The following is a 55556-nucleotide window of genomic DNA, read 5'->3' on the forward strand; positions in this document are numbered from 1 at the left end:
GTGTTGCGCTTTAAAGTCCTCGCGGGGGGGGCGGCCGCCGCCCCCCCCCACGGCAAGGGGGTGCTCGATATCTGCCGCGGCATCGAAGTGGGCCACGTGTTCATGCTCGGGACGCGGTACTCGGAGTCGATGGGCGCCACGTACCTGGACCAGAACGGCAAGACCCAGCCGATGCAGATGGGCTGCTACGGCATTGGCGTGACGCGGATTCTCGGCGCGGCGATCGAGCAGAACTTCGACGAGCGCGGCATTATCTGGCCCGCCGCGATCGCACCGTTCGCCGTGGTGATCTGCCCGCTCGGTTACGACCGCTCGGAAGGCGTGAAGGCGGAAGCCGATCGCATCCACGCGGAACTGCTCGCTGCCGGCGTCGACGTGATCATCGACGATCGCGGCGAGCGTCCGGGCGTGATGTTTGCCGACTGGGAACTGATCGGCGTGCCGCATCGCGTGGTGGTCGGGGACCGTGGCCTCAAGGAAGGCAAGGTCGAGTACCAGGGCCGCCGCGATACCGAGGCGACGCAGGTCGCCGTGGCCGACATCGTCGCGCACGTGCGCGGCAAGCTCGCGAACTGAGCACCATGCGCGCCCGCCCGCTTCGTTCCGCCTTGCTCCGCCTCTCGCACCTCCCGCGCGTCCGACTGCATCGGTGGATGCTCGCGGGCGGGCTGGTGCTGACCGCGATGGCGGGCCCGGCGCAGGCCGGCGCGCAGAAGGAAGAGGCGCTGGCCGACTCCGTGCGCGGCGCGCTGGCCGCGGCCATCGCCGACAACCGGCCCGTGCGGCCGGCGTTCGCCAGCGGCACGGAGCGGCTTGGCTATCTGAAGTGGCTGGGCGAGATGTCGCGCCGGCTCGAAGGCAAGATTCCCGAGCCGCAGGTGCGCGTGGAGCTGATCGAAACCGTCTACTACGAGGCCAAGCGCGCGGGGCTCGAACCCGCGCTCGTGCTCGGTCTCGTACAAGTCGAAAGCGGATTCCGCAAATACGCGATCAGCTCGGCCGATGCGCGTGGGCTGATGCAGGTCATGCCGTTCTGGGTGCGCGCGATCGGCGACGGCGACACGCGCAAGCTGTTCCACCTGCAGAGCAACCTGCGCTACGGCTGCACGATCCTCCGCCATTACCTCGACCGCGAGAGCGGCGACCTGTTCCTGGCGCTCGGCCGTTACAACGGCAGCCGTGGCCGCCCCGAATATCCGAACGCGGTGCTGGCGGCGTGGAAGCGCTGGCAGTATTCTGAAGCGTCGGTGACCATGGCCGGCGACCCGGAGCCCGCGGTTCCCGCGCGGCGCGCATTGCCGCCGGAAGCGCCCGCGCGCAATCCCTTCTCGCCGCAACGGATCACCAATCCATCCTGAGCACGCACACAGCACGCAGGCAGGCAACGCAATCATGACCATCGAGACGAAGGGCGGCTATTGCTCCTCCTCGCCCGAGCTGGAGCACTGGCTGGCGCGGCATATCGAACAGGGTTTCGGCGCGGAGGCGCTGGTTCGTTCGATGCTGCGTTCCGGCTATGACGCGACGTTCGCGCGCGATACCGTGGCCACCGCACTGGGACTGCCCATGCCGCCGACGGCCACCGCGCCGATGACGGCCCGCACGCCGGCCGCGACGGGTAGCGCCGCGGCGCCTTTTTCGCAGACACTGCAGGCGCAGACGGGCGGCGAGGCCGCGCAGCAGCCGGGCGGCAATGTGTTCCGGCACCTCGGCCACACGATTCCGATCCTGTTCGCGCTCGAGGCACCGCGGATCCTGCTATTGCAGAACCTGCTGAGCGAGGCCGAGTGCGATGCGCTGATCGCGCTGTCGCGCGGGCGGCTCGAGCGATCGCCCGTGGTCAATCCGGACACCGGCGACGAGAATCTGATCGATGCGCGCACGAGCATGGGCGCGATGTTCCAGGTTGGCGAACACGCGCTGATCGAACGCATCGAGGCGCGTATCGCGGCAGTGACGGGCCTGCCGGTCGAGCACGGCGAAGGCCTGCAGATTCTCAACTACAAGCCCGGCGGCGAGTATCAGCCGCACTTCGACTACTTCAATCCGAACCGGCCGGGCGAGGCACGCCAGCTGCGCGTCGGCGGCCAGCGCGTGGCCACGCTCGTCATCTACCTGAACAGTCCGCCCGCGGGCGGGGCCACGGCCTTCCCGAAGCTCGGGCTCGAGGTCGCACCGGTAAAGGGCAATGCGGTGTTCTTCAGCTATCGGCAGGCCGACGGCGGCCTCGACGATCGCACGCTGCATGCGGGCCTCCCCGTCGAGTCCGGCGAGAAATGGATCGCCACCAAATGGCTGCGCGAGCATCCGTACCGTAGCGCGATCTGACCCGTACCGGTACCTTTTAGATAAAGCGTACCGGTACTGTACAGGCGACGCCGCCTAGACTTGGGCATTCCCTAGTCATCCGCGTCTGGAATTCCCCATGGCTCTCGCCCCCCTCGTTGCCGGCTCCGGCATGTTCGCCGCGTTCTGCGCGTTCGCGCTCGTTTCCTCGATCACTCCCGGGCCCAACAACACGATGGTGCTGGCGTCGGGCGTCAACTTCGGCTTTGCGCGCACGGTGCCGCATCTGCTCGGCATCAGCATCGGCTTTTCGCTGATGGTGGCGCTGGTCGGGCTCGGCCTTGGTTCGGTGTTCACGGCACTGCCGTGGACGTGGCACGTGCTGCGCGCGGTGGCGGCCGTCTATCTGGTGTGGCTCGCGTGGAAACTGGCGACGTCCGGTGGCGTGCAGGATCGCGAGGTCGCGCGGCCGATGACGTTTCTGCGCGCGGCCGCGTTCCAGTGGGTGAATCCGAAGGCGTGGGTGATGGCGGTGGGGGCGTGCAGCACCTATGTGCTGCACGGAAACGTCTGGCTCAACGTGCTGTTGATGGCCGGCGTGTTCGCGGTGATCAACCTGCCGAGCGTGGCGATGTGGGCGGTGTTCGGTTCCGCGCTGCGCCGCTGGCTGGCGTCGCCGCGCGTGCTGCGCGCGTTCAACGTGACGATGGCGCTGTTGCTGCTGGCGTCGCTGTGGCCGATCCTGGCCGGCCACCACGCATAGGACGTAAAAAAGAAACCGCGCGCGTCAGACCAGCGCGCGGATCGTGCCGAGGTTGCGCCAGTAACCCTTGACGTCCATGCCGCAGCCAAACACGTAGCGGTCCGGCACCTTGAAGCCGCAGAAGTCCGGATGCATCGGCTTCGGCTTGTTCAGCGTCTTCTCGCACAGCACGGCCGCGTGGAATTCCTTCGCGCCCATGTCCATGATGCGCTCGCGGATCGCGGCCATCGTCTCGCCTTCGTCGAGGATGTCGTCGAGCACGAGCACGATGCGGTCCTTCACCGATTCCCGCGGCGCCACGCGCCACTGCATCTCGCCACCCACGGTCTTGTTGTTGTAGCGCGAGAGGTGGATGTAGTCGAACTCCAGCGGGAACTGCAGCTTCGGCAGCAGCATGCCCGTGAAGACGACGGCGCCGCCCATGACGGACAGCACGAGCGGGAAGGCGTCACCCATGCTCGCGGTGATCTCGGCCGCCATGCGGTCCAGCGACGCTTCCACTTCCGCGGCGCTGACGATTTCTTCCGAGCTGGACCAGAGTTCGCGAGCCTGTTCTGCGGTCAACATGATCGATATCCTAGTTTGTGGAGGCTCAGCGATTGAACAGGCCCTTCATGCCGCCTTTCATCGCTCCCATCTGGCGCATCATCTTCATCATGCCGCCGCCCTTGAGCTTCTTCATCATGCCCTGCATCTGGTCGAACTGGTTCAGCAACCGGTTGACCTCCTGCACGGGCACGCCGGCACCCGCCGCGATGCGGCGCTTGCGGCTGGCCTTGATCAGTTCGGGCTTGGCGCGTTCCTGCGGCGTCATGCTGTTGATGATGCCTTCCATGCGGCGCACCTGCTTCTCGGCCTGATCCATGTTGGCACCCTGCGCCTGCTGCGCGAACTGCGCGGGCAGCTTGTCCACGAGGCTGCCGATGCCGCCCATCTTCTTCATCTGGCCGATCTGCGCCTTGAAGTCCTCGAGGTCGAAGCCCCCGGTCTTCTTGATCTTCTTGGCGAGCTTCTCGGCGGCGTCCATATCGACACCGCGCTGGGCTTCCTCGACCAGCGCGAGGATGTCGCCCATGCCGAGGATCCGCTGCGCCATGCGGTCCGGATAGAACGGCTCGAGGCCGTCGAGTTTTTCACCGACGCCGACGAACTTGATCGGGCGGCCCGTCACGTGGCGCACCGACAGCGCGGCACCGCCGCGCGCATCGCCGTCGAGCTTGGTCAGCACGACGCCGGTCAGCGGCAGCGTGTCGTTGAACGCCTTGGCCGTGTTGACCGCGTCCTGGCCAAGCATCGCGTCCACGACGAACAGCGTTTCGGCGGGTTTCAGTTCGGCGTGCAGCGCGGCGATTTCCTGCATCATCGCCTCGTCGATACCGAGCCGGCCGGCCGTATCGACGATGAGCACGTCGTGATAGTGCTTGCGCGCCCAGTCCAGCGCCGCGCGGGCGATGTCCACGGGCTTCTGGTCGGGCTGCGACGGGAAGAAGTCCGCGCCGACCTGCTCGGAAACGGTCTTCAACTGGGCGATGGCGGCAGGGCGATACACGTCGCACGACACCGTCAGCACCTTCTTTTTCTTCGTTTCCTTGAGCCACTTGGAGAGCTTGCCGACCGTGGTCGTCTTGCCGGCGCCCTGCAGGCCCGCCATCAGGATGATCGCGGGCGGCTGGACGTTGAGGTTCAGTTCGCCGGACTTGTTGCCGCCCGTGACGGCTTCCTCGCCGCCGATGACCGCGGTCAGCTCGCGCTGGACCACGCCGACCAGCGCCTGGCCCGGCGTCAGGCTCGAGACCACTTCCTCGCCGAGCGCCTTTTCCTTGACGCGGGCGACGAATTCGCGGACGACCGGGAGGGCGACGTCAGCCTCGAGCATGGCAAGGCGCACTTCGCGCAGCATCTCGGCGGTATTGGCCTCGGTCAGTCGGGCCTCGCCGCGCATGGTCTTGACGACCCGCGCCAGGCGTTGAGTGAGGTTGTCCAGCATGGCAGAAAAGGGGGAAGTTCCGGCTAGTGTGATGCGCCTGTGCGACGCTCGTCCACGGCAGTTGCAGGGGCATGCGCCTGCGAGAGCCGCCGACAAGGGCACTAAGGTAAACTGCGCAAATGGTCATTGTACTGTATGCCCTGACGGCACTTCTCTATTGCGGCCTGGCCTTTCACGGCTGGTCGACGCGTCATCCCCGGCTCGCGGCCGCGGGGGGCGTGCCGCTGGGCCAGCCCGGCGCGGCTTCGGCCGCCCTGTCTCCGCCCGGCCCGCTCGGGACGCCGCCTGGCGGCGGCCGCTCCGACAGCCAGCCGGCGTGGTGGCACGCGCTGATGCTGGCGGCGCTGGCCAGCCACGGCCTACTGCTCCACGAGACGATTTTCCCGGCCGACCGCATGGTGTTCGGTTTCGCATTCGCCCTGTCGGCCATGCTCTGGCTCGGCATCGGCATCTACTGGATCGAGAGCTTTTTCTTCTCGCTGGCCGGCCTGGGGCTGATCGTCGTGCCGGTGGCGATGATCGCGAGCCTGATGCCGCTGGCGTTCCCGGGCGCGCAGATCCTCGGCTACGCGGCGCGGCCGCTGTTCAAGCTGCATTTCATCATCGCCAACGTGGCGTACGGGCTGTTCACGCTGGCGGCCTTCCATGCGTTCCTGATGCTGCTGGCCGAGCGCCGGCTCCATGGGTTCCAGCGCTCGCCCTCGCAGGAGCGCGTGCAGCAGGGGCAATGGCTCGGGCGGTGGCTGGACCTGCTGCCGCCGCTGCTGACGCTCGAGAAGCTGCTGTTCCGCCTGATCGGCGCGGGCTTCCTGCTGCTGACGATGACGATCGCGTCGGGCTTCCTGTTCTCCGAAGAGCTGTTCGGTCGGGCGTTCCGCATCGACCACAAGACCGTGTTCGCGATCATCTCGTGGGCGATGTTCGGCGGCATTCTTGTCGGCCGGCACTTCCGCGGCTGGCGCGGGCGCACCGCGCTGCGCTGGGTCATCGCGTCGTTCGGCATCCTGCTGCTCGCGTACGTGGGCAGCCGCTTCGTGCTCGAAGTCATCCTGCATCGCCTTACCTGAGCGCCGCCTCTCATGGCAAGAATCCTGATCCTGCTGGCCATCGTGCTCGGCATCCTGTGGTGGCTGCGCGATCGCGCCGGGACGCGGCGGGCGGGCCCCGAGGCCCCGCCGAAGACAAAGGCCCGGCCCGCGCGCGCGGGCGATGGCGCCAATGACGGTCCCGACGGCGGCATGGAGCCGATGGTCCAGTGCGCGCAATGCGGGGTGCACCTGCCGCGCGGCGAAGCGATCGGCTGGCAGGGGCTCCACTACTGCCGGCGCAGCCATCTGCCCGATCACACCGAACCGGGCGGCCCCCGCTCATGAGCACGCACCCGACGGGCGCACCGCCGCGCGCGGGCAAGACGGCCTCCCGCTCGTCGAAGGGTGCCTCGGGCGCATCGGGTGCATCGGGAGCATCGGGAGCGTCGAAGGGCGGCTACAAGTCCGGGCCGAAGGCGTCTCCCAATCTGCTGGACAAGGGGGCCAAGGGCTCGCGCTTCACGGGCGGCAGCGTGCTCCGGCAGTTGTGGCGGCAGCCCGAACCGCCGGAATTCCACTGGCGCCTGCTGCGCTATTTCTGCTGGACGCGGCTGGCCGTGGCGCTGCTGCTGCTCGGCTACGCGTGGCTGCCGCTCGACCGCAGCGCGCGCGTGCTGGCGGCCAGCGATGGCAATATGCGCGTGGTCCACGCCATGCCGGCGATCGTGCCCTATCTCGCTATCGGCGTTCTGCTGGCCGGCGCGGCATTCTGGCGCCGGCGGTTCCAGCTGCGCGTGCGGGTCGAGGTGCTGCTCGACCTGCTGATGCTGGCCGCGATCTTCCTCGTGCTGACCAAGGGCAGCCACGGCGAAGGCGTCGCGATGATCTTCCTGTTGCCGGCGCTCGAGGCCGGCGCGCTCACGAGCCTGCCGTTCGCGCTGTTCACGGCGGCGATGTCGGCGCTGGTCGTGATGAGCGAGCCGTTCGTGCATACGCTGCTGTCGCGGCAGGCCGATGCGGACCTGCTGGGCTCGGGGCTGTTCAGCCTCGTGTTCATGATCGCCGCGTTTGTCATGCATATGCTGGCCAACCGGCAGATCGCGCAGGAACAGCTGGCGCTCGCGCGCGAGCACGAACTGCGCATGCAGCAGCTCGTCAACCGGCTGCTCGTCAACGACATGCAGGATGGCGTGATGCTGGTGCGCGCCAATGGCGCCGTGGTGGCGGCGAATCCCGCGGCCATCGTGCTGCTGGGCGTGCAGCCGCACGAGCGCATCCGCGAAGGCCAGATCCGCGCGGGCGAGCGCGAGGGCGCGCTGTTCGACCTGCGGCGCATTCCGCGGCTGCAGCCGCTGATGGAGATGCTGCGCGACTGGCTGCGCACGAAGGACGACGTGCCGCGCATCCTGCAGCTGCTGCCGCTGGCGTCGCAGCCGTCGGCGGGCGGGCCCATGCTGCATACGCGTCTGCGCCTGCGCTTCGTGCTGCCGGGCCTGGCGGGCGTGCGTTCGACGCTCTCTCATGCGTACACGGTGCCGACGTCGCTCGATACCGAGGGGTGGAACGACATGTCGCCGGAGACGGCGGCGCGCATGCGGCTGGCGATCGCGCAGAACGAGGCCATGGCGTGGAGCGCCGAGGACGAGGCGCTGCTGCGCAGCGAGATGCGCGACACGCTGCTCGTGCATATCGAAAGCTGGGAGCGGATTGCCGAACAGGTACAGCAGGAGAAGCTCGCCGCGATGGGGCGGCTGGTGGCCAGCGTCGCGCACCAGATTCGCAATCCGCTGGCGGCGATCAGCCAGGCGAACGAACTGCTCGCGGATTCCGTGCGTGCGGACGCGGGGGGTGCGGATATGGGGGGCGGCACGGCGGGCGGCGACGTCGATGCGCGGCTGCTGCGGATCATCAGCGACAACGTGCGGCGGCTCGACCAGGTGGTGTCCGACGTGCTGCAGCTGTCGCGGCGGCCGCGCACCGGGCACAGTTCGGTGAAGCTCGCGCAGGCGCTGCCGGAAATCGTCGATCGCTGGCGGCTCGAGATGCGGTCGCGCTCGGGCACGCGCGCGGACGTCAACGCCAATGCCATCCGCATGACCGTGGATCTGGCGCAGCCGCTGATCTTCGACGCGTCGCAGTTGCAGCAGGTGCTCGGCAACCTGCTCGACAACGCGTGGCGCTACTGCAGCCGGCTGCCCGGCTCCATCCGCCTGCTCGCGCATGCGTTGGATCAGCACCACGCCGAACTGATCGTCTGGAACGACGGGGCCGAGGTATCGCGCGAGCACCAGCGCAGCCTGTTCGAGCCGTTTTTCACCAGCAACGCGCAGGGGACGGGGCTCGGGCTGTTCATGGCGCGCGAACTCTGCGGCGCCAACGATGCGCAGGTGCGCTACGGCACGATCGCCCTCGAAACGTTGCTGGATCGCACAGGGATGCTCGCGCCGGGCGCACGCGATACACTCCCGGCCAAAGCCTTCGTGCTGACGATGCGCATCGACACCCCTGACGCGGTTGCCGGAAACTGACCGACGGCATCGGGTACCGACCGCCGCGTCCGCCGGACCCGACAGAACAACGAGCTCCCTTCTACCATTCATGCCCGTCCGACCTCCCGCCCTCGACCCGATTCTCGTCATCGACGACGAGGCCGACCTGCGCGAGCTGCTCGAGATATCGCTGCGCCGGATGGGGCATGACGTAGTAATGGCTGGCTCTCTCTCGGAGGCGCGCCAGAGGCTGGCCGAGCGCCGCTACAGCCTGGTGCTGACCGATATGCGGCTGGGCGACGGGCTCGGCATCGAGATCGTGCGCCAGCTGTCCGCCTCGCCCGAGCGCGTGCCCGTGGCGGTGATCACGGCCTATGGCAGCGCCGACAATGCGGTGGACGCGCTCAAGGCGGGCGCGTTCGACTACATCGCCAAGCCCGTCTCGCTCGACCAGCTCCGGACGCTGATCCTGAACGCGCTGGGCCGCAAGCAGAGCGACGGCGGCGCGGGCGCATCGTCGGACAGCGCCGAGTCGAACGAACTCGCGGAACGCATGATGGGCCTGTTGCCCGGCCTGTCGCCCGCCATGCAGGAGGTGCGCCGGTCGCTGTCGCGGCTCGCGCGCAGCATGGCGCCCGTGGTCATCAGCGGGGAGTCCGGCAGCGGCAAGGAACGCGCGGCCCGTGCGATCCACGCGGTGAGCGCGCGCGCCGCGCATCCGTTCGTCGCGGTCAACTGCGGCGCGATTCCCGAATCGCTGATGGAGTCGGAATTCTTCGGCTACGTGAAGGGGGCCTTCACGGGCGCGGATGCCGAGCGCGGCGGCTTCTTCCAGACGGCCCACGGCGGCACGCTGCTGCTGGACGAGGTGGCCGACCTGCCGCTGGCGATGCAGGTCAAGCTGCTGCGCGCGCTGCAGGAGCGGCGCGTGCGCAAGATCGGCGCGAACAAGGAGGATGTGGTGGACGTGCGCGTCATGTGCGCGAGCCACAAGGACCTCGCGGCGATGGTCGCCGCGGGTTCGTTCCGGCAGGACTTGTATTACCGGCTGAACGTGCTGGAGCTGCGCATGCCGACGCTGCGCGAGCGCGCCGAGGACGTGCCCGTGCTGGCGCGCGCCATTCTCGAACACCTGGCCGTGCGGTATGGGGACGCGCATCCGCGGCGCCTCTCGCACGCGGCGCTGGCGCGGCTGACCGCGTATCCGTTCCCGGGCAACGTGCGCGAGCTGGAAAACCTGCTCGAGCGCGCCTATGCGTTTGCCGAGGGCGACGAGATCGACGTGGCGGACCTCGGCCCGCTGGAGGCGGGCATGGAGCGCGCGACGATGCTGCAGCCGCCGCCGATGCCGCCCGTGGTCTCGAACACCTACCCCGTGTGGGGCACGATGCCGGGCTGGTCGCCCGCACCCGCGGCGGCGGTATCGTCGGTCATGCCGTCCATGGCGCCGGTGCCCGGTTTCCCCGAGCCCGAGGCCGAGCCGGTGCTGGTCGCCGCGGATCCGCTGGCCCAGGCGCTCGGCGACATCAGTTTCCCGATCGACCTGCCCGCGCGGCTCGAGGCCATCGAGCGCGAGCTGATCCTGCGCGCGCTGCGGCAGACCGGATTCAACCGCACCGCGGCGGCGCCGCTGCTGGGTCTGAACTTCCGCCAGCTGCGCTATCGCATCCAGCAGCTCGAGATCCGCGACGAGCGCGAGGGACGCGACGCCGGCGCCGAGGTGTCGCCGGAGATCCTGCCCGAGGGCGAGGGCAGCGATGGCTGATACCGTGGGCCCGTCGGCCGCCTCCAACGCCTCCAACGCCTCCGGCGCTTCGGATGCCGACTTCCTGCCGAATGCGGACGGATGGGTACCCGCCGCGCGGCACGTGCCTTCGCCGAACTACGACGCGCGGCCGGCGGATGTGCCGACCGACCTCGTGGTGATCCACAATATCAGCCTGCCGCCGGGACAGTTCGGCACCGGCGATATCGAGGCGTTCTTTCAGAACCGTCTCGAGATCGCGCGCGATCCGTTCTATGAACAGATTCGTGACGTTCGCGTGTCGGCACACTTCCTGATCGCGCGCGATGGTGAACTGGTGCAGTTTGTCGCCTGCACGCAACGGGCATGGCATGCGGGGCAGTCGGCATTCTGTGGCCGCCAGCGTTGCAACGATTTCTCCATCGGCATCGAGATCGAAGGCACCGACGACGTGCCGTTCACGGCGGCCCAGTATCGAACGGCCGGGGCGCTCGTGCGGGCGCTGCGGATGGCCTATCCGATCGCAGCGCTGGCCGGGCACAGCGACATCGCCCCAGGCCGCAAGACCGACCCCGGTCCGCACTTCGATTGGGAACGGCTGGCCAAACTGGCGCAACTGCCCGCCGGCGTGCTGCCATATCGTGCATAAGGCGCCTGCGCTAATTCCCCGTTCCGGGTAGGCCTATCGTCGTAGTTTCGCCATAGAAATAAATTTGAAGGTATGTGCGGAAGCCCGCATCCCTTGGCGGATCGGGGCTGGCGGGAATGTGGCGATGCCGCATCCGGGAAACAGAGGCCAATTCACCCGTTGTCAAGACTGTTCATCCGCCAACGATTCACTATACTTAGCCCAGTTTTTCGAGACGACCACAATATCTAGTGGTCCTCTCAAGGGACCGACCCCAATGTGAGGTGTGAGCGCGAGCCGAATGTGCCGCCAGCGCCTCTGCAGCGGACCGGGTCGGGGCAATACCAGAGTCCCTAGCAGAATGATCGCCAGTGCAGTTGGGTTCTCGCCCGGCAAAGCCGGAACCGAGAGTGTCTTCTGAAGCGCATTTTGCTAGGGACTTTGTCACTTCCAAATACAAGGGGAACTACCTCATGCAAACGGCCCAGAACGAACTCGCCACTGGCGTATCGAGCGCTGTCGGTGCAGCCGGCACGTCGCAGTCCACCTCCGCCGCTGCGGGAACGGGTTACCAGGACTACAAGATCATCCGCCGCAATGGCGCCGTCGTGGCGTTCGAGCCGAGCAAGATTTCCGTCGCCGTGACCAAGGCCTTCCTGGCCGTCAACGGCGGTACCGGTGCCGCTTCCGCGCGTGTGCGCGAGCTGGTGGAACAACTGACCGGTTCCGTGGTGCGCGCGCTGCTGCGCAGCCGTCCCAACGGCGGCACGTTCCATATCGAGGACGTGCAGGACCACGTGGAACTGGCGCTGATGCGTTCGGGCGAACATGAGGTGGCCCGTGCGTACGTGCTGTATCGCGAGAAGCGTTCGCAGGAACGTGCGCAAGCCAACGCGCAGGCCGTGGCCCGCGTGCAGGAAGCCGGCGGCGTGGCCGTCAACGTGATGGATGCCGGTGTCGTGCGTCCGCTGGACCTGGTCGCGCTGCACGAACTGATCGACACCGCCTGCAGCGGTCTGGGCGAAGGCGTGAGCGCCGAGCCGATCCTGAAGGAAACGCTCAAGAACCTGTACGACGGCGTGCCGCTGACTCAGGTCTACGACTCGGCCATCCTGGCCGCCCGTACGCTGATCGAGAAGGACCCGGCGTACAGCCAGGTGACCGCCCGCATCCTGCTGCACACGATCCGCAAGGAAATCCTCGGCGCCGAAGTGACGCAGGCCGAAATGGCCGCCCGCTACGTCGAGTACTTCCCGAAGTTCATCGCGCGCGGCATCGAAGCCGAACTGCTCGACGAGAAGCTCGCCACGTACGACCTGGCCCGCCTGGGCGCGGCGCTGGACGCCTCGCGCGACTTCCAGTTCAACTACCTCGGCCTGCAGACGCTGTACGACCGCTACTTCCTGCACGTGGACGAGACGCGCATCGAGATGCCGCAGGCCTTCTTCATGCGCGTGGCCATGGGCCTGGCGCTCGAAGAGAAGGACCGTGAAGCGCGCGCGATCGAGTTCTACCAGCTGCTGTCGTCGTTCGACTTCATGTCGTCCACGCCGACGCTGTTCAACTCGGGCACGCGCCGTTCGCAGCTGTCCTCGTGCTACCTGACCACGGTGTCGGACGACCTCGAGGGCATCTACGAAGCGCTGAAGGAAAATGCGCTGCTGTCGAAGTTCGCCGGCGGTCTGGGCAACGACTGGACCAACGTGCGCGCGCTGGGTTCGCACATCAAGGGCACCAACGGCAAGAGCCAGGGCGTGGTTCCGTTCCTGAAGGTGGTCAACGACACGGCCGTGGCCGTGAACCAGGGCGGCAAGCGCAAGGGCGCGGTGTGCGCGTACCTGGAGACGTGGCACCTGGACATCGAGGAATTCCTCGAGCTGCGCAAGAACACCGGTGACGACCGTCGCCGCACGCACGACATGAACACGGCCAACTGGATTCCGGACCTGTTCATGAAGCGCGTGATGGAGGGCGGCGATTGGACGCTGTTCTCGCCGGCCACCTGCCCGGACCTGCACGACAAGGTGGGCAAGGCCTTCGAGACCGCCTACCTCGGCTACGAAGCCAAGGCTGCCAGCGGCGAGCTCAAGCTGTTCAAGAAGATTCCGGCCGTGCAGCTGTGGCGCAAGATGCTGGGCATGCTGTTCGAGACCGGCCATCCGTGGATCACGTTCAAGGATCCGTGCAACATCCGCAGCCCGCAGCAGCACGTGGGTGTGGTGCATAGCTCGAACCTCTGCACGGAGATCACGCTCAACACGAACGACAGCGAAATCGCCGTCTGCAACCTGGGCTCGGTCAATCTGGTCGCGCACCTGAAGCAGCAGGCCGACGGTTCGTACGTGCTCGATCACGACAAGCTGCAGAAGACCATCCGCACCGCGATGCGCATGCTCGACAACGTGATCGACATCAACTACTACGCCGTGGACAAGGCGCGCAATTCCAACCTGCGCCATCGTCCGGTCGGCATGGGCATCATGGGCTTCCAGGACTGCCTGCACGTGCAGCGCGTGCCGTACGCGAGCGATGCCGCGGTGAAGTTCGCCGACACGTCGATGGAAGCGGTGTGCTACTACGCGTACCAGGCTTCGACCGAACTGGCCGAAGAGCGCGGCCGCTACAGCACGTACACGGGTTCGCTGTGGGATCGCGGCATCCTGCCGCAGGACTCGCTGAAGCTGCTGGCCGAAGAGCGTGGCGGTTACCTCGACGTGGACCTGTCCTCGACGATGGACTGGGATTCGCTGCGCGCCCGCATCAAGCAGCACGGCATGCGTAACTCGAACTGCATCGCGATCGCGCCGACGGCAACGATCTCGAACATCATCGGCGTGTCCGCCTGCATCGAGCCGACGTTCCAGAACCTGTACGTGAAGTCGAACCTGTCGGGCGAGTTCACGGTGGTCAACGATTACCTGGTTCGCGACCTGAAGGCCCGTGGCCTGTGGGACGAGGTGATGGTTGCCGACCTGAAGTACTTCGACGGTTCGCTGGCCCGTATCGACCGCATTCCGCAGGATCTGCGCGACATCTACGCCACCGCGTTCGAAGTGGAACCGACGTGGCTCGTGGAAGCCGCCAGCCGCCGCCAGAAGTGGATCGACCAGGCGCAGTCGCTGAACATTTACATGGCCGGCGCCTCGGGCAAGAAGCTGGACGACACGTACAAGCTCGCATGGGTGCGCGGTCTGAAGACCACGTACTACCTGCGCACCGTGGCCGCGACGCACGTGGAAAAGTCCACCGTGACGCGCGGTTCGCTGAATGCGGTGTCGTCGGGCGCTGACAACGGCGGTGTTTCGGCACTCGACAAGGCAGCGGCCTCGGCGCCGGCGATGCCGGAAGCCGACGGCGCGGTCTGCACGATGCGCCCGGGCGACCCTGGCTTCGACGAGTGCGAGGCCTGCCAGTAAGCATTGCCATGCGGGGCCGGTTTCGCGCCGGCCCCGCGCACCCCTCGGTGCACACATCGATGCACCCATCGATGCACCCTGAGCGCCATACGCGCGCGACGCAAACAATCGGAGAAACACTATGCTGAGCTGGGAAGACGACGCTCAAGCCACGCCTCAGGCCGCACCGCAGCCGGCCCTGCAACCCGCCATCCGCACGGCGGACGAGCAGGGTGTGCTGCCCCCGGCCGCCACGCAGCCGGGCATCCTCGGCGACAACCCGAACGCCGCCGCCGCGCAGAGCTCGCGCCGCGTGAACGCTGCCGACAAGCGCGTGATCAACGGTTCCACCGACGTCAACCAGCTGGTTCCGTTCAAGTACAAGTGGGCGTGGGAGAAGTACCTCGCCGGCTGCGCGAACCACTGGATGCCGCAGGAAATCAACATGTCGCGGGACATCGCGCTGTGGAAGGATCCGAACGGCCTGACCGAGGACGAGCGCCGCATCATCAAGCGCAACTTAGGCTTCTTCGTCACGGCCGACTCGCTGGCCGCCAACAATATCGTGCTGGGCACGTACCGCCAGATCACGGCGCCCGAGTGCCGCCAGTACCTGCTGCGCCAGGCCTTCGAAGAGGCCATCCACACGCACGCCTACCAGTACATCGTGGAGTCGCTCGGCCTCAATGAAGCCGAGATCTTCAACGCGTATCACGAAGTCGCGTCGATCCGCGCGAAGGACGAGTTCCTGATTCCGTTCATCGACACGCTGACCGATCCGTCATTCAAGACCGGCACGCCGGAGAACGACCAGAAGCTGCTGAAGTCGCTGATCGTGTTCGCCTGCATCATGGAAGGCCTGTTCTTCTACGTGGGCTTCACGCAGATCCTGGCCATGGGCCGCCAGAACAAGATGACGGGCGCTGCCGAGCAGTACCAGTACATCCTGCGCGACGAGTCGCTGCATTGCAATTTCGGTATCGACCTGATCAACCAGATCAAGCTCGAGAACCCGCATCTGTGGACCGCCGAGTTCAAGGCCGAGATCACCGAGCTGTTCAAGGAAGCGGTGGACCTCGAGTATCGCTACGCCGAGGACACGATGCCGCGCGGCGTGCTGGGCCTGAACGCACCGATGTTCAAGTCGTACCTGCGGTTCATCTGCAACCGCCGCTGCCAGCAGATCGGCCTCGAACAGCTGTTCCCGAACGAAGAGAACCCGTTCCCGTGGATGAGCGAGATGATCGACCTGAAGAAGGAACGCAACTTCTTCGAAACCCGCGTGATCGAGTATCAGACGGGTGGGGCGCTGTCCTGGGATTGAGTTCAATCCCAGCCAGCCTCGCTGACGAAAACGCCTCCTGCCCGCAGGGGGCGTTTTTGTTTGGGCGCGTCCCGGCGAGTTGAGACGATCGGGCAAATCGTCGAGACGGATCGTCAATGCCGGGGAGCGGGGCGTTCCTAGACTGAAGTCACGCATCGCAATGATCGCGATACCCAGCGACTTCAGGAGCCCATCATGCAACACAACACGTTCAGCACTTCCGCACGGTTGCGTGCCCTTGCCACGGCTGTGGCGTTTGCCGGTGCCGCGGCGGTCTCGTTCTCGGCGCATGCGGCCGATGCCGCAGCCGGGGCCGATCGCGATGCATCGCCGGTGACGCATGCCAGCCTGATGCACGAGCTGCAGGAGCTGCGCGCGGTGGGCTACGACCTGCTCGACGACAATTTCCCGGAGTCGCTGCAGCGCGCGCAGCGCAAGGTCGAGGCGAAGCATCGTGCGGCGGAGCAGGCGAAGGCCGCGCAGCCGGCGTCGGCAGGCTGAGTGGACGGACGTCGTTTTATTTCACCCGGGTGTAATTGACATCCCGTATTTCACCCGGATAAAATCCACGCATCGTTCAATGCGTGGAGGTATCGATGTCATCCCCTCAACAGGCCACGGCCTTTGCCGGCGACCGGCGGCTGGCCAGTGGCACCTATCTGGACGTCGCGCTCGCGATCCGGGACGCCGTGGCGGCCGGGTCCGACGCGACGATGCTGGCCTTCGACGATGTCACCGGCCGGCAGATCGATTTCGATCTGCGCGGCTCGGATGCGGACATCGCCGCGCGACTGGCGGCGCCCGAGCCCACCGGCACGGACAGCGCCCGCAAGCGCGCGGGACGGCCATCCCTTGGCGTCGCGGCGCGCGAGGTCACGCTGTTGCCGCGCCATTGGGAATGGCTCGGCGACCAGCCCGGCGGAGCGTCGGCCGCCTTGCGCCGGCTCGTCGATGCCGCGAGCACCTCGCCCGAAGCCGACCGGCGCCGCGCGCAGCAAACCGCGGACCGCTTCATGTCCGTGATGCTCGGCAACCAGCCCGGCTACGAGGACGCCTCCCGCGCGCTATACGCCGCCGACCGCGAGCGCTTCATGACGCTGAGCCGCCAATGGCCCAAAGACCTGCGCGAGCACGCGCGGAAGCTGGCGGCGGGAGCGTTTGCGCGGTAGATCGGACGAATGGCTATGAGAGGAGTCTGAAAGTCGCAGCGGGTAGCGATAGATCAAGAGATACGTAAATGGGGAGTTGGCGGGGTGATGGAGCGATGGCGACTGTGTTGGAATGGTGACGCTGGATCGAGGGAGAGCGGTAATAGGCCCGCGATGCCTCGGTCAGGCATGGAAGTCGCCCCCGACTGTCTGGAGTCAATCATGGCGCAAACAAACATCGCTGATCCTATTAGCGCAGCAGCCCCAAGCGCAGCAGCCCCAAGCGCAGCAGCTCCAAGCGCAGCAGTCCCTGGCGCAGCAGTCCCCGGAGAAGGGGATTCGACCACGCGCGCTCCCTGCGCGGGCGATACCGCAGACCTGCGTGGCGGGCTGGCATACCTGCTGGATCTCTTCGCCGCCTTCCCTGCAGACTTCATGCAGCATGGCCGGGAACCCCTGCGGCATGAAGAAAGGGAACCGCTCTGATGGCGAAGTACATGCTCGACACGAACATGTGCATCTTCCTCATGAAGAACCACCCAGAGCAGGTGGCACGGCGGCTCGCGCAATGTGGTGAGGGAGACGTCGTGGTTTCGGCAGTCACGCTGGCGGAACTGGAGTACGGGGTCAGCGTGTCGGCGAATCCTATGGCCTCCCGCAAGGCGCTTCGCAGGCTGTTGGACAAACCGCCGGTGCTGTCGTGGAGCGCGTCTGCCGCGAAGGCCTACGCGCCAGTACGGGCCGCGCGACCGAAGGGAAAGGCCGACGCCATGGACAAGCTGATTGCCGCCCATGCAATCGACCGGAAGGTCACGGTGGTGACGAACAACACGAAGGACTTTGCGTACCCTGGTTTAAGCGTCGAAGACTGGACGATCGTTACACGTGGCCATAACGGTGCGGGATAGCGGTGACGATCGTCCTGCGGCTTACGCAAACTTCCCCGTCAGCCCGCCATCGACCACCAGCTCCGTGCCCGTGACGTAGGCGGCGGCATCGGAGGCCAGGAACGCGCACGCGTTGGCCACATCCCATGCGGTGCCCATACGGCCGAGCGGGACCTGTCTGGCGCGGGCGGCGCGCGCCTCGTCGAGGCTGGTTTCGGAGAACATCTTTGCGACCGTGTTGGCAATGCGGGGCGTGTCGATCAGGCCCGGGACCACCGTGTTGGCGCGGATGCCGTTGGCCGCGTATTGCTGGGCCAGCATGCGCGTGAACTGGATCACGGCGGCCTTCGTCACGCAGTACGACAGGTGCGGGTATCCGAGGTAGCGCATGCCCGCGACGGACGAGATCGCGATGATCGCGCCGCGGCCCTGTTCGACCATGTCGGGGAGGACCTGACGCGAGGCCAGCAGCAGGCTGCGCACGTTGACCGATTGCGCGAGGTCGAAGTCCTCGAGCTTCGTGTCGAGCGGGCCGCCGGTCTTGCCGATGCCAACATTGTGGTGAAGCACGTCGATGACGCCGAAGCGCGACTTCGCTTCGGCGAACATACGCACCACGTCGGCCTCGTCGGCAATATCGCCGACGAACGTATCGGACGTGCCGCCCTCGTCGCGAATGATCGCGGCGGTTTCCTCGGCCGACGCGCGATCGCGGTCGGCGACGCAGACGCGGGCGCCCAGGCGCGCGTAGGTGACGCACGCCGCGCGGCCGATGCTCCAGCCGGGGCCGGCCGAACCACCGCCCGCGACGAATACCGTGCGATCGGACAGCCCCAGCCCCACCGGCCATGCAGTGGGCGCCGTCATCCGCCACGCTCCTTTCCAGCCGCGTTGCCGCCCGCTTTGCCACCTTCGCCCACATAGGGAATCGCGTGCTCGACGGTGTCCCAGATAAACCGGCCCGACGGGCTCTGCTGTTCCTCGACGATATGCGCCACGAGTCCCGCCGCGCGCGAGATCACCGCGAAGCCGCGCATCACGGCCGTGGGCACGCCGATTTCGCCGAGCAGCGCGGCCACCGCGCCTGTGGCATTGATCGTGATCGGCCGGCCCGCAACCTCGTCCACCGCCGTGGACAGGCGTTCGAGCGCGCGGATATGCCGGCCATCGAGATCCGGCTCCGCACGCCCGAGTTCGAGCAGCTTGTAGGCGCGCGGATCGACGGGTTTGTGCAGATGGTGACCGAAACCGGGAACCGGGCTCTTCAGGCCCTTGTAGTGACGCGCAATGGTGAGCGCCTCCGCATCGGGATCCTCGGCGGCAAGAATCCGGTCGAGCAGCTGCGAACAGTTCTCCATCGTCCCCACGAACGAACTGCCGACCGCGAGCAGGCCAGCGGACACCGCGCCCTGCAGGTTCTCGGGCGCGCTCATGTAGATCAGCCGCGTGGCGATCGCGCTAGGCGTGAGGCCATGCTCCATCAGCACGATCAGCACGACGTCGGTGATGCGCATATCGACCGAGCGCGGCTCGCGGCCGAGGATCTGCATCAGCATCACTTCGGTGAAGGTCTTCTTGCCCAGCAGGTCCTCGACCAGATCGGCATCGCGGTAATGCAGGCTCGTGAGCGTGTGGGTGCAGAGACGGGTAACGGGGGTATCGTGTTGTGCCATGGATCGGGTCTCCTTCAGGCAGCGTTCCGGGCGAGCGCGAGCTCGCGCACGGAGGTCTTGAGTACCTTGCCGACGGTCGAGCGCGGCAGGCTGGTATGGAAGTGAATGCGCTTGGGCGTTTGCACGGGTCCGAGCCGCGCGCGCACGAACGCGATCAGTTCGTCTTCGGTCGCGGTGCTTCCCTCGCGCAACTGCACGGCGGCCTGAACGGCTTCGCCCCACTTGTCGTCGGGAATGCCGAACACCGCGCTCTCGTGCACGGCCGGGTGCTGGCCCAGCGCGTTCTCCACGTCGATGGGATAGACGTTGAAGCCGCCCGTGATCACCACGTCGCGCAGGCGGTCCTTGAGGTAGAGATACCCGCGTTCGTCGATCAGCCCGCGGTCTCCCGTATGCAGCCAGCCATCGACGATCGTCTTGCCGGTGAGTTCCGGCAGCCGCCAGTAGCCCGTCATGACGAGGTCGCCACGCGCGACGACTTCGCCGACCTCGCCCGTGGGCAGCAGCGCGCCTTCGGGCGACATGATCGCGACATCGCTGAACCACGTGGTGCGGCCCACCGACGCGAGATTGGCGGGATCCTCGAAGTCCTCGGGCCGCATTACCGTGAGCAGCTGCGGTGCCTCGGTCTGGCCATAAGTGGTGGCCATCACGGGGCCGAAGAATTCGCGCGCGACGCGCAGCTTCTCCGCGGGCATCGGCGCGCCACCATAGATCAGCCGCCGCAGCCGCGGATAGTCGCCGCGCGATGCGCCCGGCAATGCCATCAGCATGTAGATCAGCGTCGGCGGCATGAACGCGATGGAGCCGCCACGCTCGCGAAACGCGGTACGGACCGCTTCCGCGCCGCTGCCGTCCATGATCACGTGGCAGCCGCCCTGCGCCAGAATCGGCACGACGTAGGTCGACGTGCCATGCGTGACGGGCGCGGCCACGACGTAGCGATCGTTTTCGTCGAAACCCCACACGTGGATCTGGTTCACGATGTTCGCCACCCACGCACGATACGGCTGCATGACGCCCTTGGGCGCGCCCGTGGTGCCGCCCGTGAACTTGATGGCCTGCGTGGCATCGCGATCGAGCGACAGCAGGGGGCGCGGGGCGCCCGTGTGCGGGAGGATCTCCGCATCGAGCCCGGCGGTCGTCACGCGCTGGCCCGGCGCGCCATCGAGCAGCGCGGCGCAGTCCTCGTCGAACACGAGGATCGACGGCTCGGTCGCATCGACGATGCGGCGCAGTTCGAACTGCGTGCTCTTGGGGTTCAGTGGCACCCAGATCTTGCCGCTCGCGAGCACGGCCAGCAGCGCGGTCAGATGCGCGGTGGAGTTGCCCGCGCAGATGCCGACACGGCTCTGCGGCGCGGGGTCGCGTGCCTGGAACGCCGTGGCCAGCGCGGCGACGCGTCCGGCCAGCACGCGATAGGTCACGGTGCCGTCCGGCGCATCGATGGCGATGTTGTCGGGCCAGCGATCCGCGGCGCGCCAGAAGAAATCGATCGGTAGCATAAATGGTTCCTTAGTTGACGCGCGCGCCCGACTCCTGCACGACATCGTGCCAGCGCTTGATCTCGGAGAGCGCGAACGCGCGGCATTGCTCGGGGGTGCCCGGCTCGGGCGTGGCCACGAGTTCCTGCATGCGCTGCCGCACGTCGGGCGTGGCCAGCGCCTTGTTGAGCGCGGCGTTGATCTTGTCGACGATTGGCCGCGGGGTGCCGGCCGGCGCGGCGATGGCGAACCACGACTGGACATCGAAGCCCGGAAAACCGGACTCGGCGACCGTCGGCACGTCGGGCAGCAGCGACGAACGTTGCGCGCTGGTGATCGCGATCGCGCGCAGGCGGCCCGCCTTGATGTGCGGCATGGCGGAGGGCGTGTTGTCGAACATCGACTGCACCTGGCCGCCGAGCAGATCGGTCACGGCCGGCGCGCTGCCGCGATACGGCACATGCAGCATGTTGCTGCCGCTGCGCATGCGGAAGATCTCGCCGGACAGATGGATGGAAGAACCGGCGCCCGACGACGCGAACGTGACGCCGTTCGGCGACGACTTCGCAAAGCGGATGTACTCGGCCACCGTGTTGACGGGCAGCTTGGGATTCACGACGAGCACGTTCGGAATCTTGGCGATCATGCCCGCAAGCTCGAAGTCCTTGACCGGGTCGTAGCCGAGCTTCTCGTAGAGCGTGGCGTTGATCGTGTTGGCGATCGTGTAGACGTAGAGCGTGTAGCCGTCCGGCGGCGATTTGGCGACCACCTCGGCGCCCACGTTGCTGTTGGCGCCCGCGCGGTTGTCGATGACCACGGGCTGGCCGAGGTTCTCGCCGAGCTTGACGGCGACGAGCCGCGCAAGCACGTCGGTGGCGCCGCCGGCGGCATAGCCGACCACGAGCCGTACGGGCTTGGTCGGCCATGCGGGCGCCTGGGCGTGAGCGGGCTGGGCCGCGACGAGCTGGCTGCCGGATATCGCGGCGGCCAGCAGTAAGGTCCGGACGGATCGGAAGGTCATGGTTGTCTCCTGGATGGAATGCCAATCGCGCGCGTCCGTCTCTATACTGCGGACTGCATCGTCGACGTGGAAATTCTTTCCCATGCCTTCTCGCACTGCCACCAGAAACGTCCGCCAGGCGGACGTTTTGCCCCCCACCACGGACCCGGCCGAGGCCCTGCCCGAGGAGGGCACCCGCGCGTTGCGGCGCGGACTGACCCTGCTCGACGCGATTCTCGCGGGTGGCCGAGAAGGGCTGCGTGTCGTGGATCTGTGCCGCGTGGCGGGCCTCGAACGGCCCACGGTCTACCGGCTGCTGGCGACGCTGATCGAGGCGGGCTACGTGGCGCCGCGCGGGCGCTTTCGCTACGTCACGGGCCCGCGCCTGGCCGCGATGCCGCAGCGGCAGGCATCGACGGACGTGGCCGAGCGCATTCGCCCGGTGCTCTCGCGCGTCAGCCAGGCATGCGGCGATGCGGCATTCGCCATCGTGCGCGACGGGCCGCTTTCGCAATGCGTGGCGCGGCACGTCGGCACGCATCCGGTGCAGGTGCTGGTGATTCAGGTGGGCACGCGGCAGCCGCTAGGCGTTGGCGCGGCGGGGCTCGCACTGTTGTCGGCGCTACCCGATGCCACGGTCGGCGAGATCATGGCGGCCAACGCCGATGCGCTTGGCCAGTACAACGGCATGACGCCCGATCGCATGCGCATTCTCGTGCGGGCGACGCGCGAGCGCGGATGGTCGGTCATCGGCAATCACGCTACGCGCAACGTGCTTGCGGTGGGCATGGCCATCTCCAACGCCGATGGAGAGCCCGTGGCCGGCATCAGCGTGGCGACGACGCTCGCGCGGATGCCGCGCGAGCGTCAGCAGCTGATCGCGCGTGTCATGCGCGAGTCTGTGGGCGCGCTGCTGCCTGGCGGACTGTAGGCCGGGGCTTGCGTTTCGGCTTGACCGCTCCCGCGCGCAGCGGCAGCTCGGGCCGGCCGATCTCCGCCTGCACGAAGTCGATGAACACGCGCAGCTTCATCGGCATCGCGGCGCGGTTGTAGTAGTAGAGGTAGAGCGCGGCGGGCGAGGTCCAGCCCTGCAACACCTCGACGAGCCGGCCCTCGGCAAGCGCGGCGCCCGCCGACTCCTTCGCCAGATAGGCAAAGCCATAGCCGTCGCAGGCCGCGCGCAGCAGGAGCGCCGTATCGTTCGAGGACACGCGTCCGGTCACCGCGAGGCGCTGCGGCTTGCCCTTGTCCTGTCCCCGGTCCTCGAACTCCCACCGGTAGAGCGCGCCGCTGTCCGCGCTGCGATAGTTGATGCACTCGTGCTTGAGCAGGTCCCGCGGATGCCGGGGCACGCCCCGCGCGGCCACGTACTCGGGCGATGCCACGACAACGAACGGTACCGAGGCGATCAGCGGTATGGCCACCATGTCGTCGCCGAGCACGCTGTCGAAACGGATGCCCGCGTCGAAGCCCTTGGTGACGATATCGACGAGGCTGTTATCGACGGCGACGTCGAGGCTGATATTGGGGTGGGCGGCCAGAAAGCGGCCCAGCAGCGGCTCGATGATCAGGCGGCTCGCGGTGGATGGGATGTTCAGGCGCAGCGTGCCCATCGACACGTTCGACGCCACCGACACGTCGTGCATGGCCAGCTGCAGTTCCTCGAGCAGCGGCGCCACGCGATCCATGAACGCGCTGCCGGCCTCGGTCAGGCTGACGCTGCGCGTGGTGCGGTTGAACAGGCGCGCGCCGAGCTGCGCCTCGAGCGTGCGCACGGCATAGCTGGCCGCCGAGACGGAGATGCCCGAGGCATCGGCGGCGGCGGTGAAACTCTGGGTCTCCGCCACGCGCATGAACAGGCGTAGCGACTGGAAATCCGGCTCGCTCATTGTGAAATTCCATTGCAAGAAGCTCGCCGATTATCGTCGTTTTTCGCAGAAAGCGTGCAACGCGGATAGCGCTGCTCAGCCCTCCTTGCCGTCCACGCGCGGGCGCAGCAGCCACGGCGTGTAGCGGATCAGATACAGCACGAACGCGGCGATCCAGAGCACGCCGGCGCCGGCGATGGCGTAGGCCTTGAAGACGGGGAGGACGGCGGGCACGGCCACGCGAAGCAGGGCGGCCAGCGCGATGCACGCATAGGCCACATGTTCGAGACGTCCGGTGGCGAGCCTGCGGCCCGTATGGCCGAGCGCGGTGCGCGTGATCATCGCGAGGATCGCGCAGGCGATGGCGCCTGCGGTCAGCGCATGCAAGGCGGTGGAGCGGTCCACCCAGCCCGCCGATGCGGCGGCGATCAGCGCGAAGCCGATCGGCAGAAAGGCGTACGCGACATGGAGCATGGCGACGATCGGCGTGCGGCGTGTGCGCAGCGGGGCCCAGCCCGCGAGGCGGACCGCATGGACCGCCGCCGCTGCGGCCGCCGGCGGCATCGTCAGCCACGCGGGCGCATGCGCGCTGTGCGCGCCAATCGAAAGCAGGGTCAGCACGACGACCGAGCGTTCGACCCACGCGTACCGGTGAATGCTCGCGTCCGCGATCGCGTTGGCGGTGAACATCGGTATCACGCGGCCGCCGATAACGGTGATGAAGACGGTCACGAGTCCCGTGGCCGCTTCGGTGAGCCGCAGCGCGATATCGGCGCGGCCGGCGAGCATGGCGGCATGGAACCCCGCGTCGAGTGCGCCCAGGACGCCCAGCGCGATGGCCAGGCCGTAGTTCCGGCGATTGTCCGCGCGCCGCAGCACGATAAAGAAACTCAGCGCGCAGGCGGGCAGGAACGCCGCGTCCACCGCGATGGCGAGCCACGCGGGCCCGGTCCACATCAGCACGCGCGCGAGCGTCCATAGCCCCGCCAGCGTGCCGAGCCAGATCCCTTGCGGCGTCTGCAGACCCGTCCAGTTCCTGCCCGCGGTGAACAGGAACCCGACCACCACGGCGGCCGCGAATCCGAACACCATTTCGTGCGCGTGCCAGAGCATCGTGCCGGTCCACGGTTGCGCGGACGGCTGCCACCCGCCGAGATAGAGGAGCACCCACATGGCGATGGCGATCGTGCCGAACGCGGCGGCCAGCAGGTAGAACGGACGGAAGCCCAGCGCGAGCGCGGGGTGGCCACGGTAACGCGGATTCCGTTGGGCGGGAGACGGGATGGGAATCGAGATCGACATGGCACGCGGTGTGGTGAGTCGTATGTCGTCGATTCTAGTAAAGATATATTTGTGATGCAACATAAGTGAGAAAACAGCGGCAATGGCGCGCGTTTTCTCGTCGTAGATGTCTTAAATCGCTCCGAAAGATTTCAGAATTTGCTCACATACAAGCGGCCCATCCGCTTCTACGATCGTGCACTTCGACCTGCTTGGAGTGACCGGGATGCTTGCCGCTGTGATTCACCGTCTGGGGGATCTCCCCCGCCTCGATACCTTCGCCGAACCCGTGGCCGGTGCCGATGAAGTGCTCGTCCGCGTGGCCGCGGCGGCGATCAAGCCGCACGACCTCGCGCTCGCGCGGGGCCATCATCATTGCAGCCCGCTGGTGCTGCCCGCGATCTGCGGGACCGATGGCGTGGGCTACCTCGACACCGGCGAGCGCGTCTACTTCAGCGGCGTGCGCGCGCCCTATGGTGCGCTGGCCGCGCTGGCACCCGCGCGGTGCGTGGCGATGATCCCGGACGACGTGGACAACGTGACGGCCGCGGCGATCGTCGATCGCGCGCTGATGGCCTGGCTGCCGCTGCGCTGGCGCGCGCGGATCTCCCCCGGCGAGACCGTGCTGGTGGTGGGGGCCTCGGGGCCGCTGGGCCAGATGACGGTACGGGCCGCGCGACTGCTCGGCGCGGCGCGCGTCGTCGTCGCCGGCCGCGGGACGGCCGAACTGGAAGCGCTGGGCGCGGACGCCGTCATCGACCTGCGGCTGCCGCCGACGCATCTGCATGAGGCCTTCGCGAGCCATGCCGTGGGCGGCATCGACGTTGTGGTGGATTTCATCTGGGGACCGATCTCGGAGGTGCTGATCGCCGCGCTCTCGGTGACGTCCGATCCCGGTGAACGGGGGGTGCGCATCGTCTCGACAGGCGAACTGATGGAAGGGCCGATCGAACTCGCGGGCGCGCACCTGCGCGACGCGCCGATTCAGCTGATGGGCGATGGTCCCGGCAATCGTCCGTCCCTACGCGAACTGGAAGCGATGATCGAGGAGATCCTGGGGCATGTGGCCACCGGCGCGTTGCGCGCCGATGCCGAGGTCATGCCGCTGACCGATATCGCCGACGCCTGGGCGCGGGCGCAGGCGTCGGACAGGGAGCGGGCGGTCGTGGTACGGGTGGGATAACGACCGCTGCGCGTCAGGCGGCCTTGCGCTCCTCCGCCTTGCGCTCCTCCACCTGCCGCTCGCCACCGAGCGCATCGGTGATATCGCCGAGCAGCTGCGCGAGCTCGCCCGCCATCAGCGCGAAGTCGGCATCGAAGCGTTCGTCCTCGTCACGCGCGGTCGCGTCGTTCTGCTCCTTGATGACGTCGAGCGGCGCCACGCGCTTGATCGCGAGCGATTCGGTCATCACGAACGACACGCGGTCGTTCCACGTCATGGCCAGGCGTGTGCAGCGCTTGCCCGCGGCGATATGACGCTGCAGATCTTCGGGGTCGAGCGGATGGCGCACGTAGCGGACGGTGGCCTTGCTCTCGGCGCTCGACTGGAGCTCGATCTCCTGGTCGATCGTAAAACCCGCCGGTGCGGTGTCCGAGGCGAGCCATTCGGTCATCGCCGCCACCGGCGACTGGTTCACGTGCAGGCCGACCAGCGGCAGCGGATCGATGGCCTTGAAGAGCATGCCGCGCACTTCGTCGGCCTTGGCGGCGCCGGCCGCGTCGATCGCGAGCCAGCCGTTGACGGGGTCGATCCACACGCGCGTGTCGCGTCGGATGCTGAACGCGCGCGGCAGCAGTTCGTCGGTGACCTGCTCCTTGAGTTCGCGCAATTGCTTGCGGCCGGGCTTGAAGCCCTGCTGTTCCTCGAGCTCCGCCGCGCGGGCCTTGGTGACCTGATTGACCACCGTGGCGGGCAGCAGCTTCTTCTCGGTGCGCAACAGCAGCAGCATCTGCTGGTTGACGCAGTGCACGAGGGGGCCGTTATCGCGGGGGGCGGCCCATCCCTGCGTCTGGGGTTCCAGGCTGGTCCCGGGGAAAAATGCGTGTTTGGCGAGGCAGGCTTCCACCTCTTCCGCGCTCAGCGTCCACGGGGCGGAGAAGCGGTGCAGCTGAAGATTCTTGAACCACATGTGAATTCGGCGCCGGTCTCTGGCGAAAGGAGAAAGGGTCGAATTCTATCCGCTCGGGCGAACCATCCAGAAAAACGCGCCAAAAAAAACGGGACGCCGCGGCGTTGCCGCAGTGTCCCGTTCACCGGATCCTGAAGTGTGCGACCGCTGACTTTCGTCAGATGTCGAGCTTCGAGATCTTCGTCCCTTCGAGGCTCAGGCCAGCCATCAGGCCCGCGTTGGTCAGCGCGAAGCCGACGATCGGCTGCTGTGCCGTGTTGGTGTCGAGCTGCCCGTTGGCGCCGATGGTGGCAAGTGCCACGGTGGCATCCGCGCCGGCCGTCCAGCCGCTGCTGTTCACAAATTTCTGGTACGCGTCCTGGGTCATGAACATCAGGACGAATGCCTTCGACTGGGCGCCGATCTGCCAGCCGATGGAGCCCGAGATGGCGCGATAGTAGCCACGGTTGGCGCCGCCCGAGCGCAGCACGCCGTCGCCGTATTCGCCGCCGACCACGAAACCTGCCGACAGCAGTTTCGGGAACACCAGAATGCCGCGGGCGCGGTTGGCAAGCTCCTGGGAGCCGCGGACAGAGCTGTACAGCCGGTTTAGCGTATCCGTCGCGCCTGCGTCGATCTCACGCCGTTTGGCGGCCTTGTCGGACGTTGCGTCGGGACCAGTGGTGGTACACCCCGCGAGCGACAGCGCGCCCAGGGACAGGCCAGAGATGCCCACGAGGCCGGCGCCGCCGGCGGACAGGAAGGTTCTACGTTTCATTGTTTCCTCCAGGAGGGGTTCGTGTGTTGCAACCGCCTCTACAGCATAGGCGTACGACGCACATCCGCCAATGCGATCTTGTCTGACACGGACAGGGTTCGCCTCTGACAAGCACAGACATACTTTCTTGCAATTACTTGCAAAAATCTGGCGATGGTTTGAAACAATGCAGGCTGCTGATACGCTTTTTCATCCTTCAACGATCCCCGAGATCGCCCTCCGAGACGCCCCCATGATTCAATCGATCCGCACACGCCTTCCTTCCCGTCATCGCGCCGCCGCGCTCGCATCGCTGAGCGCCGTGGCCGTGCTGTCGCTCGCCGCCTGTTCGTCCTCGAAGGCGCCGGGCGAGAGCGCGACGGCCGCCAGCGCCGAGGCCGCGGCGGCTGCGCCAGGTCCGGCCACGGCGCCGGGCGCCGATGCGGCATGGCTGAAGCAGCGCGCCCAGTACATGGATTGCGTGCAGGATCGCGCAAAGGCCAACCTGAGCGCGAAGGGCACGTCGAAGGACGTGGCCGCGGGCGCGATCGACGCGTGCAAGTCGCAGCTGTCCACGATGCACGACGCGTTCCAGGACTACCTCTCGGCGCAGATGTCGTCGTCGCATGGCAAGGCCAGCGCGCGGCAGGCCGCCGATCGCGTGACCAACGACACGCGCGAGAAGGCGCGTAGCTACCTGACGCAGTACGTCGAGCGCCAGCGCTACGAAGCAGGCCAGCGCTAGGACGACCGCGTCGCCCTACAGCATCGCCAGCGGCTCGGGCCCGCGTGGCGGTGGGAAGATCCCGTCGAGCTCCGTCAACTGCTGCGGGGTGAACACGATATCGAGCGCGCGCATGTTCTCGCGCAGCCGCTCGCGCTGAGCGGTCTTCGGTATCGCGACGACGTCGTCGAACTGGAGCAGCCAGGCCAGCGCGGCCTGCGCCGGCGTCATCCCATACCGGTCCGCGAACGCGCGCAGCGCGGGCTGGCGCAGCAGGCGCGCCTGCTCGATCGGCGAGTACGCCATCACGGGCACGCCATGCTCGCGCAGCCACGGCAACAGGTCGTACTCGATGCCGCGCCGGCTCAGGTTGTAGAGCAGCTGGTTCACCGCGACCCGGTTGCCGCCCGGTACCTCCCACAGTTCTTCCATATCGGCGAGGTCGAGGTTGCTTACCCCGAAATGCCGGATCTTGCCGGCCGCCTGCAGCCGCAGGAACGCCTCGATGGTTTCCTCGAGCGGTACGCCACCGCGCCAGTGCAGCAGGTACAGGTCGAGACGGTCCGTGCCGAGCCGGCGCAGGCTGCGCTCGCACGCGGCCACGGCGCCATCGAGGCTGGCGTTGTGCGGATACACCTTGCTGACCAGAAACGCCTCGTCACGCCGGCCGCGGATGGCCTCGCCGACCAGCGACTCCGACGCGCCTTCGCCGTACATCTCGGCGGTATCGATCAACCGCAGGCCCAGATCGAGCCCAAGTTGCAGCGTGGCGATTTCTTCGGCGCGCGTGTGGGCGTGATCTCCGACATGCCACGTCCCCATGCCGAGTGCCGGCACCTGTTCGCCGCCTGGTAACGCGACTTGTTTCATGTCCGGCCTCCGTCGTTGTGTTCAAACCAGCCCGGTCGTGTAGTAGACCGAGATCACAAAGAATACCGCGAGCGTCTTGATGACGGTCACCGCGAAGATATCGCGGTAGGACTCGCGGTGCGTCAGGCCCGTGACCGCGAGCAGCGTGATCACGGCGCCGTTGTGGGGCAGCGTGTCCATGCCGCCGCTGGCCATCGACACCACGCGATGCAGGACCTCGAGCGGGATATGGGCGGCCTGCGCGCCCTGGATGAACGCGTCCGACATCGCCGCGAGCGCGATGCTCATGCCGCCCGATGCGGAGCCCGTGATACCAGCCAGCGTGCTCACCGACACTGCCGCGTTGACAAGCGGATTCGGGATGCTGCGCAGCGCATCGCTGACCACGAGGAAGCCCGGCAACGCCGCGATGACGCCACCGAAACCGTACTCCGAGGCCGTGTTCAGCGAGGCCAGCAATGCCCCGGAAACGGCGCTCTTGGTGCCGTCCGCGAAGCGCGTGCGGACCGCGCCGAACGCCGTGACCAGCACCACGAGAATGCCCAGCAGCAGCGCGCCCTCGACGGCCCAGATCGCCGTCACGCCCGCGATCTTGGTTTCGATCGGATGCGGCAGGCCGGGTAACGACACGCTGTTCGACTCGCCGTACCAGAGCGGAATCATGCGCGTGAGCCAGAAGTTGGCCACGCCGACCACCACGAGCGGCAGCAGCGCCAGCAGCGGCGGAGGCAGCTTGCCGCCCTCGCTGTGCTGCGGCTCGTTGAGCAGGTTCGTGCCATAGCCCTCGCCACGCGCCATTGCCGCGCGGCGGCGCCATTCGAGGTACGACAGGCCCACGACGATGATGAACAGCGAACCGGCGACGCCGAGGATCGGCGCGGCCCATGACGTGGTCTTGAAGAACGTGGTAGGAATGATGTTCTGGATCTGCGGCGTGCCGGGCAGCGAGTCCATCGTGAACGAGAACGCGCCCAGCGCGATCGCACCGGGCATCAGGCGCTTGGGAATATTGCTCTGGCGGTAGAGCTCGGCCGCGAACGGATAGACCGCGAACACCACCACGAACAGCGACACGCCACCGTACGTCAGCAGCGCGCAGACGGCCACGATCACCGCATTCGCGCGCGAGCGTCCGATATAGCGGATGGCCGCCGCGACGATCGACTCGGAGAAGCCGGAGAGCTCGACGACCTTGCCGAACACCGCGCCGAGCAGGAACACCGGAAAGTACAGTTTGACGAAGCCGACCATCTTCTCCATGAAGATGCCCGAGAACACGGGGGCCACGGCCGCCGGTTCGGTCAGCAGGACGGCGCCGAGCGCCGCGATGGGCGCAAACAGGATCACGCTATAGCCGCGGTAGGCGGCAAACATCAGGAAGGCGAGCGCCGCCAACACGATGAGGAACGACATGAGGTCTCCAGATATGGGGATTGCAGCCCGGGCACTCTGCCACAGCCCCGAGGATTGTGTCCGCCACGTGCGTCAAACATAGGTCCGATTGACAGCCATGAGCGCAGGTGCGAGGACAGCCCCGGGGCCGTAACAAATTGTGATGGCCGCTGGTAATGCAAGCGGCCCGCTCGAAGCGGGCCGCGGCGACATCTATATATAGACGATTCTAGTCGGCTTGCATGTTCGCGTTCTTCGCGATGCGGCCCAGACGCTCGCGCTCGGACTTGATGAACGCGATGAAACTCTCCTGCGAGCCACCGGCCGGTTCGATGCCGTTCGGCAGCAGGCGATCGCGCGTTTCCTGCGTCTGCATCGCGGCCGTCATTTCGCTGTTGAGTTTTTTCAGAATGGCCGGGTCGGTGCCCTTGGGCGCGAAGACGCCGGCCCAGTGGCCGATATGGACATCGGCAAGGCCCTGCTCGGCGGTGGTCGGGATGTTCGGCGCCGCGCTCATACGCTTGTCCCACGTCGCGCCGAGCGCCTTGAGCTTGCCTGCCTTGATCTGCGGCAGGACCACGACACTGGCTTCCGACGTCGCGGCGACCTGGCCGCCGATGACTGCGGCGATGCTCTCCGATCCGCTCTTGTAAGGCACCACGACGAGGTCCGCGCCTTTCTCCTTGAGCATCTCTTCAACGAAGTGCGGCGTGCTGCCGCTGCCGGCCGTGGCGAAGTTCGCCCCTTTCTGCTTCTTCGAATACTCGATGAGTTCCTTGAGGTTGTTCACCGGCAGCGAGGGCGTGGCCACGATCACCGACGGGCTCACCGCGATCAGCGACACCGGGATGAGGTCGTCCGGCGCGTACGGCATCTTGGTGCGGATGAGGCTGTTGGTCACGGTGCCCACCGCGCCGACGAGGAACGTGTAGCCGTCCGGCTTGGCCTTCGCGACATAGTCGGCGCCGACGACGCCACCGGCACCGGGGCGGTTCTCGATGATGACGGGCTGGCCGAGGCGCTTGCCGACCGCTTCCGCCGCGGCGCGCGCGACGAGGTCGTTGGCGCCGCCGGCCGTGAACGGTACGACGAACTTGATGACATGGCCGGGCCACGTCTCGGCGGCGGATGCCGCCGGGGAGAGCGTGGCGGAGGCGAGCGTGGTGAAAAGCGAGGCGGCGGCCAGCAGCGTGGCGCGCGAGGAGCATGGGCGCATCGGGTGTCTCCGGTAGTTGTGGAATGGTCGGAGATCCGATCTTACCGAAGCAGCCTGTCAATTGCCTGTGATGGGGCGGCGCGCGCGATGCGGGTTTGCCCGCATGCGGTGACGCGCGCCCGGCGCGTTACTGATCGCGTTCCCAGGTCTGGGTGCGGCCGATCAGGCTGATGCCGATGAAACCGCGCACGTTGAGCTTCTTGCCGTCGTCGGCGAGCGACATCTTGCACTTGTAGAGCTTGCCGGTCTCGGGGTCGAGGATCTCGCCGCCGGTCCACTCGTTGTCGCCCGTCTTCCGCAGGCCCGTCAGCAGCGTCATGCCCATGATGGGCTGGTCCTTGCGCGAGTCGGTGCACTTGTCGCAGACCTTCACCTTGGTGTCGGTGCTCTCCACGAGGCTGCGCACGAGCTTGCCGCTGTACACGCCTTCCTTCTCGGTGATCTCGATCAGGCCGCGCGGCTTGCCGGTGGCATCGTCGATGGTCTTCCACATGCCGGCCGGTGTCGCCTGCGCGAACGCGGCGGCGCTGCCGGCCAGCGCGAGCGTGAACAGGCTCGCGCGCAGAAGGGCTCGGGGTGTCAGGGTGCGCATTGCTATCTCCTTGGGTTATCTGGCGACGCCAATCTAACGGCGCGCGCGGATCCCTGCAATCACCAACGAACGTTTGCGTACGCACCAGCACGTGAGCGCGCGCGTCCCGCGGAGGCAGCGTGCACGCGGGATGTGCCGTTTTTTGTCATGCAACAAACCGCGAGCCGAAGTATTCCTCTAAGCGTCGCGTCGCGTTGCACCGAGAAAAGACAGACGACGCATCGGCGAGGTTTCTCTGTCGGTGCCTGGACGACAGACATCGACGGTAGCGATCGACGCGGCAGCGATCGAAGTCTGACCTCGCAAATGCCCGCATCGCATGCCGCGCGTCGACCGCCGATGTCCATCGACGCGGTCCAGCCCATGCGCCGACGGTGTCCGATCGCACGAAGTTGGCATGAGGTTGTGACAAACCGTTGCGTTGACGCATCACTCATCGGCGACGCGCGAGCGCGCGACCGCGCATGCGTCGTCGTGATCGTCGGACGCATGCGCGCGCGCTGCGTGCGCATCGATGCCAGAGCGTTCGCGCGATGCCCGCCGAGGCGCGCGACCGTCGCCGAAGCACGCTCGCCGCGCGTCGCTCGCGACGTGTGCGCGACGTGGGCCAACGGCGTTTGTGTTTCCCGCAAACGCACTGTTCATGCGGGTCTCGGGGAGACGCATCGCAATGTAGCGAGTGCATGTCGAGGGTGTCTCGCGCGATGCGCGTGGTATCGCGCGCGGTCGTCGCGCGGTGCGCCGGCGAGATAAGCGGCAGTGAAAATCGCGCGCCATCGAGAACCGAAATCGAGAGACGAAAGGAACTTCGACGCAGTGATGGAAGTCGAGAGCAACAGGTGGTTCGATGATGCCGACGCGTCGACGCGATGCGAGATCTAGTTGGAGTCGTTCGCACGCGCAAGTTTTTTTGCACTTTTTTCTTAACATCATCGAACAAACGAATTATGATTCGCCTTGACAAGCGTCTCACTTCATTGCAGCGAGCATCGAGACACGAAGCAAGAAGCAAGAAGTCGCGATGAACGAATGCAAGCGGATGATGCAAGCGGACGAATGCAAGCATACGAACACAAGCAGACGAACGCAGGCAGCAGATCGTGAGACGCAGGCAGTAGCAATACGCAGACAGTAGGGCGGGTAGTCGAACGGGTAGCCAAGGAGCACCAGAACTTTGACGCAGAACGAGCCGAGCTGGCTTTCAAAAACGCGTGCAGTGTCCTGTAGCCCAGTAACGGGGTGGGCGAACTACCCCCTGACGATTGCCATCCGCCGTGCGCGAGGCCTTGCCCGCACCGCGGAGCCGCTGACAGATATCTCCTCTTTCCGGACCGTGCGCCCAAGAGATGCGCGACGCGGACCGATCGAATTTTCCAGGGCACGGCCTGCCCGGGAAACCCGCGCGAAGACTGCCAATGCGGTCTTCGGCGATGTTCCCTGCAGCCGTTTTCGCACCGCGAATCGCGGTGTCCCTGCCACCGAATTCATTAGCGTGCGGCCAACGTTTTCCACGTGTTGCCGTGCGCCGATGAATCGCTCGCTCGACTGGGGTCAGTCTGTACCGTACCTCGGGTCGGTCGGGTCGCCAACTTAGGTCATTCGATATTCACGTTAGTGAAGGAGTTATCCATGGCAACTGCTGCAAAGAAAAAACCGGCGGCTAAGAAGGCCGCCAAGCCGGCCGCCAAGAAGGCCGCCGTGAAGAAGGTCGCCGCCAAGAAGGCCGCTCCGGCCAAGAAGGCTGCCGCCAAGAAAGTCGCAACCAAGAAGGTAGCGGCCAAGAAGGTTGCAACCAAGAAGGTAGCTGCGAAGAAGGTTGCAGCGAAGAAGGTCGCGACCAAGAAGGTAGCGGCGAAGAAGGTCGCAACCAAGAAGGTTGCCGCCAAGAAGGCGCCCGCCAAGAAGGCCGCGGTCAAGAAGGTTGCCGCCAAGAAGGTAGCGACCAAGAAGGTTGCCGCCAAGAAGGCTGCACCGGCCAAGAAGGCTGCTGCCAAGAAGACCGCCGCCAAGAAGCCGGCTGCGAAGAAGGCTGCTGCCAAGAAGCCTGCCGCGAAGAAGGCTGCCGCCAAGAAGGCTGCCCCTGCCGCGAAGCCTGCCGCTGCCCCTGCTGTTGCGCCCGCTGTCGTCGCCAAGACCGCGCTGAACCCGGCTGCGGCCTGGCCGTTCCCGACGGGCAACCGTCCGTAATCGTTTCGCCTTGCGCGAACGATCACGACAGCGAAGTACCTGCGCACGCCTCGTGCGTCGCAATGACCGGATACCTCGTATCCGGTCAGCATGACGGAAGTCCTGCAGACCCGCCGAAGCGCTTGCCCGGCGGGTTTTTTCTTTTGGGCTTGCGCCAAAGAAAAAACGCCGTGGCCTTTCGGCACACGGCGTCCTGTCGGGCAGCGGAAACTCAGTGCGTCACGCGCGTCGTGCCACCCGAGGACAGCAGGCGCACGCGCTCGCCGGGACGGAATACCTCGTCCGCCTCCTGCGTGATCGCGCGCATCTCGCCGTTGTCGAGCCGCACGGTGATCTCCAGCCCGCGACGCTGCTGGAGCTTGCCCTCGGCCGCGCTGCCGGCAATGCCACCGAGCACCGCGCCGAGCAGGCCCGCCGCCACCGCACCACCGCCACCGCCGATCGTGCTCCCTGCCGCAACGCCGCCGATGGCGCCGCCCGCGATCGTTCCAGCCCCGGTCTGCGGACCCTGGATCAGCACCTCGCGCACGCCTTCGACCACGCCGTAGCGGACCGTCTGCTCGCGCCCTGCCTGACCGGTCGCATAGACGCTGTTGGAGTTCGACCAGCTCGCGCAGCCGGACACCAGCGTGACCGCCGCCAGTGCGGCGACCATCGCGAGACGTCCACCGCGCGTCGTGTGATGAGTGAAGTGGTTCATGGTATTTCCCGTAAAGCGATACTCAGCTGTAGCGGTAACCGAATGCCGACTGGAAGCGGTTGCCGATCTCTTCGCGCGACAGCCAATGGTTCTGCGGACCCTGTTGCGCGATCTTGAGCGCGCCCATCAGCGAGGCGAGGCGGCCCGTGGTTTCCCAGTCCAGACCGTTCTCGATGCCGTAGAGCAGGCCACCGCGGAAGGCGTCGCCGCAGCCCGTGGGATCGACGACGCGCTCGGCCGGAACGGCCGGGATCGCGATCTGCTTGCCGTCGGCAAACACGCTTGCGCCGCGTTCGCCGTGCGTCACGATAAACGCGCGCACCTTGGCGGCGACTTCCGCGCTGGTCCATGCCGTGCGCGACAGCAGCACCTGCGCCTCGTAGTCATTGACCGTCACGTAGCTGGCGAGTTCAATGAACTGCCGCAGGTCCTCGCCGTTGAACAGCGGCATGGCCTGGCCCAGATCGAAGATAAACGGGATATCGGCTTCGGCGAACTGGCGCGCGTGGTGCAACATGCCCTCGCGGCTGTCCGGCGCGACGATGCCGATGGCCGGGCGCTTGCCGCCCGCGAGCGCATCGCTCACGCTCGTCTGCCGGGACTCGCTCATCGCGCCCGGATGGAACGCGGTGATCTGGTTGTTGTCGAGATCGGTCGTGATCATCGCCTGCGCGGTGAACAGCTCCGGCAGCGTGAGGATGAAATCGGTACCGATGCCGAGGTCGCGCAGATACTGGAGATACGGACCGGCATCCTGACCGACGGTACCCATCACGATCGGATCGCCGCCGAGCATCTTCAGCGTGTAGGCGATATTGCCCGCGCAACCGCCGAACTCGCGCCGCATGCCGGGCACGAGGAACGAGACGTTCAGCATGTGAATCTGATCGGGCAGGATGTGTTCGCGGAAGCGTCCGTCGAACGTCATGATGGTGTCGTAGGCGACGGAGCCGCAAATCAGGCTGGCCATTCTTTCTCCAGATTTGCCCGGCGAGGCCGGGCGGTCAACATTGCAAAAAAGGCGCGAGGCCGATTACTTGAGGGCGGCGAGCGCGGCGTCGTAGTTCGGCTCTTCCTTGATCTCGGGCACGAGCTGGCTGTACGTGACGGTGTTGTTCTCGTCGAGCACCACCACCGCGCGCGCGGTCACGCCGGCGAGCGGGCCCGTCTTGATGTCCACGCCGTACTGCGACTTGAACTCGCCGCCGCGCATCAGCGACAGCGGCACCACGTTGGCCAGGCCTTCGGTCGTGCAGAAGCGGCCCATCGCGAACGGCAGGTCCGCCGAGATGGTCAGCACCACGGTGTTGTCGAGGCCGCTCGCGGCCGTGTTGAACTTGCGTGCCGACGCCTGGCACACGGGCGTGTCGAGGCTAGGGACGATGTTCAGCACCTTGCGCTTGCCCGCGAAGTCCGCGAGCGAGACGTCCTTGAGATCCTTGCCGACGAGTTTGAAGTCGGCCGCCTTGTCGCCGGCCTGCGGGAACTTGCCTGCGACTTCGATCGGGTTGCCGCCGAGGGTGACGTTGCTCATGGTTTGCTCCTGGTCTGATGTTGAATTCGAATTGGGATACGGAAACGGATGCGGAGACGGATACGCGCCCGCAGCGGACGTTGCCGCATGCCTACGCGCGGGCGCGCATTGGGGCCCGCCGGATGCTCGTGGATAACAATCTCAGGGGTAGAAAATCAGCACGCGGTAGTTGGCCGCCGCCTGCTGTGTCCGGAATCGTACCCGAACCGGCAGCTCGGTGCCCGCGCGGAGGCCGCTGGTGGCAAACGCGCGCTGCGCCGGTTCCAGATACTCGGCCGGCAGCAGCACGCGGCGCAGCAGCAGCTGATCCTGCAGATCCGTCATCACGAGTTCGATCGCGGGCAGCGCGGTGGTCGCGCGGCCCTGGTTGCGCATCGTGACGGCGAGCTGATAGACGTCGGTGGCTTCGTCCTGCTTCTGCAGCTGCGAGCTATCGATGCGCAATGCGTCGAGATCGCGCCACGGCGGCACCACGCAATGCAGCGGCGCGCAGGCGGCCTCGAGGACCGGGCGCAGCGCCGGGAACGTGCCGGCGAGCTGGCTGCGGGCGAGGTAGGTGGCTTCGAGCAATGCGCCCACCGCGAGCACGACGACGGCCACGCGTGCGAATACGCGCTTGTTCGCGGGCAGCGTGACCTTGTGTTCGCGCTGCCGCTGCGCGCCGCGCGTGTGGCGCAGGAAGTCGGGGGCGAAACCCGGTGTGCGCGGGGCGTTCGCGTCGCGACTGTCATCGCTGTCGCGTCCGTCGTGGCCGTCATGGGCCTGTAGCGCTTCGGTATCGGCTGTGCCCGACTGCGCGTCGTCGTTGCGTGCGTCCGGGCCCTTGTCGTGCGCGTCGTGGCGGCGGCCCATCCAGTGCTGCGCGGTGGAGGGGCGGGCGGCGAATCCGGTGAAATCGGGGGCATCCGTCGCGGTCACCGGGGGCAGGCCCTCGGGCGCCGACGCGTGATCGCCGCGCGCTTCGGCCGTTTCCGTGCGCAGGAATCCGCTCGCGCTCGGGATGACGGGGGCCGCGAAGGGATCGCTCGTGCTTGGAGTGACCGGTGTCCCGAAGGGATCGCTCGCGCTCGGGATGACTGGTGCGGCAGAGGGATCGCTCGCGCTCCGAGCGACGGGTGCCGCGAACGGATTGCTCGCGCTCGGGGCGACGGGTGCCGCAAACGGATCGCTCGTGCTCGGGGTGACCGGTGCGGCAAAGCGATCGCTCGCCGCCGCGGGGCTGGCACTGTATGCCCCTGCGGCCGGAATGCCCGCGGCGGGGGCCGGCGTCCGCACGGGCGGCGGCACGTCGCCGAACGCGCCATGGTCGAGGGCCGGCCAGGGGGCGGAGGGCGGTAAGACGGGCTCGGCCACCGCGGGCGGGAGGGTCGGCTCCGGCTCTGCCTCGGGCGCGGACTCGGTGCGAGACACTGCCTGCGGCGCGGCGTCGGCTTCCGACCCGCTATCCGGCTCGGCCCTTGACCCGGCATGCGGCTCGGCCCGTGACTCGGCGTTCGGACCGGCGTGCGACTCGGCGTTTGGTTCGGCGTGCGGTTCGGCGTTCGGACCGGCGTTCGGACCGGCGTGCGACTCGGCGTTCGGACTGGCGTGCGACTCGGCGTTTGGACCGGCGTGCGACTCGGCGTTCGGACCGGCGTTCGGACCGGCGTTCGGACCGGCGTGCGACTCGGCGCTCGGTTCGGCGTGCGGTTCGGCGTTCGGTTCGGCGTTCGGACTGGCGTGCGGCTCGGCTTGCGGACCAGCGTCCGGCTCGGCTTGCGACTTGGCTTGCGAGTCCGTCTGGGCCGCGGATTCCGTGTTCGCCTTCGCGTCCGCCCCCGGCTTCGTATCCGGCTCGTCGTAGCCGGCCATCGCCTCCGACTCGGCCATCATCATCGTCGGCGAATCGAGCGCGGGGACCTCATAGCCCGGGTCGTACCCCGGGTCGAACGGTCGCTGCATCTCCTGCGCGCGCGCATCGGCCTGCCGCCGCTCGGCATGCGCAAGCGCCGCTTCCACCGTCAGCGCGCCGGCGGCCGGCGCCGAGGGGGCCGTCACCGGCGGCGTGGCACGCGCGGGTGCCACGGGCACCTCGATCAGGTGCTCGCGCGCATCGAAGACGGTTTCACACTGGCCGCAGCGAACCAGGCCCTGGCGCAGACGCAACTGGTCCGCCACGAGCCGGAACGCGGTACGGCAAGCCGGGCAGCGCGTGACGAGCTTGGCGGCGGCCATGGGCGGGCCTCAGGGTTGCGTGGAGACGTGGGTGACGGGGCGGGTGCCGTGCAGGCAGACCCAGCCTTCCTCGCTGCGCCAGACCGACATCGGCAGCCATGGCGCATAGGCGGCGGCCACTTCGTCGGCCTGCCGCTCGAGCACGCCCGAAAGCACGAGGCGGCCGCCCGGGCGCACACGCGCACTGAGCATCGCCGCCATCAGCTTGAGCGGATTGGAAAGAATATTGGCGACCACGAGGTCGTGGGTCGCGTCGGAGACGGATTCGGGAAGCGCGAACTGCGCTTCCACACGGTTGCGTTCGGCGTTGTAGCGCGACGCTTCCACCGCGTTGGGATCGATGTCGATGCCAAGCGTGTCGCCCGCGCCGAGCTTCTTCGCGACGATCGCAAGGATGCCGGAGCCGCAGCCGTAGTCGAGCACGGTCTCGCCGCGATGCAGATGCTGCTCGAGCCACTGCATGCAGAGACGCGTGGTCGGATGGCTGCCGGTGCCGAACGCCAGGCCCGGATCGAGTTCCAGCACCACGGCATCGGGCTCGGGCGCGTCATGCCAGGACGGCACGACCCATAATTTCTCGCCCACGCGAATGGGCTCGAACTGGGATTGCGTGAGGCGCACCCAGTCCTGATCCTCCACCGCGCGCAATGCATGCGCGGGCACGGGGCTCACGCCGAGCGCATTGGCCGCGGCGGCCAGCGCAAGCGCGGGATCGACGTCGTCGCCAAACAGCGCGACCACCCGCGAGCGGTCCCACGCGAGGCGCGTGGGTTCCAGCCCCGGTTCGCCGAACAGCGGCTTTTCATCGGGCGTGTCGGCATCGGCGTCTTCCACCGACACCGACAGCGCACCCAGATCGAACAGGGCGTCGGACCAGGCTTCGGCCTGATCCTGGGCAACCTCGATCACACATTCCTGAAAAGCCACGGCTCTCCCTTGCAGCGATGCCTACGGCCTCAGGCCTTCTCGCCCTTGGCCACGGCCTTCTGGGCCAGGCGGTGTTCCAGATAATGGATGCTGGTGCCGCCTTCGACGAAGTTGGCGTCCAGCATCAGGTCACGGTGCAGCGGCACGTTGGTCAGAATGCCGTCCACGACCATCTCCGACAGCGCGATGCGCATGCGGGCGATGGCCTGCTCCCGCGTGGCGCCGTACGTGATGATCTTGCCGATCATCGAATCGTAGTTGGGCGGCACGAAGTAGCCATCATACGCGTGCGAGTCGACGCGCACACCAGGACCGCCCGGCATATGCCATGCGGTGATGCGTCCAGGCGACGGCGTGAACTTGAACGGGTCTTCGGCGTTGATACGGCATTCGATCGCGTGGCCGCGCAGCTGCACGTCCTTCTGGCGGAAACGGAGCTTCTCGCCGAACGCGATGCGAATCTGTTCCTGCACGATATCGATGCCGGTGATCAGTTCCGTGACCGGATGCTCCACCTGCACGCGCGTGTTCATTTCGATGAAATAGAACTCGTTGTTCTCGTACAGGAACTCGAACGTGCCGGCGCCACGATAGCCGATTTTCTTGCATGCCTCGGCGCAGCGGTCGCCGATGCGCTCGATCAGGCGGCGCGGGATGTGCGGTGCCGGTGCTTCCTCGATGACCTTCTGGTGGCGGCGCTGCATCGAGCAGTCGCGTTCGCCCAGCCAGATGGCCTGCCGGTGCTCGTCGGCCAGGATCTGGATCTCGACGTGGCGCGGGTTCTCGAGGAACTTCTCCATGTACACCTCGGGGTTGCCGAACGCGCGTCCGGCTTCCTCGCGGGTCATGTTGACCGCATTGATCAGCGCGGCCTCGGTGTGCACCACGCGCATGCCGCGGCCACCGCCGCCGCCCGCCGCCTTGATGATCACGGGGTAGCCCACGCGACGGGCGGTCGCGAGGATTTCCTTCGGATCGTCGGGCAGGGCGCCGTCGGAACCCGGCACGCAGGGCACGCCGGACTTGATCATGGCCTGCTTGGCCGAGACCTTGTCGCCCATCAGGCGAATGCTCTCGGAGGTCGGGCCGATGAACACGAAGCCCGACTTCTCGACGCGTTCGGCAAAGTCCGCGTTCTCGGACAGGAAGCCGTAACCCGGGTGGATGGCCTGGGCGTCCGTGACTTCCGCCGCCGAGATGATGGCGGGCATGTTCAGGTACGACAGCGGCGAGGGTGCCGGGCCGATACAGACGGCTTCGTCGGCAAGCTTGACGTACTTGGCTTCCTTGTCGGCTTCCGAGTACACCACCACGGTCTTGATGCCCAGCTCGCGGCAGGCGCGCTGGATGCGAAGCGCGATTTCGCCGCGGTTCGCGATCAGAATTTTTTCAAACATGGTCTCTCTCTGCGAGAACAGAAGCGAGCCCGCGCGTGGCCGGAGGCGGCGCGGGAGGGGCTCGCGGCCGGCGGCGCCGGCCCGGTGCGCATCAGCCGATGACGAACAGCGGCTGGCCGTATTCCACGGCCTGGCCGTTCTCGACCAGGATTTCCTTGATGACGCCAGCCTTGTCGCACTCGATTTCGTTGAGCAGCTTCATGGCTTCGATGATGCAGACGGTCTGGCCTTCCTTGACCGCGTCGCCGACGTTGACGAATGCCGAGGCACCCGGGGACGGCGCGCGGTAGAACGTGCCGACCATCGGCGACGTCACCACGTGGCCAGCCGGCACTTGCGGCGCGGCGGGCGCGGCTTCGGCGGCCGGGGCGGCAGCCGCGGCGGGAGCGCCCGGCGCGGCCGGCAGCGCCTGCATCTGCGGCATGGCGATCGGTGCCACGACCTGCGGCGGTGCCTTCACGATGCGCACCTTGCCGTCGCCTTCGGTCACTTCCAGCTCCGAGATGCCGGATTCGGCCACCAGGTCGATCAGCGTCTTAAGCTTGCGCAAGTCCATCTTCTTGTCCTCCAGAATCGGGTTGTCCGGTCGCCATTGCGCGGGTTGCGCGCAGGGCGGCGGGGAATCGTCCATGACAAAGGCGCCTGGCGGTCGCCATGGCGCCTTGTCGTCAAATGCGTCGTTGCGGGCTAGCCTTTCGGCGCGGCCGCTTCCTGTGCGAGCACGTAATCGAGCGCCAGCAGGTACCCCTGCCAGCCCAGTCCGCAGATCACCCCCACCGCCTGATCGGAGAAATAGGAGTGATGACGGAACGGCTCGCGGCGATGCACGTTCGAGAGGTGGACCTCGACGAACGGAATCGCCACCCCGGCCAGCGCGTCGCGCAGTGCCACGCTGGTATGCGTGTACGCGGCCGGGTTGATGATGATGAAGTCGACGCCTTCGGTGCGCGCCGCCTGGATGCGGTCCACGAGCGCGCCTTCGTGATTGGACTGGAACGTCTGCAGGTCCAGTCCCGTTTCGCTCGCGCGCCTGGCCAGCGCTTCATCGATATCGGCGAGCGTCGTGTGTCCGTACGTCTCCGGCTCGCGCGTCCCCAGCAAATTGAGGTTCGGCCCGTGCAGGACCAGCACCTTGCGGTAGCGGGAAGCGGGGCCAGCGGAGCGGTTTGCGGACACGTTCGGCGTCACAGTACCTCGACCAGATCAACGAAATTGCGCGGAGATTACCGTAGCTTAGAGGGATTTGTCTAGCGTGGGATACAGCGGACCCCTGGGGCAGAGGCGCCTTTCGGCGCACTTTCGTCGTTTTTGCGCCCCCGGCGGCGCTTCTTTGCCTCGATCCATACGCATTCGGCGCGGATCGGGGGCGGTTGTGCGAAATTAGCAGCGAGATCGCGTTTTGGGCTCGCTTCGGTCTATCCGCACGGTCAGGTCTTCGGCAGCACGGCGCGCAGTTCTTCCATGTGGACACGCCCCAGTTTGGAGAATTTGACGGCTCCGTCCGGTGCGATCACGAGCGTATAAGGCAGGCCACCCTGCGCGTTGCCGAGGCTGCGCGCCAGTTCGGTGCCGGAGAATCCGGCGACGGCAAGCGGATACGCGACGGGTACCTTCTGCAGGAATTGTTCGATGTTCTTGGCAGAATCGATGCCGATGCCGACAAACTCGACGTTGCGCGCCGCATATTCCTTATGCAGCGCCGTCAGCTCGGGCATTTCCTCGACGCAAGGGCCACACCATGGCGCCCAGAAATTGACGACCAGCGTCTTGCCGCGCAGCTTGCCGAGATCGACCTCGCCGCCGGTCGGCGCGGGCAACTTTGCCTGGTAGAGCGCCTCCACGGCGCCGTCGGCGGCGGGCTTCGGCGAAAACACCGAATGGCTGGCCAGCGCGCCGGCGGCGGCGGCGATCACGGCCAGCACGATCCAGAGCCAGAGGCGGCTGCGGCGGGAGGCGGTCGAGGCGGAAGGAGAAGTCGTCATATTGGCAGCCGATGGACGGCACTCACTATATATAGAAGAGATGGAGCCCGGCGTCAGGCCGGATCCGCGGGATCGCCGGCCTCGATCAGCGCGTGCACCGCGGCCAGATCCGCCCGCGCCACCCGGCCGCTCGCATCGGCACGGACCGCGCCGCGTTCGTCGTCGGCATCGTAGAGCGCGATATGCAGCCCAACGGGCGCGCCGAGCGTCGAACGGACCTCGTCCGCGAGCAGGCGGGCCTCGCGCTGCGCCGGCCATTGCCCGCGCCAGAGAAAGCTCAGCGTCTCCACGTCGGCCCGGCCGCCGAAGTGCCGGGACTCGCTCGTGTCGAAGTCGAGCCCCGCATTGAGCAGGTGAAGCGCGACATCCTTGGGACTATCGCAGAAGCATTGCAGATAGATATCGGAGTGCTCGGTCGCGGTGCCATTGAGCACCGCGCCGACCAGATAGGGGCGGAACGCGGCCAGATCTTCCATCGCGAGCACGGCGACCCGGCGCAGCAGCGCGAGGATGCGCGGCTGGCTCTCGCCGTGGAACAGCGCCTGGTAGGCCCGCACCTCGGCCTCGATGGTCTCGTTGTCGGGCAGCCATTCGCCCGCGACGCGGACGTCGCCGAGGAGCTGGCGCGCGGCCTTGCGCTTGGCCGCGGCGTAGTCGGCGCCATCCTCGGCAATCATGCGCGCGGCGGCCTGCGCGATTTCCTCGCGCAGACGGGTGGGGTCGGTGGGGACACGTCGGGACATGCCGAAATGATACCGGAGCCTTCAGACCATTTCCGGGGGCGGGTACAATCGACCGCTCTTCGCCCACCGGGCTTCCCCGATTCTCCCCCGACGCACCATGCATATTCACATTCTCGGCATCTGCGGCACGTTCATGGGCGGCCTCGCGGTCCTCGCCCGTCAGGCGGGCCATCGCGTCACCGGCTGCGATGCCAACGTCTACCCGCCCATGAGCACGCAGCTCGAGGCGCAGGGTATCGAGCTGATCGAAGGGTTCGACCCGTCCCAGCTGTCGCTCGAACCCGATCTGTTCGTCATCGGCAATGTGGTCTCGCGCGGCAATCCGCTCATGGAAGCGATCCTCGACCGCAATCTGCCGTACACCTCGGGCCCGCAATGGCTCGGCGAGCATGTGCTTGCCGGCAAGTGGGTGCTCGCGGTGGCCGGCACGCACGGCAAGACCACGACCACGTCGATGCTGAGCTGGATCCTCGAGGATGCCGGCTACGAGCCCGGCTTCCTCGTGGGCGGCGTGCCGCAGAACTTCGGCATTTCCGCGCGCCTGACCGAATCGGACTTTTTCGTGATCGAGGCCGACGAATACGACACCGCGTTCTTCGACAAGCGCAGCAAGTTTGTCCACTACCGTCCGCGCACGGCGATCCTGAACAACCTCGAATACGATCACGCCGACATCTTCCCCGATCTGGCCGCCATCGAGACGCAGTTTCACCACCTCGTGCGCACGGTGCCGGGGCAGGGCCGCATCGTCGTCAACGGCAACGAGCCGAGCCTCGCGCGCGTGCTGGAGCGCGGCTGCTGGAGCGAGGTGGAGCAGTTCGGCATGGGCAACTGGCGCGAGGGCAATGCCGCGACGCCGGTGCCGGAAGGCAAGGACGGCTTCGACGTCTGGTTCGACGACAAGGGGCAGGAGACCCCGCAGGGCACCGTGATCTGGGACCTGCAGGGCACGCATAACCGCATGAACGCGCTCGCCGCCATCGCGGCCGCGCGCCACGTGGGCGTGCCGCCCGCGCGCGCGATCGAGTCGCTGGGGCGCTTCGCCAACGTCAAGCGCCGCATGGAAGTCCGCGGCGTGGCCAATGGCGTGACCGTGTACGACGATTTCGCGCACCATCCCACGGCGATCCAGACCACGCTGGAAGGCCTGCGGCGCAGGGTGGGCGAGGCGCGCATCCTCGCGGTGCTGGAGCCGCGCTCCAACACGATGAAGCTCGGCGTCATGAAGGCCCAGCTGCCGGCCAGCCTCGAAGGCGCCGACCTCGTGTTCGGTTATGGCGCGCCGACCGGCAAGGACGCGCTGGGCTGGGATCTGGCCGAATCGCTCGCGCCGCTCGGCGACAAGGCCCAGGCGTTCCAGGATATCGGCGCGCTGGTCGACGCCGTGCGCGCGGCCGCCCGGCCGGGCGACCACGTGCTGGTCATGAGCAACGGCGGCTTCGGCGACGTTCATCGCAAGCTGCTCGACGCGCTGGCCTGAAGGGAGCCACGATGCTGCTGTATCTGCACGGCTTCCGGTCCTCGCCCCAGTCGTTCAAGGCGCGGCTGGTCCAGGAGCGCATGCGCGAATGGGGCGCCGGCAAGGCGTATGCCTGTCCGATGCTCGACGTATCGCCAGCCGCCGCGATCGCGCGGGCCGAGGCCGCCATCGCGGGCGCGCGCGCCGGGGGCGATACCGAGATCGCGATCGTCGGCTCGTCGCTCGGCGGCTTCTATGCGCGCTGGCTCGGCGAGCGCCATGGCTGCCGCACGGTGCTGCTCAATCCGGCCATCCATCCGTGGACCGATCTCGAGAAGTACCTCGGCGACCAGCCCTTGTGGCATGGCGGCGGTTCGGTCCGCGTGGAGCCGCATCATCTGCAGGAGCTGCTCGACCTGCGCGTCGATGCGATTACCGATCCCGCGCGCTACTACCTGCTTGCCGCGACCGGCGACGAAGTGCTCGACTATCGCGAGATGGTGGCCGCGTATCCGGGCGCGCAGGTCCGCATCATCGAGGGTAGCGACCATGGCATCAGCGAATTCGCCGACTACGTCGACGATGTGCTGGCCTTCTGCGGCTATCGGCCCGCAGCATGACGGGGCCGCTCCAACGGCACGCGCGCCGCGGCGGCGGCGCGTGGCAGGCCCATCTGCCCTACGATGCGACCATTTCCCCGAACCTGCGGCGCTGGGTGACCGGCGACGCCGGGTCGCTGACCGCGCGGCTGGTCTCGGCGTCGTCGCGGTTCCGCGTGACGCGCCTCGCGCAGCGGCTGGCCATGCCCTATGCCGACGAATGGCAGGCGCTCGGCCTGCCGGCGCCCGCGCCCGTGCTCACGCGCGAAGTCATGCTGGTCTGCGACGACGAGACGGCCATCTACGCCCATACCGTGGTGATGGCGCGCCATGCGCGCCGGGACTGGCCGTTCCTGCGCGGGCTCGGCGAGCGTCCGCTCGGCGGCCGGCTGTTCGTGGATCCGCGCGTGTCGCGCACGCCGTTCGAATTCGCGCGGCTGCGGCCCGATCATCCGATGCGCGTGGCCATGCGCCGCGTGCTGCCCGATCTGGCGCGGACGCCGATGCTGCCCGCGCGGCGATCCGTGTTCCATCGCGGCGGCGGCGCCATGCTCGTTACCGAAGTCTTCCTGCCCGATCTCCAGTCGCGGCCGGCGCCCGTGCGCCGTCCGTAAGCGGTCCCTGAGCCATCGCCCCGAATCCGGCCGGGGCACCGTCACGGGAGTGTGACGACGGCGGTGCGGTATCATTGCCCGCTCCCCCCTCCTCGCGCCCGGTGCGGTGTCCCGGCATTTCTGAAAGTACCGATCCATGCAGTTGTTGTTCGAAGAAGGCGGCGAAATTCGCGCCGGCACCGTGCTCGCCCAGCAGGGTGAGGCCTACCAGGTCGAGTTGCCCGCAGGCAAGCGGACCAAGGTCAAGTCGCGCGACGTGCTGTTGCAGTTTGCTCAGCCGTCGGCGATCGAACTCGTGCGGCAGACCGGCGACCTCGCGGCCGAGATCGACCTCGATTTCCTCTGGGAATGTGCGCCGGCCGACGAGTTCGGCTTCGCCGATCTCGCGGGCGAGTACTACGGCGCCGGTGCCGACGTCGTGAAGCAGGCCGCGCTCGCGATGGCCCTGCACGGCAATCCGGTCTATTTCCGCCGCAAGGGTCGCGGCCGCTACCAGCGCGCGCCCGAAGACCAGCTCAAGGCCGCGCTCGCCGCGCTCGAGCGCAAGAAGCAGCAGGCGCTCGTGCAGGCCGAGTACGAGGCCCAGCTCAAGGCGCTGACGCTGCCGGAATCGTTCCGCGGCAAGGTGCTGCAACTGCTGTTCCGGCCCGACAAGAACAGCCTCGAATACAAGGCGATGGACGCCGCGTGCACGGCGCTCGGCATGACGCCGATGCGGCTGATGGTCGCCGTGGGCGGCATCGCGAGCCCGCGCGCGCTGCACGAGGCGAAGTTCCTCGCCGAATGCTTCCCCAAGGGCACCGGCTTCCCCGACGTGACCGTCCCCGAGCCGTCCGGCGACCTGCCGCTGGCGGACGTGCAGGCGTTCTCCATCGACGACGTGACCACGACCGAGATCGACGATGCGCTGTCGGTCACGACGCTCCCCGACGGCAAGCTGCGCATCGGCGTGCATATCGCCGCGCCGGCACTCGGTATCCAGCGTGGCGACGCGCTCGACGCCATCGCGCGTCAGCGCCTGTCGACGGTGTACTTCCCCGGCGACAAGATCACGATGCTGCCCGATGCGGTGGTCGAGCGTTACACGCTGCAGGAGGGCCGCACGTGCCCCGCGCTGTCGCTATATGTCACGGTCGATATGCAGGGCGCCGAGGGCGGCCAGCCGCTGATCGTCGGCAGCGAGACGCGCGCCGAGCGCGTGCCCATCGCCGCCAACCTGCGCCACAACCTGCTCGAGGACATCGTGACCGAGGCCGCGCTGGCCAACGGGACGGGCGACTACCCGTTCCGCGAAGCGCTCACGCAGCTGTATCACTTTGCGGGCTTCCTCCACGACGAGCGCCAGAAGGCGCGCCTCGCGAGCGGCCTGCGCCCCGAGTCCCACAACCGCGCCGACTACAGCTTCTATATCGATACGCTCGCTGACGGCAGCGAACGCGTGCGCATCGAGCAGCGCAAGCGCGGATCGCCGCTCGACAAGATCGTGGCGGAGCTGATGATCCTGGCCAACAGCACGTGGGGCAAGCTGCTGGCCGATCATGGCGTGCCCGGCATCTACCGCACGCAGAAGGCCTGGGGCATGCATCGCACGCGCATGCAGACGTACCCCGCGCCGCACGAGGGGCTCGGCGTCGCGCAGTATGCGTGGAGCACCTCGCCGCTGCGCCGTTACGTCGATCTGGTCAACCAATGGCAGATCATCGCGGTGGCGCAGCATGGGGTGACCGCCAAGCTCGTGGCGCCGTTCAAGCCGAAGGATGCCGACCTGCTCGCGGCCGTTGCCGACTTCGAGGGCACCTACGCGGCCTATGCCGACCACCAGTCGACGATGGAACGCTACTGGTGCCTGCGCTGGCTCGCGCAGGAGACGCGCGACCGCATGCTCGCCGCGGTGCTCAAGGATGGCGCGGTGCGTTTTGCCGAGATTCCGCTGGTCACGCGCGTGCCCGAGCTCGCGCAGGCTTCGCGCGGCACGCAGGTGATGCTCGAGATCGCGACCACCGACGAGATTTCGCTCGAGGTGTCGTGCCGCGTGCTGGAAGTGTTCGCCGGCGACGCGGTGCCCGAGGAGGACCTCGAGGCCGATGAGGAGACCGCGGAGGAGTCCGCCGAGGACGCCGCCGAGGCCGCCGCGCAGCAGGCCGCCGAGGAGGCCGCCGAGGGGACCAGGGAAGGGACCGTGGAGGGGGCGCCGGAAGTGCAGGACGAGGCAGCCGCCGGGGGCGAGACCGACCCCGGTGCCGAGGCGTCGGCAACGCGCGACACCCCCCCTTCGCCAGCGCCCTGATCGCTTCGGAAAAGCGGTTGGCTCCCTTACAATCCAGTCTGCCCGCCAACCGCTTCCAGCCAACCGTCACAGACCGTGAACGCCACCCTCGCCGCTCCCCGCCCGTCGGGACCTCAGCGTCCTCAGCGCCTGCTGCGCCAATGGTGGCAATCCCGCAGCACGCTGGTCAAGGCGCTCGTCGTCTCGGTGCTGATCCACGCGGTGCTGCTGACGGTCCGCATCGCCGCGCCGGAAGTCTTCGAGATCAAGCGCTCCGATCCGATGCTCGACGTGGTGCTGGTCAACTCGAAGTCGGCCGACAAGCCGCGCAACCCGACCGTGCTGGCGCAGGCCAACCTCGACGGCGGCGGCGATCACGACGTGCAGCGCGCCACCACGCCGCTGCCCGCGCAGACCGAGTCCAAGGATGGCGACCTCGTGCGGCAGGTGCAGCGCCGCGTGGAACTGCTCGAGCAGGAACAGCAGCGTCTGATGACGCAGGCTCGCGAGCCCGCGCCGTCGGTGCGCAGCCAGCCCCTCAAGCCCGGCGAGCAGCGCGTGGATCCGCTCCAGCGCGGCCAGGACGAGCGCACGAGCACCGACGAGATGGCCAAGCTCGAGGCCGAGATCGGCAAGAATCTCGAGCATTACGCCAAGCGTCCCAAGCGCATGCAGCTGACGGCGACGAGCGCGCAGGGCGTGGAGTACGCACAGTATTACGATCGCCTGCGCCGCAAGATCGAAGCGCGCGGCACGAGCGATTTCCCGCAGCGCAACGGCAAGCCGATCTACGGCCAGCTGATCCTCGTGATCAACGTGAACCGCACCGGCAAGCTGGGCTACAACCGTGACGGCTACAACGTCGAGGCGATCGACGTGGCCAAGAGCTCGGGCGATCCCGCGCTCGACCGCCAGGCCGTGGCCATCGTGCGCGCGGCGGCCCCGTTCGGGCAATTTTCCCCGGAAATGATGGCTCGCCAGGACATCCTCGAGGTCATTTCCACGTTCAAGTTTTCGCGCAGCGGACTCGATGTCCGGCTGCAGCCGCGCTGATGACAGACTCCCAGACTCAGGCCGACCGCTATGTCGTGATCGGCAACCCGGTGGCGCATAGCCGCTCGCCGGCCATTCACGCCGCCTTCGCGCGCCAGACCGGCGAAGCGGTGCAGTACGACCGCCTGCTCGCGCCGCTCGACGGGTTTGCCGACACGGTGCGCCAGTTCTTTGCCGAGGGCGGCTACGGCTGCAACGTCACCACGCCGTTCAAGATCGAGGCGCACGACATGGCGGACCGCCTGACCGACCGCGCGGCGGCGGCGGGCGCGGTGAACACGATGTGGATCGAGGATGGACTGATCCATGGCGACAATACCGACGGCATCGGCCTCGTGCGCGATATCCAGGACACGCTCGATACGCTGCTCGAAGGCCGTCGCATCCTGCTGCTGGGCGCCGGCGGCGCCGCCATGGGCGCGATGCTGCCGCTGATCGAATGCCGTCCGGACCGGATCGTCGTGGCCAACCGCACGGCCGCGCGCGCGAGCGACATGCTCGAGGCGTTCGCGGAAGCGGGCAATCAGTTCAACGTCGAACTCTGGGGCGGCGGTCTCGATGCGCTGGAAGGCCTGTCCGAGGACGAGGCCTGCGATGTGGTGATCAACGCGTCGGCCAGCAGCCTGCAGGGCGAGGTGCCGCCTGTGCCCGGGTTTCTGCTCGGTCCCGATGTGCTGGCCTACGACATGATGTACGGCGCGGCACCGACGGTGTTTCTTGCCTACGCCGCGCAATGCGGCGCGCGCACCAGCGATGGGCTGGGGATGCTCGTCGAGCAGGCCGCGGAGGCGTTCTACAACTGGCGTGGCGTGCGGCCGAAGACGGCGCCCGTGCTGGCGGCGCTGCGCGCGAGTCTGCTGGCCGAGGCGCAAGCCGACGTGCAGGTCAATCGCGCCCGCTGAGCGCACGCGAGATGCGCTGGCTCGGGTATGTGTGCGGATGCCTGCTGGCGGGCGTGCTCGCCATGCAGCTGTATTTCTTCCTGCAGATCGCGAGCTGGCAGTACATCAATCCGTCGTCGTCCTCGTTTATGCGCGCCGAGCAATGGCGCCTGTGTGGCTTCAATGTCTGGAGCTGCTCGCTGGACCATCAATGGGTCCGCTACGACGATATCTCGCGCAATCTCAAGCGCGCGGTCATCGCGAGCGAGGACGCGGACTTCGTCAATCACCCCGGCTACGAACTGGACGCGATGCTCGATGCGTGGGAGCGCAACAAGCAGCGCGGCCATATCGTGCGTGGCGGTTCCACGATCACGCAGCAGCTCGCGAAGAACCTGTTTCTCTCGTCCGAGCAGAACTACCTGCGGAAGGGCCAGGAGCTCGCCATCACGTGGATGCTCGAGTTCTGGCTCGACAAGCAGCGCATTTTCGAGATCTACCTGAATTCGGTGGAGTGGGGCGAGGGCGTGTTCGGCGCCGAGGCGGCCGCGCAGCATTACTTCAAGACGAGCGCGTCGAAGCTCGGCGTGGGGCAGGCCGCGCGCCTCGCGGCGGCATTGCCCGCGCCGAAATGCTTCGACAAGAAGGCGTATTGCGCCAATGTGCGCGTGAACTTCCGCGTCAAGGCCGGCATCATCGCGCGCCGTATGGGCGCCGCGACGCTGCCTGACTAGCCGAGCCAGCCCTTCCGACGGAAATAGATCAGGGGCACGGCGGCCGAAACCGCCATGAGCCCGATCGCCCACGGATACCCCGCGGCCCAGTCGAGCTCGGGCATGATCTTGAAGTTCATGCCGTAGATGCTCGCGATCAGCGTGGGCGGCATCAGTGCCACCGACACCACCGAGAACAGCTTGATGATCTTGTTCTGGTTGATGTTGATGAAACCGACGGTCGCATCCATCAGGAAGTTGATCTTGTCGAACAGGAACGCCGTGTGGTTCTCGATCGAGTCGATATCGCGCAGGATCTGCCGCGCCTCGTCCTGCTGCTCGGCCGATAACATCTGGCTGCGCATCAGGAAGGACACCGCGCGGCGCGTATCCATGACGTTGCGGCGAATGCGGCCGTTCAAGTCTTCCTCGCGCGCGATCATCTCGAGCACGTCGGCCGCGGCGGCATCGGTCACGTTCTCCGCAAGCACGCGGCGGCTCGCTTCCTCGAGCCGTTCATAGATCTCCTCGATCGAGTCCGCCGAATACTCGGCATCGGTCGCGTAGAGATCCATCAGCACGTCCTTCGCATTACGCACCGAACCGGGCCGCATGCGCGCGCGCAGCCGCACGAGGCGGAACACGGGCAGGTCTTCGTCGTGAATCGAGAACACGACATCGCGCGTGAGCACGAAGGCCACGCGCACGTTGCGCGAGGTGCCTTCCTCGTCGAGCAGGAAATCCGTGCGAATGTGGATATTCTCGTCCTCGCCCTCGAAATAGCGGGCGGACGCTTCAAGGTCGCCAAGGTCTTCGAGCTCGGGCAGCACTACCCCGTAGGCTTCCTTGATCCACGCGAGCTCTTCGTCGTCAGGGCTGACGACGTCGATCCAGATCGGCTTGTGCTGCAGCAGCTCGTTGCGTTCGTCGACCTGCTCCTGGGCAAGCCGTCCTTTCTGGAGGACGAACAGGTTGATCATCCGTGATTCCTTGTAACTGATGACGCCGTGTCGACGCTGTCTCGACGCTGATTCGATACTCGATCGCTACCTAGTCGGGAAATGGGTTTCCCGGGATTCTGATGGCCGCGAGTGTAGCCCAACGCAGGGGGGCTTGTTAAGCGAAATCTGGCCGAAATTTGGCTCAGCGGTGCCGGCGCAGCGACGGCCCCAGCATCACGCTCGACAGGGCCGCGAACATCAGCACGATGGCCGCGTAGTCCTGCCAGTGCGGGCGCTCGCCGAGCATCAGCATGCCCGAGAATACGCCGACCACCGGGATGAACATGATCGACAGGCTGGACACCACGGGCGGCAGGCTGCGCGCGAGCGCGAACCAGACCAGATGGCAATAGGCGAACACCACCACGGCGTTGTAGCCGATAGCCGTCCATTCGATGGCGTTGGGCATGCGCCATCCCGATTCCAGCAGCAGCGAGCCCGCCAGAAGGAAGGGCAGCGCGACCACCAGCATCCAGAACGTGAGCGCGCCGATCGGTACATCGATCTGCGTCCGCTTCATCAACTGCGTACCGAAGCCCCAGCCCGCGGCCGCGCAAAGCATCAGCAGCGTGCCCATCGGGCTGCCGGTGATCGCGGCGATCTCGCCCGACAGCAGCAGGATCGTGCCGACGAGCGCGCAGCCGATGCCGAACCACGCGGACAGCGCGATGCGCTCGCGGAACAGCAGCAGGCCCCAGACCACGGCCCAGATCGGCATCGTGTAGCCGAGGATGGCCGCGCGGCCCGAAGAGAGCATCTTGACCGCGCAGATGGCCAGCAGGTGCCACACGACCATGTTTGGAATCGCGAGCTTGACCACGGTGCCCCAGGCCGCGCGCGGCACCGCGAGCGATTCGCCGCGCAGGCGCAATGCCACGCCCAGCGCCACGACGCCGCCGGCCATGCAGAGCAGGCGGAACCCGAGGGCCGGGAAATGGGCCACGCCGATCTTCATGACGGGCCAGTTGATGCCCCAGGCGAGCGTGAGAATGACGAGGAGGGTGAGACCGCGGCGGTCCAGAGTCATGGGCGGGCGGGCGCTTGGCGGCATGCCGCAGCTTGCGCTTGTCTTGTTATCGAGGAGGGCGGGACGGCGGGTTCGACGCCATCTTGACGCCAACTTGACGCCAACCATAGCACGCGGCGGTAGAATTGACGGCAACGACCCTGGCGTCATCCTGATATCGAGTCTCCCATGACCTTCACCGAGCAGCTGTCCGCCGCATGGCAGCGCAACGATTCCCTGCTGTGCGTCGGCCTGGACCCCGATCCCGCCAAGCTGCCGATGTCTCTCACGGGCGCGGGCGGCGCGATCTTTTCGTTCTGCCGTGAAATCGTCGATGCCACGGCCGACCTCGTCTGCGCGTACAAGCCGCAGATCGCGTATTTTCACTCGCAGCGTGCCGAGGACCAGCTCGAGCAGCTGATCGAATATATCCACGACGCGCATCCGGGGATCCCCGTGGTGCTCGACGCCAAGCGCGGCGATATCGGCTCCACGGCCGAGCATTACGCGATCGAAGCGTTCGAGCGCTACAAGGCGGACGCGGTGACCGTGAGCCCGTACATGGGCTTCGACTCGATGGAGCCGTACCTTGCCCATCCGGGCCGCGGCGTGATCGTGCTGTGCCGCACGTCCAATGCGGGGGGATCCGACGTGCAGTTTCTGCAGGTGGACGGCAAGCCCGTGTATCAGGTGGTGGCCGAGTCCGCGCGCGAGCGCTGGAATACCAATGGCCAGATGGGCCTCGTGGTCGGCGCGACGTTCCCGGCCGAAATCGCGCGCGTGCGCCAGATCGTCGGCGATATGCCGCTGCTGATTCCCGGCATCGGCGCGCAGGGCGGCGATATCGAAGCCACGGTAAAGGCCGGCCGCACGGCGGACGGCACCGGCATGATGATCAATTCGTCGCGCGCCATCCTCTACGCAAGCCGCGACAAGGACTTTGCGGCGGCCGCCCGCAAGGTCGCGACGCAGACGCGCGACACGATCAACCGCTACCGTCACGGTTGATCATGAAAAAAGGGGGGCGTTATTGCCCCCCTGGTCTTACGCTTCGTTCCGAATCAATTCCAGCAGTCCCCGCAACGCATGCTCCGCCGCCTGCCGGCGAATCTGACCGCGATCGCCGCGGAAGCGCTGGGTCGCGGTCAGCGTGGTAATGCGATTGCTCCAGCCGAAACAGACCATGCCGACCGGCTTCTCGGCGGTCCCGCCGCCGGGACCCGCCACGCCGGTGATCGATAGCGATACCTGCGCCCGGCTGTTGAGCAGCGCACCCTCGGCCATGGCATGCGCCACTTCCTCGCTGACCGCGCCATGGTCGCGGATCAGCTTGGCCGGCACCCCGATCATCGTGCTCTTGGCCTCGTTCGAGTAGGTGACGAAGCCCCGCTCGAACCAGCCCGAGGAGCCCGAGATGTCGGTAATGGCGGCCGACACGAGCCCGCCCGTGCAGGATTCGGCGGTGGCAAGCATCAGCGAGCGCTCGGAAAGCGCCACGCCGATCTGGACGGCAAGTTGGTCGAGCAGGCGACTGACGGACATGGTCGTGAAATCGGCAGGGAATAAAGTACCGGGGAGGCGTTCAGAGCGAACGCCACAGCGCGAAGACGAGCAGCGTGTAGAACGCGGCGAGCAC

Annotated in this window: 54 protein-coding genes (1 of these 54 running past the window's edge); 26 read left to right on the plus strand and 28 right to left on the minus strand. The window is 67.0% G+C overall.

Annotated features, from left to right (window positions below; all coding sequences use genetic code 11):
• The 4 genes from AAHB16_RS29495 to AAHB16_RS29510 all read left to right on the plus strand — a co-directional run.
• The coding region (locus tag AAHB16_RS29495) for a His/Gly/Thr/Pro-type tRNA ligase C-terminal domain-containing protein (RefSeq protein WP_342052645.1) at positions 1–576 on the plus strand (576 nt) is incomplete at its 5' end.
• A 77-nt stretch (positions 577–653) separates the two neighbouring features.
• Positions 654–1358 carry a lytic transglycosylase domain-containing protein gene (locus AAHB16_RS29500; protein ID WP_342052664.1) on the plus strand — a complete coding sequence of 235 codons (705 nt, stop codon included), beginning with the start codon at positions 654–656 and terminating at the stop codon, positions 1356–1358.
• A 34-nt stretch (positions 1359–1392) separates the two neighbouring features.
• Positions 1393–2328 carry a 2OG-Fe(II) oxygenase gene (locus AAHB16_RS29505; RefSeq protein WP_342052646.1) on the plus strand — a complete coding sequence of 312 codons (936 nt, stop codon included), beginning with the start codon at positions 1393–1395 and terminating at the stop codon, positions 2326–2328.
• A gap of 97 nt (positions 2329–2425) precedes the next feature.
• Positions 2426–3049, plus strand: coding sequence for a LysE family translocator (locus AAHB16_RS29510; RefSeq protein WP_150370665.1), 624 nt, complete (start codon positions 2426–2428; stop codon positions 3047–3049).
• A 24-nt stretch (positions 3050–3073) separates the two neighbouring features.
• Here AAHB16_RS29510 and AAHB16_RS29515 read toward each other — a convergent pair whose 3' ends face one another.
• Both AAHB16_RS29515 and ffh read right to left on the minus strand, forming a co-directional pair.
• Positions 3074–3616, minus strand: a complete 543-nt coding sequence (locus AAHB16_RS29515; RefSeq protein WP_150370666.1) for a hypoxanthine-guanine phosphoribosyltransferase — start codon at positions 3614–3616, stop codon at positions 3074–3076.
• Positions 3617–3641: 25 nt separating this feature from the next.
• Positions 3642–5036, minus strand: a complete 1395-nt coding sequence (ffh, locus tag AAHB16_RS29520) for a signal recognition particle protein (RefSeq protein ID WP_150370667.1) — start codon at positions 5034–5036, stop codon at positions 3642–3644.
• Positions 5037–5155: 119 nt separating this feature from the next.
• Here ffh and AAHB16_RS29525 point away from each other — a divergent pair, with 119 nt between their 5' ends.
• From AAHB16_RS29525 to AAHB16_RS29570, 10 genes are all read left to right on the plus strand, one after another.
• A complete protein-coding gene (locus AAHB16_RS29525; RefSeq protein ID WP_342052647.1) occupies positions 5156–6103 on the plus strand; it encodes a cytochrome C assembly family protein in 948 nt (315 codons plus the stop codon).
• 12 nt (positions 6104–6115) lie between these two features.
• Positions 6116–6409: a PP0621 family protein gene (locus AAHB16_RS29530; protein ID WP_342052648.1), complete on the plus strand. Its 294-nt coding sequence runs from the start codon at positions 6116–6118 to the stop codon at positions 6407–6409.
• The gene (locus AAHB16_RS29535) at positions 6406–8592 is read left to right on the plus strand and encodes an ATP-binding protein (protein ID WP_342052649.1); all 2187 of its coding nucleotides are present in this window, start codon (positions 6406–6408) and stop codon (positions 8590–8592) included. Before AAHB16_RS29530 ends, AAHB16_RS29535 begins: the two co-directional genes overlap by 4 nt.
• 70 nt (positions 8593–8662) lie before the next feature.
• Positions 8663–10318 carry a sigma-54-dependent transcriptional regulator gene (locus AAHB16_RS29540; RefSeq protein ID WP_150370670.1) on the plus strand — a complete coding sequence of 552 codons (1656 nt, stop codon included), beginning with the start codon at positions 8663–8665 and terminating at the stop codon, positions 10316–10318.
• Positions 10311–10946 (plus strand): 1,6-anhydro-N-acetylmuramyl-L-alanine amidase AmpD, encoded by a 636-nt coding sequence (gene ampD, locus AAHB16_RS29545; RefSeq protein WP_150370671.1) that lies wholly within the window; start codon positions 10311–10313, stop codon positions 10944–10946. Before AAHB16_RS29540 ends, ampD begins: the two co-directional genes overlap by 8 nt.
• Before the next feature lie 452 nt (positions 10947–11398).
• Complete coding sequence (locus tag AAHB16_RS29550) at positions 11399–14341, plus strand: ribonucleoside-diphosphate reductase subunit alpha (protein ID WP_150370672.1); 2943 nt, start codon at positions 11399–11401, stop codon at positions 14339–14341.
• Between the two features lie 121 nt (positions 14342–14462).
• Complete coding sequence (locus AAHB16_RS29555) at positions 14463–15644, plus strand: ribonucleotide-diphosphate reductase subunit beta (protein ID WP_150370673.1); 1182 nt, start codon at positions 14463–14465, stop codon at positions 15642–15644.
• A 195-nt stretch (positions 15645–15839) separates the two neighbouring features.
• The gene (locus AAHB16_RS29560) at positions 15840–16145 is read left to right on the plus strand and encodes a DUF4148 domain-containing protein (protein ID WP_150370674.1); all 306 of its coding nucleotides are present in this window, start codon (positions 15840–15842) and stop codon (positions 16143–16145) included.
• 95 nt (positions 16146–16240) lie between these two features.
• Positions 16241–16813, plus strand: coding sequence for a DUF2239 family protein (locus AAHB16_RS29565; RefSeq protein ID WP_150370675.1), 573 nt, complete (start codon positions 16241–16243; stop codon positions 16811–16813).
• 464 nt (positions 16814–17277) lie between these two features.
• A complete protein-coding gene (locus AAHB16_RS29570) occupies positions 17278–17700 on the plus strand; it encodes a type II toxin-antitoxin system VapC family toxin (protein ID WP_342052650.1) in 423 nt (140 codons plus the stop codon).
• A 21-nt stretch (positions 17701–17721) separates the two neighbouring features.
• On the opposite strand, the gene AAHB16_RS29575 is transcribed toward AAHB16_RS29570, so the two are convergent.
• The 4 genes from AAHB16_RS29575 to AAHB16_RS29590 are packed head-to-tail and all read right to left on the minus strand — an operon-like array spanning position 17722 to position 21857.
• A complete protein-coding gene (locus tag AAHB16_RS29575; protein ID WP_150370677.1) occupies positions 17722–18546 on the minus strand; it encodes an SDR family NAD(P)-dependent oxidoreductase in 825 nt (274 codons plus the stop codon).
• A complete protein-coding gene (locus AAHB16_RS29580; RefSeq protein WP_342052651.1) occupies positions 18543–19352 on the minus strand; it encodes a citryl-CoA lyase in 810 nt (269 codons plus the stop codon). The genes AAHB16_RS29575 and AAHB16_RS29580 overlap by 4 nt, the downstream gene beginning before the upstream one ends.
• A 14-nt stretch (positions 19353–19366) precedes the next feature.
• Positions 19367–20857, minus strand: a complete 1491-nt coding sequence (locus tag AAHB16_RS29585; RefSeq protein ID WP_150370679.1) for a class I adenylate-forming enzyme family protein — start codon at positions 20855–20857, stop codon at positions 19367–19369.
• Between the two features lie 10 nt (positions 20858–20867).
• Complete coding sequence (locus AAHB16_RS29590) at positions 20868–21857, minus strand: tripartite tricarboxylate transporter substrate binding protein (protein WP_150370680.1); 990 nt, start codon at positions 21855–21857, stop codon at positions 20868–20870.
• An 82-nt stretch (positions 21858–21939) separates the two neighbouring features.
• Between AAHB16_RS29590 and AAHB16_RS29595 the strand changes: the two genes are divergently transcribed.
• Positions 21940–22767: an IclR family transcriptional regulator gene (locus AAHB16_RS29595; RefSeq protein WP_342052652.1), complete on the plus strand. Its 828-nt coding sequence runs from the start codon at positions 21940–21942 to the stop codon at positions 22765–22767.
• Here the strand turns inward: AAHB16_RS29595 and AAHB16_RS29600 are convergent.
• Together AAHB16_RS29600 and AAHB16_RS29605 are read right to left on the minus strand one after the other, a co-directional pair.
• Positions 22724–23725, minus strand: a complete 1002-nt coding sequence (locus AAHB16_RS29600; RefSeq protein ID WP_342052653.1) for a LysR family transcriptional regulator — start codon at positions 23723–23725, stop codon at positions 22724–22726. The two genes, AAHB16_RS29595 and AAHB16_RS29600, sit on opposite strands and share 44 nt — an antisense overlap.
• A gap of 75 nt (positions 23726–23800) precedes the next feature.
• Positions 23801–25006 (minus strand): NnrS family protein, encoded by a 1206-nt coding sequence (locus tag AAHB16_RS29605; RefSeq protein ID WP_342052654.1) that lies wholly within the window; start codon positions 25004–25006, stop codon positions 23801–23803.
• A gap of 205 nt (positions 25007–25211) precedes the next feature.
• Between AAHB16_RS29605 and AAHB16_RS29610 the strand changes: the two genes are divergently transcribed.
• Positions 25212–26168 carry a quinone oxidoreductase family protein gene (locus tag AAHB16_RS29610; protein ID WP_342052655.1) on the plus strand — a complete coding sequence of 319 codons (957 nt, stop codon included), beginning with the start codon at positions 25212–25214 and terminating at the stop codon, positions 26166–26168.
• 13 nt (positions 26169–26181) lie between these two features.
• Here the strand turns inward: AAHB16_RS29610 and AAHB16_RS29615 are convergent, their stop codons facing one another.
• Complete coding sequence (locus AAHB16_RS29615) at positions 26182–27114, minus strand: recombination-associated protein RdgC (protein WP_150370685.1); 933 nt, start codon at positions 27112–27114, stop codon at positions 26182–26184.
• A gap of 157 nt (positions 27115–27271) precedes the next feature.
• The gene (locus tag AAHB16_RS29620; RefSeq protein ID WP_150370686.1) at positions 27272–27871 is read right to left on the minus strand and encodes a BPSL1445 family SYLF domain-containing lipoprotein; all 600 of its coding nucleotides are present in this window, start codon (positions 27869–27871) and stop codon (positions 27272–27274) included.
• Positions 27872–28103: 232 nt separating this feature from the next.
• On the opposite strand from AAHB16_RS29620, the gene AAHB16_RS29625 reads away from it, so the two are divergent.
• Positions 28104–28595 (plus strand): hypothetical protein, encoded by a 492-nt coding sequence (locus AAHB16_RS29625; RefSeq protein WP_150370687.1) that lies wholly within the window; start codon positions 28104–28106, stop codon positions 28593–28595.
• Positions 28596–28610: 15 nt separating this feature from the next.
• Here AAHB16_RS29625 and AAHB16_RS29630 read toward each other — a convergent pair whose 3' ends face one another.
• The 4 genes from AAHB16_RS29630 to AAHB16_RS29645 form a co-directional block, all read right to left on the minus strand.
• Complete coding sequence (locus AAHB16_RS29630) at positions 28611–29444, minus strand: aldo/keto reductase (protein ID WP_150370688.1); 834 nt, start codon at positions 29442–29444, stop codon at positions 28611–28613.
• A gap of 21 nt (positions 29445–29465) precedes the next feature.
• Complete coding sequence (locus AAHB16_RS29635) at positions 29466–30857, minus strand: GntP family permease (protein WP_150370689.1); 1392 nt, start codon at positions 30855–30857, stop codon at positions 29466–29468.
• A 208-nt stretch (positions 30858–31065) separates the two neighbouring features.
• Positions 31066–32052 (minus strand): Bug family tripartite tricarboxylate transporter substrate binding protein, encoded by a 987-nt coding sequence (locus tag AAHB16_RS29640; protein WP_342052656.1) that lies wholly within the window; start codon positions 32050–32052, stop codon positions 31066–31068.
• Positions 32053–32179: 127 nt separating this feature from the next.
• On the minus strand, positions 32180–32644 hold the full coding sequence (locus AAHB16_RS29645; protein WP_150370691.1) for a DUF2147 domain-containing protein: 465 nt from the start codon (positions 32642–32644) through the stop codon (positions 32180–32182).
• A 1629-nt stretch (positions 32645–34273) separates the two neighbouring features.
• Between AAHB16_RS29645 and AAHB16_RS29650 the strand changes: the two genes are divergently transcribed.
• Positions 34274–34831: a histone H1-like DNA-binding protein gene (locus tag AAHB16_RS29650; RefSeq protein ID WP_150370692.1), complete on the plus strand. Its 558-nt coding sequence runs from the start codon at positions 34274–34276 to the stop codon at positions 34829–34831.
• A gap of 211 nt (positions 34832–35042) precedes the next feature.
• Here AAHB16_RS29650 and AAHB16_RS29655 read toward each other — a convergent pair whose 3' ends face one another.
• The 10 genes from AAHB16_RS29655 to AAHB16_RS29700 all read right to left on the minus strand — a co-directional run bounded on the left by AAHB16_RS29655 (position 35043) and on the right by AAHB16_RS29700 (position 44328).
• Positions 35043–35486, minus strand: a complete 444-nt coding sequence (locus AAHB16_RS29655) for an outer membrane lipoprotein (protein ID WP_150373679.1) — start codon at positions 35484–35486, stop codon at positions 35043–35045.
• A 67-nt stretch (positions 35487–35553) separates the two neighbouring features.
• Entirely contained in the window at positions 35554–36501 is a 948-nt protein-coding gene (locus AAHB16_RS29660; RefSeq protein ID WP_150370693.1) for a carbohydrate kinase family protein, read from the minus strand.
• A 63-nt stretch (positions 36502–36564) separates the two neighbouring features.
• Positions 36565–37065: a thiol peroxidase gene (gene tpx, locus AAHB16_RS29665; RefSeq protein WP_150370694.1), complete on the minus strand. Its 501-nt coding sequence runs from the start codon at positions 37063–37065 to the stop codon at positions 36565–36567.
• 141 nt (positions 37066–37206) lie between these two features.
• Positions 37207–39279, minus strand: a complete 2073-nt coding sequence (locus AAHB16_RS29670; RefSeq protein WP_342052657.1) for a DUF3426 domain-containing protein — start codon at positions 39277–39279, stop codon at positions 37207–37209.
• Between the two features lie 9 nt (positions 39280–39288).
• Positions 39289–40206, minus strand: a complete 918-nt coding sequence (gene prmA, locus AAHB16_RS29675; protein WP_150370696.1) for a 50S ribosomal protein L11 methyltransferase — start codon at positions 40204–40206, stop codon at positions 39289–39291.
• A gap of 29 nt (positions 40207–40235) precedes the next feature.
• Positions 40236–41603, minus strand: a complete 1368-nt coding sequence (accC, locus tag AAHB16_RS29680) for an acetyl-CoA carboxylase biotin carboxylase subunit (protein ID WP_109580095.1) — start codon at positions 41601–41603, stop codon at positions 40236–40238.
• Positions 41604–41694: 91 nt separating this feature from the next.
• Positions 41695–42159, minus strand: coding sequence for an acetyl-CoA carboxylase biotin carboxyl carrier protein (gene accB / locus AAHB16_RS29685; protein WP_150373680.1), 465 nt, complete (start codon positions 42157–42159; stop codon positions 41695–41697).
• Between the two features lie 131 nt (positions 42160–42290).
• Positions 42291–42779, minus strand: a complete 489-nt coding sequence (gene aroQ, locus AAHB16_RS29690; protein WP_342052658.1) for a type II 3-dehydroquinate dehydratase — start codon at positions 42777–42779, stop codon at positions 42291–42293.
• Positions 42780–43030: 251 nt separating this feature from the next.
• On the minus strand, positions 43031–43585 hold the full coding sequence (locus AAHB16_RS29695; protein ID WP_150370698.1) for a TlpA family protein disulfide reductase: 555 nt from the start codon (positions 43583–43585) through the stop codon (positions 43031–43033).
• 53 nt (positions 43586–43638) lie between these two features.
• Positions 43639–44328: a UDP-N-acetylmuramate--alanine ligase gene (locus AAHB16_RS29700; protein ID WP_342052659.1), complete on the minus strand. Its 690-nt coding sequence runs from the start codon at positions 44326–44328 to the stop codon at positions 43639–43641.
• Positions 44329–44425: 97 nt separating this feature from the next.
• Here AAHB16_RS29700 and mpl point away from each other — a divergent pair, with 97 nt between their 5' ends.
• From mpl to mtgA, 7 genes are all read left to right on the plus strand, one after another.
• A complete protein-coding gene (gene mpl, locus AAHB16_RS29705; RefSeq protein ID WP_342052660.1) occupies positions 44426–45808 on the plus strand; it encodes a UDP-N-acetylmuramate:L-alanyl-gamma-D-glutamyl-meso-diaminopimelate ligase in 1383 nt (460 codons plus the stop codon).
• Positions 45809–45819: 11 nt separating this feature from the next.
• A complete protein-coding gene (locus AAHB16_RS29710) occupies positions 45820–46407 on the plus strand; it encodes a YqiA/YcfP family alpha/beta fold hydrolase (RefSeq protein ID WP_342052661.1) in 588 nt (195 codons plus the stop codon).
• Entirely contained in the window at positions 46404–47000 is a 597-nt protein-coding gene (locus tag AAHB16_RS29715; protein WP_150370702.1) for a chorismate--pyruvate lyase family protein, read from the plus strand. The genes AAHB16_RS29710 and AAHB16_RS29715 overlap by 4 nt, the downstream gene beginning before the upstream one ends.
• A gap of 136 nt (positions 47001–47136) precedes the next feature.
• A complete protein-coding gene (locus tag AAHB16_RS29720) occupies positions 47137–49287 on the plus strand; it encodes a ribonuclease catalytic domain-containing protein (RefSeq protein ID WP_342052662.1) in 2151 nt (716 codons plus the stop codon).
• Between the two features lie 75 nt (positions 49288–49362).
• Complete coding sequence (locus AAHB16_RS29725; protein WP_150370704.1) at positions 49363–50319, plus strand: energy transducer TonB family protein; 957 nt, start codon at positions 49363–49365, stop codon at positions 50317–50319.
• Complete coding sequence (gene aroE, locus AAHB16_RS29730) at positions 50319–51221, plus strand: shikimate dehydrogenase (RefSeq protein WP_342052663.1); 903 nt, start codon at positions 50319–50321, stop codon at positions 51219–51221. The genes AAHB16_RS29725 and aroE overlap by 1 nt, the downstream gene beginning before the upstream one ends.
• A gap of 11 nt (positions 51222–51232) precedes the next feature.
• Positions 51233–51934, plus strand: a complete 702-nt coding sequence (gene mtgA, locus AAHB16_RS29735) for a monofunctional biosynthetic peptidoglycan transglycosylase (RefSeq protein WP_150370706.1) — start codon at positions 51233–51235, stop codon at positions 51932–51934.
• Here the strand turns inward: mtgA and corA are convergent.
• Together corA and AAHB16_RS29745 are read right to left on the minus strand one after the other, a co-directional pair.
• The gene (gene corA, locus AAHB16_RS29740; protein WP_150370707.1) at positions 51931–52893 is read right to left on the minus strand and encodes a magnesium/cobalt transporter CorA; all 963 of its coding nucleotides are present in this window, start codon (positions 52891–52893) and stop codon (positions 51931–51933) included. The two genes, mtgA and corA, sit on opposite strands and share 4 nt — an antisense overlap.
• 163 nt (positions 52894–53056) lie before the next feature.
• Positions 53057–53941 carry a DMT family transporter gene (locus AAHB16_RS29745; protein ID WP_150370708.1) on the minus strand — a complete coding sequence of 295 codons (885 nt, stop codon included), beginning with the start codon at positions 53939–53941 and terminating at the stop codon, positions 53057–53059.
• A 168-nt stretch (positions 53942–54109) separates the two neighbouring features.
• On the opposite strand from AAHB16_RS29745, the gene pyrF reads away from it, so the two are divergent.
• Positions 54110–54928, plus strand: coding sequence for an orotidine-5'-phosphate decarboxylase (gene pyrF, locus AAHB16_RS29750; protein ID WP_150370709.1), 819 nt, complete (start codon positions 54110–54112; stop codon positions 54926–54928).
• Positions 54929–54964: 36 nt separating this feature from the next.
• On the opposite strand, the gene AAHB16_RS29755 is transcribed toward pyrF, so the two are convergent.
• Both AAHB16_RS29755 and AAHB16_RS29760 read right to left on the minus strand, forming a co-directional pair.
• Positions 54965–55462, minus strand: a complete 498-nt coding sequence (locus AAHB16_RS29755) for a CinA family protein (RefSeq protein WP_150370710.1) — start codon at positions 55460–55462, stop codon at positions 54965–54967.
• A gap of 40 nt (positions 55463–55502) precedes the next feature.
• A protein-coding gene (locus tag AAHB16_RS29760; protein ID WP_342052665.1) for a phosphatidylglycerophosphatase A family protein crosses the window boundary here: on the minus strand, positions 55503–55556 show its final stretch. The gene runs 483 nt beyond the window's last position; the window shows 54 of its 537 coding nt (coding positions 484–537); its start codon lies off the right edge, out of view; its stop codon occupies positions 55503–55505.

It is taken from the genome of Cupriavidus sp. OTU4054 (assembly GCF_038440175.1).
Classification (GTDB): domain Bacteria; phylum Pseudomonadota; class Gammaproteobacteria; order Burkholderiales; family Burkholderiaceae; genus Cupriavidus; species Cupriavidus pauculus_D.

Bases quoted from the DNA above. Each gene is read 5' to 3' on its own strand.
- AAHB16_RS29560 (WP_150370674.1), top strand. From the start codon at position 15,840: ATGCAACACAACACGTTCAGCACTTCCGCACGGTTGCGTGCCCTTGCC.
- AAHB16_RS29745 (WP_150370708.1), bottom strand. From the start codon at position 53,941: ATGACTCTGGACCGCCGCGGTCTCACCCTCCTCGTCATTCTCACGCTC.
- AAHB16_RS29535 (WP_342052649.1), top strand. From the start codon at position 6,406: ATGAGCACGCACCCGACGGGCGCACCGCCGCGCGCGGGCAAGACGGCC.
- AAHB16_RS29695 (WP_150370698.1), bottom strand. From the start codon at position 43,585: ATGACGACTTCTCCTTCCGCCTCGACCGCCTCCCGCCGCAGCCGCCTC.
- ffh (WP_150370667.1), bottom strand. From the start codon at position 5,036: ATGCTGGACAACCTCACTCAACGCCTGGCGCGGGTCGTCAAGACCATG.
- AAHB16_RS29550 (WP_150370672.1), top strand. From the start codon at position 11,399: ATGCAAACGGCCCAGAACGAACTCGCCACTGGCGTATCGAGCGCTGTC.
- AAHB16_RS29525 (WP_342052647.1), top strand. From the start codon at position 5,156: ATGGTCATTGTACTGTATGCCCTGACGGCACTTCTCTATTGCGGCCTG.
- AAHB16_RS29645 (WP_150370691.1), bottom strand. From the start codon at position 32,644: ATGCGCACCCTGACACCCCGAGCCCTTCTGCGCGCGAGCCTGTTCACG.
- AAHB16_RS29555 (WP_150370673.1), top strand. From the start codon at position 14,463: ATGCTGAGCTGGGAAGACGACGCTCAAGCCACGCCTCAGGCCGCACCG.
- AAHB16_RS29585 (WP_150370679.1), bottom strand. From the start codon at position 20,857: ATGCTACCGATCGATTTCTTCTGGCGCGCCGCGGATCGCTGGCCCGAC.
- accC (WP_109580095.1), bottom strand. From the start codon at position 41,603: ATGTTTGAAAAAATTCTGATCGCGAACCGCGGCGAAATCGCGCTTCGC.
- ampD (WP_150370671.1), top strand. From the start codon at position 10,311: ATGGCTGATACCGTGGGCCCGTCGGCCGCCTCCAACGCCTCCAACGCC.
- AAHB16_RS29530 (WP_342052648.1), top strand. From the start codon at position 6,116: ATGGCAAGAATCCTGATCCTGCTGGCCATCGTGCTCGGCATCCTGTGG.
- AAHB16_RS29600 (WP_342052653.1), bottom strand. From the start codon at position 23,725: ATGAGCGAGCCGGATTTCCAGTCGCTACGCCTGTTCATGCGCGTGGCG.
- AAHB16_RS29575 (WP_150370677.1), bottom strand. From the start codon at position 18,546: ATGACGGCGCCCACTGCATGGCCGGTGGGGCTGGGGCTGTCCGATCGC.
- AAHB16_RS29710 (WP_342052661.1), top strand. From the start codon at position 45,820: ATGCTGCTGTATCTGCACGGCTTCCGGTCCTCGCCCCAGTCGTTCAAG.
- AAHB16_RS29590 (WP_150370680.1), bottom strand. From the start codon at position 21,857: ATGACCTTCCGATCCGTCCGGACCTTACTGCTGGCCGCCGCGATATCC.
- AAHB16_RS29610 (WP_342052655.1), top strand. From the start codon at position 25,212: ATGCTTGCCGCTGTGATTCACCGTCTGGGGGATCTCCCCCGCCTCGAT.
- mpl (WP_342052660.1), top strand. From the start codon at position 44,426: ATGCATATTCACATTCTCGGCATCTGCGGCACGTTCATGGGCGGCCTC.
- AAHB16_RS29635 (WP_150370689.1), bottom strand. From the start codon at position 30,857: ATGTCGTTCCTCATCGTGTTGGCGGCGCTCGCCTTCCTGATGTTTGCC.
- AAHB16_RS29565 (WP_150370675.1), top strand. From the start codon at position 16,241: ATGTCATCCCCTCAACAGGCCACGGCCTTTGCCGGCGACCGGCGGCTG.
- AAHB16_RS29715 (WP_150370702.1), top strand. From the start codon at position 46,404: ATGACGGGGCCGCTCCAACGGCACGCGCGCCGCGGCGGCGGCGCGTGG.
- AAHB16_RS29755 (WP_150370710.1), bottom strand. From the start codon at position 55,462: ATGTCCGTCAGTCGCCTGCTCGACCAACTTGCCGTCCAGATCGGCGTG.
- pyrF (WP_150370709.1), top strand. From the start codon at position 54,110: ATGACCTTCACCGAGCAGCTGTCCGCCGCATGGCAGCGCAACGATTCC.
- AAHB16_RS29580 (WP_342052651.1), bottom strand. From the start codon at position 19,352: ATGGCACAACACGATACCCCCGTTACCCGTCTCTGCACCCACACGCTC.
- AAHB16_RS29510 (WP_150370665.1), top strand. From the start codon at position 2,426: ATGGCTCTCGCCCCCCTCGTTGCCGGCTCCGGCATGTTCGCCGCGTTC.
- AAHB16_RS29700 (WP_342052659.1), bottom strand. From the start codon at position 44,328: ATGTCCCGACGTGTCCCCACCGACCCCACCCGTCTGCGCGAGGAAATC.
- AAHB16_RS29640 (WP_342052656.1), bottom strand. From the start codon at position 32,052: ATGCGCCCATGCTCCTCGCGCGCCACGCTGCTGGCCGCCGCCTCGCTT.
- AAHB16_RS29620 (WP_150370686.1), bottom strand. From the start codon at position 27,871: ATGAAACGTAGAACCTTCCTGTCCGCCGGCGGCGCCGGCCTCGTGGGC.
- AAHB16_RS29615 (WP_150370685.1), bottom strand. From the start codon at position 27,114: ATGTGGTTCAAGAATCTTCAGCTGCACCGCTTCTCCGCCCCGTGGACG.
- AAHB16_RS29650 (WP_150370692.1), top strand. From the start codon at position 34,274: ATGGCAACTGCTGCAAAGAAAAAACCGGCGGCTAAGAAGGCCGCCAAG.
- AAHB16_RS29625 (WP_150370687.1), top strand. From the start codon at position 28,104: ATGATTCAATCGATCCGCACACGCCTTCCTTCCCGTCATCGCGCCGCC.
- AAHB16_RS29655 (WP_150373679.1), bottom strand. From the start codon at position 35,486: ATGGTCGCCGCACTGGCGGCGGTCACGCTGGTGTCCGGCTGCGCGAGC.
- tpx (WP_150370694.1), bottom strand. From the start codon at position 37,065: ATGAGCAACGTCACCCTCGGCGGCAACCCGATCGAAGTCGCAGGCAAG.
- AAHB16_RS29505 (WP_342052646.1), top strand. From the start codon at position 1,393: ATGACCATCGAGACGAAGGGCGGCTATTGCTCCTCCTCGCCCGAGCTG.
- aroE (WP_342052663.1), top strand. From the start codon at position 50,319: ATGACAGACTCCCAGACTCAGGCCGACCGCTATGTCGTGATCGGCAAC.
- AAHB16_RS29660 (WP_150370693.1), bottom strand. From the start codon at position 36,501: ATGGCCAGCCTGATTTGCGGCTCCGTCGCCTACGACACCATCATGACG.
- accB (WP_150373680.1), bottom strand. From the start codon at position 42,159: ATGGACTTGCGCAAGCTTAAGACGCTGATCGACCTGGTGGCCGAATCC.
- AAHB16_RS29670 (WP_342052657.1), bottom strand. From the start codon at position 39,279: ATGGCCGCCGCCAAGCTCGTCACGCGCTGCCCGGCTTGCCGTACCGCG.
- AAHB16_RS29595 (WP_342052652.1), top strand. From the start codon at position 21,940: ATGCCTTCTCGCACTGCCACCAGAAACGTCCGCCAGGCGGACGTTTTG.
- AAHB16_RS29605 (WP_342052654.1), bottom strand. From the start codon at position 25,006: ATGTCGATCTCGATTCCCATCCCGTCTCCCGCCCAACGGAATCCGCGT.
- AAHB16_RS29630 (WP_150370688.1), bottom strand. From the start codon at position 29,444: ATGAAACAAGTCGCGTTACCAGGCGGCGAACAGGTGCCGGCACTCGGC.
- AAHB16_RS29570 (WP_342052650.1), top strand. From the start codon at position 17,278: ATGGCGAAGTACATGCTCGACACGAACATGTGCATCTTCCTCATGAAG.
- AAHB16_RS29500 (WP_342052664.1), top strand. From the start codon at position 654: ATGCTCGCGGGCGGGCTGGTGCTGACCGCGATGGCGGGCCCGGCGCAG.
- corA (WP_150370707.1), bottom strand. From the start codon at position 52,893: ATGATCAACCTGTTCGTCCTCCAGAAAGGACGGCTTGCCCAGGAGCAG.
- mtgA (WP_150370706.1), top strand. From the start codon at position 51,233: ATGCGCTGGCTCGGGTATGTGTGCGGATGCCTGCTGGCGGGCGTGCTC.
- AAHB16_RS29720 (WP_342052662.1), top strand. From the start codon at position 47,137: ATGCAGTTGTTGTTCGAAGAAGGCGGCGAAATTCGCGCCGGCACCGTG.
- AAHB16_RS29515 (WP_150370666.1), bottom strand. From the start codon at position 3,616: ATGTTGACCGCAGAACAGGCTCGCGAACTCTGGTCCAGCTCGGAAGAA.
- AAHB16_RS29540 (WP_150370670.1), top strand. From the start codon at position 8,663: ATGCCCGTCCGACCTCCCGCCCTCGACCCGATTCTCGTCATCGACGAC.